The organism is Pseudomonas sp. IzPS59, from assembly GCF_014863505.1.
GTDB classification, from domain to species: domain Bacteria; phylum Pseudomonadota; class Gammaproteobacteria; order Pseudomonadales; family Pseudomonadaceae; genus Aquipseudomonas; species Aquipseudomonas kribbensis.
In genome coordinates, this window is the sequence record NZ_CP062251.1 from 3,442,029 (window position 1) to 3,499,699 (window position 57,671).

Genomic DNA, 57,671 nt, shown 5'->3' on the forward strand with positions numbered 1-57,671 from the left:
GCTACTGGTATGCCAGTCCCCGCCAGAATGAGGAAGTGCGTCATATGCTCGAAGTGCTTGAGCGCCATCAGGACGATGAAGCCTTGCTGGAGCGGGTCAGCCGCCATCAGGTGCTGCTGGGCAATCTGTTGCAGGTACGCGGCATGGTGCCGCCGACTCTTTTCAATCAGGCGCTGATCGATTTTGACGCCGAACAGATATCACTCGGCGAACACCTGATTTCCCGGGGCATGATCACCCAGGAAGTCCTGGAGCAGGCCCTCGCCGATCAGGCCAGCGAACAGCAAGCCGCCTACCGCATTGTCCGGGAGGTCGCATGAAGCCTGTGCATCGTCACACCTTGCTGATGGGCAGCCTGCTGCTGGGCCTGAGCGCTGCATATCCGCTACAGGCTGCGCCGCTGAGCGATTTTGAACAGTTCCGCAGCTATCCCTACATGGACCGCAGTTACCGCGAGGCGAAAAAGGGCAACTGGAAAGAAGTCGAGCGTCTGATGCGCCACTTGCTGGAAAAGGTCCCGAAAAACGACGAGGCCCGGGCACTGCTGGTTGAATCGCTGGCCAAACAACGCCGCTACAAAGACGCGATGCAAGCGTTGCCGGCAAACAGCGACGCCCTCCTCGACCTGCGCCTGACCTGGATCGAACAGGATCCCCCCACCAGTACTCAGGTTGAAAGCTGGATGGCCACCAGCAGCCTGAATGACCGCGTACGCCTGTGGCAGGCATATAGCCTGAGCCTGGCCAAGTTCGGCGGCGCGGCCAAGGCTCACGACTGGCTGGCGCAACTGTCGCCCAAGGGCGATGACAACATCCTGCGTCTGGCGCGGGCCAACTGGTCGGAGCAACTGCGCGACTGGAGCGGCACCATCGACCAGCTCGCTCCGCTCGCCGCCCGTAAACAGCTGGATGCCGAAGGCTGGCAACGTCTGGCCAATGCTTACGTGCAGCGCCTCGACGAAAAACCGCTGCAACAACTGCTGCAACAAGCCCCGAGTCCAGAGGCTGCCCGCAAGGTCCGCCTGGCGATGGTCGACCGCGCCATCGCCATGGGTCACGAACAACAGGCACAACGCTGGATTCAGTCGTTGCCGGACTCCGATCTGGCCGACCCGGCGCAACGCCAGCGCCTTTGGGAACTGGCACGCAAGACCGAAGACGTGCCGACCGTGCAGCGTTTGAGCAACGACCTGCAGCGTCCTTGCCTGGAGACCGCCGAATGGTTGTCGCGCCAGGATCCGGAAGCAGCACTCAAACAATTTCGCAGCTGCACACCGGACGACGACCCGCAAACCTGGCTGATACTCGCTCAACGCCTGCAAGCCACCGACCTGCTGCAAACTACCCGACTGCCGCAGCCGTGGGATAGTCGCCGTCAGGAGCAAATCTTGAATGTCTGGCAGGATCAGGGGCGCAGCGACAAGGTCGATGCATGGCTGGCCGGCCAGACTCAAACGCCTGAAATCGTCAAACGTCGGGCAGAACTGTCACAACGCATGGGCCGCATGACCGAAGCCCAGACCTTGTGGGAGCTTCACTACCGGCAGACCGGCAACCTGAATTCGCTGAACCAGGCCACCTATCTGGCGGTAAACAATGGCGATCGCGCACAGGCGCAACAGTTGCTGGAAACCGCGTTCGACCGTCATCAAGGACGCTTGCCGGCCACTGCACTCCAACGTCTGGCCGGACTTTATGCAGCTTCGAAAACCACGACACCGGAACAGCAACGACGAATGGCATTGCTGATTACCCGTGTGGATGGCGCCACCCGTGGCCAGTTACTCGCGCAGCTCGCGGAGAACGGCCAGTGCGATGCCGTTCAGCAAGCCATCGGCAACCGCCCGCAGGTCGCCGGCGATTACCGTGCCCTGGGTCGTTGTGCGATGCCGGATCGACCGGGCGAAGCTGTCGTGTTTTATCAGCAAGCGGAAAAACTCGGCGACCGCAGCGGCCGGCTGCCACTGGCCTACGCTCTCGAAGCCGCTGGCGATTCCGCTGGTGCGCTGGCCATCTGGCGCAGCATTCCCGCAACAGAACTGAGCGACAACGCCCGCCTTACCGCCAGCCGCAGTGCGCTGAATGCCGGTGATAGCCAGGCCGCTGAAAGTTACTGGCAGCAAAGCACCACGCGTGGCGCCAATGAGTGGGCCCTCGGTGCAGCCATCGCCGACGCCCGTGGCGATCATGCCCAGGCGCTTGAACGTCAGCGCAAAGCTTTGCAACAAGCGCCGGACGCCGAGCATTTTTACGCAGCGTCGGTCACCGCGCAAAAGGCCGGGGACTTGCCGCAAAGCACTGCGTGGCTGGCCGAGGCTGTACGCCGCGACCCGAACAACCCACGCTACCGCGCTGACTACGGCATGCGTCTGGCCGGTGCCGAAACCCGCGAGGAACGCGCCACCGCAATCCCCTATCTGCAACAGGCCACCCGTGACTTCCCCGAGGATTATCGACTCGGCGAAACCCTGGCCTGGCGTTATGACGAAGTGGAAGACAGCGCCTCTGCCCGCAAGGAACTGCGCCGGGTGATCGATCTGGAACAAAACCCGGTGGCCGCCGACGACGAGGATGGCAGCATGGAAGCGCGCCGCTACCGTCAACGTCGCGCTCATGAAACCCTTTCCCGCCGTGACAGCCGGACGATTGCCAGCACCTGGTCGCCGGCCGGAGTGTCGACCAATGACTTCGTGCGGCCGGACGAAAGCAAAGGTTCGAACCGTCGCGCCGACTCGCAAAACGTACAACTGGCGATGTGGGATCACGCCCTCGGCGATGAACCAAGCCGCGCCGGCAGTACGCTGTCGGTGTACGGTCGCGTACTGCTGGGTGGACAAGGTCGCTCCAGTTACGCCGAATCTCTCGCCGCCGGTGTCGGTCTGCGCTACAAGCCGTGGGGCACGCAGAACATCAACTTCTACGGTGAGATCTACAAACAGAGCCAGTTCAACGATGACGACAACCACAGCCTGAGCCTCGGCCAGATGCTGGTGCCGGAAAAACTGCTGGATCAGATCAACGATCACCGCCAGGACGGCCACACCACCACCGACTACCTGTTGCGCGCTACGGCCTCGTTCCTCGATCAGGGCAAATACCGCAACGACTGGCGCGTCGACGAAAACGACTGGGACGAGCGTTTCCTCTACCTCGATGCCGCCTGGTGGACCAAGGCTGGCGATCACCAGTGGCTGTCGCGGTTCCAACAGGGGCATGCCTGGAAACTGCCTAACAGCGGCGCCCAGACGATCATGCCTTATGGCTTCCTCGAATTTGCCAGCCAGGATCCGAGCAACGACTGGCGCCAGGATCTGCGCACCGGTGTCGGTCTGCGCTGGCAATGGTGGTACGACGAAGATCGCTACAACGCCTACCGCTCGAAACTGACGGTACGCACCGAATATCAACAGTCGCTGGGCGGCAATCTGTATGAAGGCGGCAACGGTGTGCTGCTGGGCGTGGAGTGGAATTTCTGATGGCTCGATGGATGTTGTTTTTCTGCCTGTTGCTGGGCGCCACTCTCGCACGGGCCGATGAACGGGTGTTCTATCAGCCGCTGAATGTCGACGCTGGCCTGACCCAGGCGCAGTGGCAGAAAGTCTGGCAGGACACGGGCCGGCAAGGCACGCGAACCGTGATTGTGCAGTGGACCGCGTACGGCGACTCGGACTTTGGCGGTGCCAATGGCTGGCTCGCCAACAGCCTGAAACTCGCCGAACAACAAGGTCTGCAACTGGTGCTCGGGCTGTCGATGGATCCGGCGTATTACAAACGCATCGACGAACTGGATAGCGCCGGCCTCGGTGCCTACTGGCAGGCGCAACTGGGTCAATCGCTGGCGCAGCAACAGAAGTTGCGCCAGGAATGGAAACTGCCGGTCAGCGGTTGGTATCTGCCACTGGAGCTGGATGACTTGCACTTTCTGGCGGCCGATCGACGGGCAGCGCTCCAGCGTCAGTTGAAAGACTTCGCGGCAAAACTGGATGCGCCGCTGCATGTCAGCGCCTTCAGTGCCGGCAAGCTCGCGCCGACGGTCAACGCCCAATGGCTGGGCGATCTGACAGCCGCCGGCGCGCAGGTCTGGTGGCAGGATGGCGCGGGTACCGGACGCCTGCCAGTGCTGGTGCGCAACGGCTATGCCAGCGCACTGCCCTGCTCCGTCGGCATCGTGCGTGAAGCGTTCCGCCAGGTCAGCCGTGAAGGCGAGGCTTTTCGTGCCGAGCCGGCAACCCCGGATGCCACTTCCACCGGCTGTCATCAAAGTGCAGTGTTTTCCCTGCGATACCGGCCGTGGGGACAGGTGATTCTCGACAACCAGCGCAAGCATCCGGGCAGCAATGTACAAAACCATTGAAGACGAAGTCCTGAAGCGAACCGCACCCGCCGAGCTGTGGGACGAGTTCATCCAGCACGAGTTCGAACGGCTGCATTCGTTCTGCCTGCTGATCTATCTGGCCAGCATGGGCATCTGGCTGGCCTTCGACCTGATCGTCAGTTTCCTCGGCGATCAGGGTTTCACCTGGCGCTCGATGATCTTCATCGCTGCGTTTGCCGTGCTCGCCGTGGTGTTGATGTTCACGCGCAAGGCTCGCCACTTCGACTGGCTGAACCTGACCTTCGTGTTCCTCATCACCCTGGGCATACGGCTGGTGATCGACGGATTGCCGCCGACGTTTCACGGCATCTGGCTGGTGCTCGCTGCCGCCACCACGCTTTACAGCGCCTCCGTGCTGCCACTCAGTCGCTGGTCGTTCTTCGGCGCGCAAGTCGTCACCTGGCTGATACTCAACCCCTTCATGGGAACCGGTATCGGCCTGCTGGAACTCAAGGGCGTCATGACCATCGCCTACAGCGTGTTCCTCTGTGCTTTGACGATCTACACGTTTTTGAAGCTGCGCGAGACCAAGCTCTACAACTACATCATGTCCAAGCTGTTGCTGGATCAGGCCTACAACGACACGCTGACCGAAATCCCCAACCGCCGCTCGTTCATGACCCGCGCCGAAAAGAGCCTGCAAGCAGCGCCTCGCGAGCACGACCATTACCTGGCGATGATCGACATCGACAACTTCAAGAAAGTGAATGATGTGTACGGCCACGACATCGGCGATGAAGTGCTCAAGCGGATCGCAGCAGACATCAAGGCGGTAATGGCACCGTTCGAATACGCGCGACTGGGTGGCGAGGAGTTTGCGATTTATCTGGCAGGCGTACGCCGCGAGGACGTCGAGGCATTGGCCGGTGAGTTATGCCAGGTGGTGCGTGAGCAAACCACCCGGCATCCGGTGACCATCAGCATCGGTGTGGCCCGGGTCGAAGATGGCGATACCCTCAACCAGGCCCTGATCAAGGCTGACGAAGCGTTGTATGAGTCAAAGCACACGGGGAAAGATCGGTACACTTTCCATCAATAACCCACTAGCGCTTTACCCGTATGGCCACCCATGGATAATGGCGCGTTGCTAGCGCCTCTATCGAAGGGAATTGAGCCTTGAGCGGATCCACATCGAAAAACAGATTTCCATGGGAAGACACCCTGATCCTCGCGTTCCGGGACCTTCAATGGCTGAAAAGTATTGACCAATTCCTGGACTCTCTCCCTACCGACAACTCGATTACCAGCATCCTCCAGCGCATACAGTCTCGCCCGAGCCTGCCTCTGCTTGCCAAACTGGACGGAAATGCAGAAAACGCCACCGGCGATGTGCTGACCTCGGCGAACCAACGTTACTTTTTGCTTGAATTCAAATCCAGCCTGACCAAATCATCCACGGAATCGGGCAAGTTCATCTTCGATCTGATGCCTCTGGTAGATCCAGGCAACGAGGATCACGAAAAATTCGTGACGCTATCAAAGAAGGGGCATTTTCTGGTGGTCGGAAAACGCGCCGACGCACAGGCACAAGCCAAGGGCATCCAAACCTTTGGCGAAGGACGGGCCCTGGCACTGTCGGCTCACCCGTACTTGAATATCTTCGGTAGCACCGTCGACAAGACCGGCGAGATTTCAGTTGAAAAGAAAGTATTGCGGGGACAGGTCGGCTGGACGTTCCCTGAAATGCTCGCCTACCTTCAGCTACTGGGTCAACTGCACAAAGAAACCGAGGGGTCGGGCGGGCACCCGATGAAGGTTGCGATTGCTACCCAGGACGGCTTGTTCTTGCCGTTTGTTGACTTGCTGGACGTGTTGGGCATGTCACGCCTGTTCCAACAATCCCTGAAGCTCGATGACAAAGAACTTTTCGCCTCCTATATTCGCCACCTCAAGGAACTGACGCCGTTCTTAGAGGATGTTTTACCCGCAATGAAGATTGTCCGGCTGAAACCTGAAGCGAAAAAGGACGAAGATACGCTCTCTCCCAATTTCTGAGCAAAAAAACCTCAAACCTGCGCAGTCACGCTCTTTACGCGCGCCCGGCAATGAGCACGGTGTGCCGGGCAAACGCCCGTCACACCGTGCATCGTTCTTCAACCTGCTGCAGGCACCAGCAACACTCGCGTCACCCGCCGCTCCTCGACCGCCATAACGGTCATGCTCCAACCTGAATGCTCCAGGCGATCACCCTTCATCGGCAAGCGATCCAGCAAGCTCATGACCAACCCGGCGAGGGTCTGATAATCCTCGGTCGGCTCCGCCACAAAACCGGTGCGCTGGCGGATCTGCGTCAGATTCAACGCACCGTTCACCACAAACCCGCCCTGCTCTTCGACCACGTCGGGGCCAGCAATTTCGCTGGCGTCCGGCAACTCGCCGGCGATCGATTCGAGAATGTCGGTCATGGTCAGCACGCCGACAAAATCACCGAATTCGTTTACAACAAACGCGATGTGGGTCGACGCCGCACGCATCTGCTCCAGTGCGTTGAGGATCGAATAGCTGTCGAGCAGGTTCAGCGTCTTGCGCGCCAGGTGTTCAAGGTTTGGCTCGTTGCCGGCCAGATACTCCTTCAGCAATTCCTTCTTGTGCACGAAGCCCAGCGGTTCGTCCACCGCACCGTTGCGAATCAGCGGCAAGCGCGAGTAGGACGAATGCATCAGTCGCGTACGAATCGCCGCTGCGTCGTCCGCCAGATCAATGTGATCGACATCCGCGCGCACGGTCATCAGCGTGCGGATCGGACGCTCGGCCAGTTGCAGCACGCCGCTGATCATCACCCGTTCGCGACGGTCGAACAGCTCCGCACTGGGTGCTTCGCCATCGTCGAGCAAGTCGGAAATCTCTTCGCCCACCTCTTCCACCGCCAGTTTGCGGCCGCCCAGCAAACGCATCACCGCGTGGGCCGTACGCTCACGCATCGGGCGCAAGCCCTGCATCGAACGCTTGCGACGGGCCCGGGCGATCTGGTTGAACACTTCGATCAGGATCGAGAAACCAATGGCCGCGTACAGATAGCCTTTCGGGATGTGGAAGCCCAGGCCTTCGGCGGTCAGGGCAAAACCGATCATCATCAGGAAGCCCAGACACAGCATGATCACCGTCGGATGCGCGTTGACGAAACGGGTCAACGGCTTGCTGGCTACGATCATGACGCCGATGGACACGACAACCGCGATCATCATCACCGCCAGTTCATCGACCATGCCCACGGCAGTAATCACCGCATCAAGGGAGAACACCGCATCGAGTACGACAATCTGCGCCACGATCGGCCAGAACAACGCATAAGCCGTGTTGGTCGAACGCTCGCCGATATGGCCTTCCAGCCGTTCGTGCAACTCCATGGTCGCCTTGAACAACAGGAACACACCACCGAACAGCATGATCAGGTCGCGGCCGGAGAAACTCTTGCCGAACACTTCAAACAATGGTGTCGTGAGGGTGACCAGCCAGGAAATACTCGCCAGCAGGCCAAGACGCATGATCAGCGCCAGGCTCAAACCGATGATTCGCGCACGGTCGCGCTGATGCGGTGGAAGTTTGTCCGCCAGGATCGCGATAAACACCAGGTTGTCGATACCCAGTACCAGTTCCAGCACGATCAGTGTCAACAAGCCCAGCCATGCCGTGGGATCCGCTAACCATTCCATATTCTGTCTCTATCTCTCTTCAGTGGTTTCAGGCTGCCGGGCACGACAAAGTGCGGCGCGAAAGCTCGAAGGCTGCGCCATCAACGATAGTCGGGAGTCGGAAAACCGGATGCTGCGAGTGCGTCAAGACCGCGCCATGGCGCGAAGGGAACGTGGTTCTTTGAGTAGAACTGGGAGGCTCCGAGAGGGTGTTCATGCAAATCCTGAATGAAAAAAGGCCTTGAAGCGTACAGGCTCTGATGACTTTTCCTACAGCTGGAAATCATTTCAAAATCTGTACGTCTTCGCCGTCACTTCAGGATTCCGGGTAGATCGAGGCCAGGACCCGTTCGGCATTCGCGCCGCAGCTCATGCCTTCAGGCTTGGATTGAATGCTGTCGATCACCTCCAGCAACCGCGCCTTGCTTTGGGCCAGATGCTCCTGCATGACTTCGATCTGCTCAACCTTGCGCGTCAGGCCTTCCACCAGTTCCTCATGCTTGAATTCACCGGTTCCAGCGACTGGCAGCAACTGTTTGAGTTCTTCCAGGGAAAACCCGGCCTGCTGGGCACTGCGGATGATGTTCAGGGTTTGCAGCACTTGCGGCGGGTAGCGCCGATAACCATTACCCAAGCGCTCCACTTTGGGAATCAGGCCTTGAGCCTCATAGAAGCGAATGCTCGAAGCGCTCAGCCCGCTCTGTTGCGCCAGTTCACCAATTTTCATTTCAGCCTCGAATTGCCTGCTTGACATTAAAGTTAACTTTAAGCTTAGCCTCTCTCCATCACCGATGAGGAGTCAAGCAATGTCGCCCTTCCAGATTCTGAAACTGCCCAACGGTCAGACCGTCGGCAACCGTATCGCCAAAGCCGCTATGGAAGAAAACCTCGCGGATCGTGACCAGGCACCATCCCGCGAATTGTTCCGCTTGTATCAGGCCTGGGCCGACGGTGGCGCCGGGTTGCTGCTGACCGGCAACGTCATGATCGACCGCCGTGCCATGACCGGCCCGGGCGGCGTGGTGCTGGAAGACGAGCGGCATCTGGACCGATTCCGTCAATGGGCCGAAATCGCCCGCAGTGGCGGCGCGCAGGTCTGGGTGCAGCTCAACCATCCCGGCCGCCAGACCTTCGCCAATATGGGCCAGCAAGCGCTGGCGCCGTCAGCAGTGGCGCTGGAAATGGGTTCGTTCTCGAAACTGTTCGCCGAGCCCAAGCCGATGACCGAGGACGATATCGAAGATGTCATTCAACGTTTCGCCAGGAGTGCAGCGCTTGCGGAAAAAGCCGGATTCACCGGCATTCAGATCCACGCGGCTCACGGCTATCTGCTCAGCCAGTTTCTGTCGCCGCTGACCAACCGCCGTACCGACCGCTGGGGTGGTTCGCTGGAAAACCGTGCACGCCTGCTGCTGTCGGTGATCGAGGCTGTGCGTCAGGCTGTTTCACCACAGTTCTGCGTTGCAGTGAAACTGAATTCGGCGGACTTCCAGCGCGGCGGTTTCGATACGGACGACGCTCGTCAGGTGATTGAATGGCTCAACGAACAACCAATCGACCTGCTGGAACTGTCCGGTGGCAGCTACGAAGCCCCGGCCATGCAGGGCGAAGCCCGCGACGGACGCACCCTGGCCCGTGAGGCATTTTTTCTGGAAATGGCCAGCGAACTGGCCAGCGTGGCCCGCATGCCGGTGATGGTCACCGGTGGCATTCGGCGCCTGCCCATCGTCGAACAGGTACTCGACAGCGGCATCGACATGGCCGGTATCGCCACCGCGCTGGCCATCGAACCGAGCCTTGTCAGACACTGGCGCGAAGGCCGGCACAGCGAGCCGCAACTGCCGCCGATCCGCTGGAAACGCAAACCGCTGGCCGCGCTGGCAAACATGGCCGTGGTGCGTTTCCAGATGGCGCGCCTGAGCCGGGGCCGCAAGCCACATCCCGAAGTGTCGGCACTCTGGGCGCTGATCCGCGACCGCTTGTACCTCAGTCGCCGTACCCGGCAGTACCGTCAGGCGATGGATACTTAAACCCTAGCGCCCGGCAAACCGCAGACGAGACAGCTGGCGCAAATCCCCTTCGACGTAATAGTCGTTGGTCCAGCTATCATCCGCCGCCAGCGGCTGCACCTGCTTCAGCGCCAGTTTCTTCGCGAAATAGCGGAAGCGGTAATGCTCGTAGAATCGCAGCAGTTCCAGGCCATAACGGTCCGCCAGTTCGGTGTCGCCGCGAATGATCAGGAAATTCTCGTCGTTGCCGTTGCTGGCCGCTGCGCTGAGGTTGTGGCTACCGCTGATGATGGTCGGGCTGTCACTGGTGAAGTCGGTGACGATGGCTTTGGTGTGCACCAGCAGGTTGCCCTTCTGGCCTTTCATGTTCTCTTTCAGCCAGCCCTCCAGCCCGGTGTTGAGCAGCGCGGTGGCGGCGAACTCGGCCGTGCGGTCGGCGTGGAATCCGGTGATGCGACTGGCGGTGTTCTGCAGGCCGTAACGCAGGATGTCGTCGTGGGGCTGACCGAGCAGCGCGTTGAGAATGGCATCGGGCAAGGTGAACGCGGTGACGAACAGCACATCCTTCTTCGCCGCATTGATGATGTCGACGAACTCGCGCAGATCGGCACCACCACTGCGCGGCGAGAACCCGGCAAACAGCGGTTGCGCCGGGTTCATCGGGTTGTGCTGGGTGATCCAGTCTCGGGTGGCGCCGACGTCTGCCGGCGTCGCCCAGACCTGCTCGAACGTCTGCAGATAGCTGGCCGCGACGGCCGTGTCATCCAGCACATGCACGACGTTAGCCTGGCGATACACACCGTTGGCGGTGAAATTGGTACTGCCGCACAGCACGGCCTGGGGCTGCCGCTCGCCGCCAGCGATGCGACTGAGGACGATGAACTTGTCATGGAAAATATCGTGGGTCACCCGCCCGCGCTTGTTGGCTTCCGGCAATTTGGCGAGGCTGGCCTCGTTCATCGTGGTGTCTTCGTCACCGGGCTTGGCGTGATACAGCACCCGTACCTGCACACCGCGATCGAATGCAGCGTTCACCTTGTCGATGATGGCTTGCAACTGATACTCGTAGATCGCGATGTCCAACGCCCACTCGCCATCGGGCGCGCGTTCGATGAAACCCTGCAGGCGTCCGAGCAGGCCGTTCTCCAGCCATTGCCGTGCCGCATCGGGCCAGGCCTCGATAGGCATGTTCTTGTTGGCGCTGATCTGCGCGTCGAGATCCGGAAACTTGCGCTGGAACGCCTGACTGGCGGCCACGGCGCGGTTGAAGATCACGCTTTGATTGGCCGGGTGACCATCGTCTGAAGTGATGCTCAACTCCAGCGACTCCCCGAGTACCGGCGCATCGGCCGTGCCATAAGCCAGATGTACGCGGTAATGCATGGTCGTCCCGGGATAGACGGCGTAATCGGCCCAGCGAAACTTCTGCAGCGGCGCGATATCGCTGGGCGTGGCGTGAAACTGCGGGAACGTGTGAGCCTTGCCGGGAAAGGTCAGGCTGTTGAACAGGAACTGCCACGGCTTGTCGCCCTGCTGCTTCTCGATGGCAAACCCCAGCAGGCCTTTGCGGCGGGGTTCGGCGAGGTCCATGGCCAGCAGCACGCCGTTGGTGCCGGCGTAAGCCTTTACGCGAAAATCGTCCTGAGGATTGGCAACCAGTACGCGCATGATTCACTCCTTGTGATGTGGGCTGGATGCAGCATAGACCTCAGACAGACCGCAGGTCGTCGATATGCCGGTAATCCGCGTCCAGTGCGGTCGCCAACTGTCTGGCGCGGCCCAACCGGATCGGCCCGCGCTCGATATCGATCAACAGGCCCGGACAGGCCAGTGCCGGCAACCCTGAGCATTCTTTCAAGCGCCCATCGGTGAGTACCAGCAGGCGCTGTTGTTCGGCCGGGAATCGCTTGCGACGCACTGTCAGCCAGTGTTCTGCCTCGTTCAGCGCCGCCAGCAAGGGCGTGCCGCCGCCCGCGCCCAACTCATCGAGCCACACACGCAGTCCACTGGAAGCTTTCAAACCTTGTACCTGCCATTTCGGCGAGGAGCCACTGGCAGTCAGCAAGGCGAGTCGCGCCCGTTGCCGATAAGCGTCATCGAACAATTGCGCGAGCACGCCCTTGGCATCGCTCAATGCTTGATGACGACGGGTCGAGGCCGAGGCATCGACAATCACCAGCCACAGTTCATGGGGTGTGCGAGTACGCAGTTGAAACAGCAAGTCCGCGCGTACTTTCGGGCGGCCATTGAGCAATGTTCCCGGCCAGTTCACCGAACCGCTGCGTGCCGCGTGACGTTTGCCTTGTCGGCCATTGTCCAGGCGTCCGGCGCGGGGTCTGGCATTCGCCCCCGCGTCGGATCGGGGGCGAATGCCTAAGGCTTTTTTGGCCAGACCGGCACTTCGCGGCGCGCGCCGGTGGCGAGGGCCGGTGCCGGCATTTCACCCCATTGCCCCTGCCCTTCACTCGGTTCGGCCTGGGAGCCTGACGGCGATTGCGCGGGAGGCTGCGCATGGGATGAGGACTGTTCGCGGCGACGATGACGCAGTGCAAATTCAGCCACGGCATCGATGTCCTGCTCGACAATGGCTTGAGCGCCACGCCAAGCCGCATGAGCCCGCGCAGCACGCAGCCAGACCAGATCGGCACGCAGGCCATCAACACCGGCCGCAAAACAACGCTCGGTAATCTGCGCCAGTGCTTCATCGTCGAGAGGAATGTTCGCCAAGGTATTGCGGGCATTTTCACAACGCTCGCGCAGGGCTTGTTGCTCGGCTTCCCAATGCCCGCAGAAGGCCTGCGGGTCGCTGTCAAAGTCCAGTCTCCGGCGAATGATCTGCCCGCGCTCGACCGGCGCCGTGTGACCACTCAAGGCAACGTTCAGGCCAAAGCGATCGAGCAATTGCGGACGCAACTCGCCCTCTTCCGGGTTCATCGTGCCGATCAGCACGAACTTCGCCGAATGCCGATGGGAAATGCCGTCACGCTCGATCAGGTTGGTGCCGCTGGCGGCCACATCAAGCAGCAGATCCACCAGATGATCCGGCAGCAGATTCACTTCATCGACATACAACACACCGCCGTCAGCCTTGGCCAGTACGCCCGGGGAGAACTGCGCGCGGCCGTCGCTCAATGCCGCATCCAGATCCAGCGTACCGACCAGCCGCTCTTCGGTGGCGCCCAATGGCAAGGTGACGAACTGACCGCTGGCCAGCAGATCCGCCAGCCCCCGGGCCAGGGTCGATTTGGCCATGCCGCGCGGACCTTCGATCAGTACACCGCCGATCTTCGGGTCGATAGCGGTCAGATACAGCGCCAGTTTCAGATCATCGGCGCCGACCACGGCGGAGAGCGGGAAATGTGGGATGTCGGTCATGTTCAGCTCTCTTCTTCTATATCCAGCAGCAGATTCTCGAGTGCTTCTTTATAAGCACCCGGCTCCTGCCACATCCCGCGCTGCTGCGCTTCGAGCATGCGCTCAGTCATGTCGCGCAGCGCGTGGGGATTATGCTCGCGCACGAACTCGCGGGTCGCCGGGTCCAGCAAATACGCATCGGCCAGCAAGGCGTACTGGTGATCATCGATCAACTGCGTGGTGGCGTCGAAGGCAAACAGGTTGTCGATGGTGGCCGCCAGTTCGAACGCGCCTTTATAGCCGTGACGTTTGACGCCGTCGATCCATTTCGGATTCGCCGCCCGGGAACGGATCACCCGGTTCAGCTCTTCTTTCAGGGTGCGGATCTTCGGCAAATCAGGCTGACTGTGATCGCCGTGATAACTGGCCGCCGCCTCGCCACGCAGGCTTTCCACGGCGGCGAGCATGCCGCCCTGGAACTGGTAATAGTCGTTCGAGTCGAGCAGGTCATGCTCGCGGTTGTCCTGGTTTTGCAGCACGGCCTGCACCTGGCTCAGGCGCTGGACGAACTGCTCGCGGGCAGCGGTGCCTTCGTCGGAACCACCGTAGGCGTAGGCACCCCAGTTCAGGTAGACCTCGGCCAGATCCTCGCGGGTTTGCCACAGGCGACCGTCAATGGCGCCCTGCACGCCCGCGCCATAAGCGCCGGGTTTGGCACCGAAGATCCGCCACCCGGCCTGACGTCGCGCCGCATCTTCATCCAGACCCGATTGCCGCAGCGCTTCGCGTTCGGCGCGTACTTTGGCGGCCAGTGGATTGAGATCGTCCGGCTCGTCCAGTTCGGCCACGGCTTGTACGGCGGCGTCGAACAGGCGGATCAGGTTGGCGAACGCATCACGGAAAAATCCGGAGACTCGCAGCGTAACATCCACCCGAGGCCGGTCGAGCAGGCTCAGCGGCAGAATCTCGAAATCGTCGACCCGCTGACTGCCCGTCGCCCATACCGGACGCACACCCATCAGCGCCATGGCCTGAGCGATGTCGTCACCGCCAGTGCGCATGGTCGCCGTGCCCCAGACCGACAAACCGAGCTGACGCAAGTGATCGCCGTGATCCTGGAGGTGTCGCTCCAGAATCAGCGTGGCGGACTGGAAACCGATTCGCCAGGCGGTGGTGGTCGGCAGGTTGCGCACGTCCACCGAATAGAAATTGCGCCCGGTGGGTAGCACGTCGAGGCGGCCGCGACTTGGCGCGCCGCTTGGGCCGGCCGGGACGAATCGGCCGCTGAGGGCGTCGAGCAAGCCGTGCATTTCGGCCGGGCCGCAGGCGTCGAGGCGTGGGGCGATCACTTCGCGCAGCGCTTGGATGATCGTCTGCACATCTTTCCAGCCCGAAGCGTCCAGTTGTGCCACATCCCCCGCCAGCGACTGCTCGATCAATTGCGCCGCGAACAACTCCAGACGCTCGCGAGTGTCTCCTGCAGTGCGCCAGACTTCATCGCTGACCGACAGCAGCTCCATCGGACGCGGGCCAGTCCAGAGCTCGGCCAACGCGCAATCCAGCGGATCGAACCCCAACTGGAACGCCTTGGCCAACGCCCGCAACAGGCTCGATTGCGCACCCTTGCCATCGCCACGGGGAATCCGCAGAAGCGCCAGCAAGGTGTCGATGCGCAGCCGTCCGCTCGGTGACTCGCCAAAAATGTGCAAGCCATCGCGAATCTGCGATTCCTTCAGATCACACAGATAGGTATCCAGACGCGGCAACCAGATCGCCGCGTCGGCATCGCTGTCGAGAGCTTCGTCGAGTTGCAGTTCGCGATCGATCTGCGTGTCACGCACCAGTTGCAGAATGTCCCGCTGCAATTCACGGGCGCGGCGCGGATCGAGCAACTGTGCTTCGTAATATTCGTCGGCGAGCAATTCCAGATTGCGCAGCGGGCCATAGGTTTCGGCGCGGGTCAGCGGCGGCATCAAGTGGTCGATGATCACAGCCTGGGTGCGACGCTTGGCCTGGGCGCCCTCGCCCGGATCGTTGACGATAAACGGATAGATGTTCGGCAGCGGCCCGAGCAACGCATCCGGCCAGCAATTCTCCGACAGGCCCACGCCTTTGCCCGGCAGCCATTCGAGGTTGCCGTGCTTGCCGACGTGGATCACGCCGTGGGCGCCGTAGGTCTGGCGCAGCCAGAAATAAAACGCGAGATACGCGTGCGGCGGCACCAGATCCGGGTCGTGATACACCGCGCTCGGGTCAACCTGATAACCCCGTGCCGGTTGAATGCCGACGAAGGTCAGGCCGAAACGCAGGCCGGCGATCATCATCCGCCCGCCACGGCACATCGGATCGTTGTGCGGCGAACCCCAACGCTCCAGCACCGCCGTGCGATTGGCTTCGGGCAGTGCGTTGAACATCGTCAGGTAATCGTTCATCGCCAGGCTCTGCTGGCATGGTCGCTGATCGAGGGTGTCGAGGTCGTTGCTGACGCCACCGAGCAGTTGCCGGATCAGCTCGGTGCCGCTATCCGGCAGTTCGGCCGGCAATGGATAACCTTCAGCCTGAAATGCCCGCAGGATGTTCAGCGCGGCGGCTGGCGTGTCGAGGCCGACGCCGTTGCCGATGCGTCCGTCCCGGGTCGGGTAGTTGGCGAGGATCAGCGCGATACGTTTTTCAGCGTTCGGCACCCGCGCCAGATCGACCCAGCGTCGCGCCAGTTCAGCCACAAAATCCATGCGCTCCGGCTGCGCCCGATAACACACCACGTCGGACTGACTGCGCTCGCTGTGCCACGCCAGATCCTTGAAGCTGATCGGCCGACTGATGATCCGCCCGTCCAGCTCCGGCAAGGCAATGTGCATCGCCAGATCCCGCGGACCGAGGCCCTGCTCGCTGTCGCGCCAACCGGGCTCGTTGTCCTGGGCGCAGATCGCCTGGATCACCGGAATGTTGCGACGGAATGGCCGCAGATGCGGCGCTTCCGGGCTGGATTGAGCAAATCCGGTGGTGTTCAGGATCACCGAGGCTTCGACTTCATCCAGCCAGTCCTCGACCACCGAAAGGCAGCCGGGCTCTTTCAGACTGGCCACGGCCACCGGCAGCGGATTGAGTCCGGCAGCCTGCAACCGTTGGCAGAACACGTCGATAAACGCCGTATTCGCCGCTTGCAAATGCGAGCGATAAAACAACACCGCCGCGACCGGTTGACCGGGTAGCCAATCGGCTTGCCAGTCTGCCAGTGCGGCGGTGTTTATGTTCGGGTGGTAAATCGCCGTGCGCGGCAGCGTTTGCGGCTCGCCCCACACGTAATCCCGCGCCAGCCAGCGGTTGGCCAGACAGCGGAAGAAATCCAGCGCATTGCCCATGCCGCCCTGACGCAGAAACTGCCAGAGCCGGTCGCGATCCTCGGCGCCCACGGTGCTCAAGTCGCTGAGCTCCGGGTCGGGCCGATCATCGCCCGGCACCAGAATCACCTGCACGCCACGCTCGGACAATTCGACCAGCCGTTCGACGCCATAACGCCAATAAGCGATGCCGCCGTGCAGCGAAATCAGAATGACCTTGGCGTGGCGCAACACTTCATCGACGTACAGGTCGACCGACGCATGGTTCTGCACCTGCATCGGGTTGGCCAGCCGCACACTTGGGTAATCCTCGGGCAGTTGCTGCGCCGCTTCGGCGAGCAGCGCGAGGCTGGAATCGCCGCTGCACAGGATCACCAGCTCGGCGGGGGTTTGTCCAAGGTCGGCAATGTTGTCATCCGACACGAAACCGCCGGGCTGGGTCCTGAGCAGGTGCATGGCTTAAACGCTGAGCGCGGCGCGCAGTTGCGCTTCGAGCTGGGCAGCGTCCAGTTCCTGACCGATCAACACCAGACGAGTGATACGCGCTTCGTCGGCGCCCCACTGACGGTCGAAGTGCTTGTCGAAACGCGTGCCCACGCCCTGGATCAGCAGACGCATCGGCTTGTTCGGGATCGCCGCGAAGCCTTTGACCCGCAGGATGCCGTGCTGGACCACCAGTTGCGTCAGCGCATCGAGCAGCAGGCTTTCGTCGGCTTGCGGCAGTTCGATGGAGATCGAGTCGAAGGCGTCGTGATCGTGGTCGTCATGGTCGTCATCGCCTTCACCGTGGTGGTGATCGTGATGGCTGTGGCGGCTGTCGATGTGTTCTTCGGAACCCGCGCCGAGGCCGATCAGCACGTCCAGCGGCAGACGACCGTTGCTGGCTTCGATGATTTTTACGGCTGGCGGCAGTTCTTCCGCGACTTCCAGGCGTACGCGCGCGAGGTCTTCAGGGCTGGTCTGGTCGGCCTTGTTGAGAATCACCAGGTCGGCACTGGCCAGTTGGTCGGCGAACAGTTCGTGCAGCGGTGATTCGTGGTCCAGGTTCGGGTCGAGTTTGCGCTGGGCATCGACCTGATCCGGGAACGCGGCGAAGGTGCCGGCGGCCACGGCCGGGCTGTCGACCACGGTGATCACTGCGTCAACGGTGCAGGCGCTGCGGATTTCCGGCCACTGGAAGGCTTGCACCAGCGGTTTTGGCAGGGCCAGGCCCGAGGTTTCGATCAGGATGTGGTCGAGGTCGCCGCGACGGGCCACCAGTTCGCGCATCACCGGGAAGAACTCTTCCTGAACGGTGCAGCACAGGCAGCCGTTGGCCAGTTCGTAGACGCGACCGGTGGCTTCCTCTTCGGTGCAGCCGATGGTGCACTGCTTGAGGATTTCACCGTCGATGCCCAGTTCGCCAAATTCGTTGACGATCACCGCGATGCGGCGGCCCTGAGCGTTGTCGAGCATGTGCCGCAGCAAGGTGGTTTTGCCCGAGCCGAGGAAACCGGTGACGATGGTGACGGGGAGTTTGGCCAGTGTTTTCATCGGATGCCCTTTGGCAAGGTGGCGGGCATACGGGACGAGACCGGCAACGCGGGTGCGTGCCTGGAGAGTTCGCCACCGGATCACCCCGCCCGGTTGAAAGTGAGAATCTGTGACGAGGCAGGTCTCCTGGCTGACGGTGTTCGGGCCTTGGCCCGGTATTCGCTGCGCCTTCCCGCTGGCTCTGGATTGAGCTGGCAGTGGCGTGGCAGCGAACAGCACCGTTCACAGTTGCGGGGGCAGCCGCGGCTTGGACCGCGTTCCCTTCTTAGCTTCGGCGTGGGCCGAAGAACCTCGAAAGCGCAAGGCTACGCATGGGTTCGTGATGGGTCAATGGGAGGTTGGTTTTGTGGGCATATCCGTTGCTGCGGTTGTGGCCACTTAGGGTTCCGCCCTTACGGCGGGTCACTTTTGGCAAACGCCCCAAAAGTAACCAAAAGGTCTGCGCCCTGACGTACGGCCCTCGCTGTGGCTCGGGTTCCTTCGCTCCGGGATCGATCCGGGCGCATCGCCTACGGTTTGCTTCGCTGCACCTCCTCTCGATGTGTTTGGCTTCGCCAAACGGTCGCTGCGCTCCCACCCCCGGATCAATCCCTCCACTCAGCCTACCGACGGACCTTGCGATCAAAAGCGGTACTTGAGCTAACGCTCATCGTGGTTAGTGGTGAGGGGCTCTTGATCTGGCTTTGGCTTTGGCTTTGGCTTTGGCTTTGGCTTTGGCTTTGGCTTTGGCTTTGGCTTTGGCTTTTGATTTTTTGCCCCTTCGGCAGGCCGAGCGGAGGTGTTCATCAGGGGGTAGGCGCGCAGCGCCGTGCGGCGAAGCCGCATACATCGAGAGGAGGTGCAGCGAAGCAAACCGTAGGCGATGCCCCCTGATGGACACCGTAGCGAGGGAACACTGAGCCTAAGCGAAGTGCCGTACGCCGGGGGAAGCCTTTTTGGTTACTTTTTCGGCGTTTGGAAAAAGTGACTCGCTGTAAGAGCGAAACCGCCAGCGGCAGCTCCCGAAGCAACGGATATGCCCCCCCTATCCAAACACACCTCACCCCATTCAATTGACTAAAAACCCCAGCCCATGGTCTCCTACACAACTTGTTACGGGTGCCCTTCACAGGGTGAAACGGGAAACCGGTGAATCATGTGCTTTACTCTAAAGCCATGTCAGTCCGGTGCTGCCCCCGCAACGGTAAGCGAGAGAGCGTCAGATCCACTGTGCCCACGGGCATGGGAAGGTGACGCTTGCAGGTCGGCCTGGCGCCAACCCCTCGTGAGCCCGGAGACCGGCCTGCAACGCACAGTGCGCATCTTGCGTCACTGAACATAACAAACCCGCGGTGGGCGGGCGCTGTTCGAACCTCTGCGTGCCCGACTCGCAGGGGTTTTCATGCGCTCCATTCACCCGCTGACACTCCAGAGGGAAGCGCCATGTCGATCATCAGCAGCACCGGCAGCAACACGGACAAAATCTCCAGCACCACCACCCTGAGCCAACGCCTGACCGCTGCGATCTTCGCGTCGATCCTGGGCGCAAGCCTGGTCTACTTCGCCGGTTTCTCGCACATCGAAGCGGTGCACAACGCCGCGCACGATACCCGCCACAGCGCCGCGTTCCCGTGCCACTGAGACCTGACGACATGATCAAGCGTATTGCGCAGACCGCAGGTTTCACCGGCCTTCTGGCCGCCCTGCTGCTGACCTTGCTGCAAAGCTTCTGGGTTTCGCCGCTGATTCTTCAGGCCGAAACCTACGAGAAGGCCGAGCCGGTGGCCGAAGTTCACGAACACGCCGCCGGCACCGCTGCCCACACCCACGATGCCGAAGCCTGGGAGCCGGAAAACGGCTGGCAGCGTGTGGTTTCCACCACCGGCGGCAACCTGGTCGTAGCCGTAGGTCTCGCCCTGATGCTGGCGGGCCTGTACACCCTGCGTGCGCCGACCAAAACCTCGCAAGGTCTGCTCTGGGGTCTGGCGGGTTACGCGACGTTCGTGCTCGCGCCGACAATGGGCCTGCCACCTGAGTTGCCGGGCACCGCCGCCGCTGACCTGGCTTCGCGCCAGATGTGGTGGATCGGCACTGCTGCTTCGACCGCTGTCGGCCTGGCGCTGATCGCATTCGGCGGCAACTGGCTGCTGAAGATCCTCGGCGTGGCGATCCTCGCTGTGCCGCATGTAATCGGCGCACCGCAACCGGAAGTGCACTCGATGCTCGCCCCGGAAGCACTGGAAGCCCAGTTCAAAATCGCTTCGCAGCTGACCAACGTGGCGTTCTGGCTGGCCCTGGGCCTGATCAGCGCCTGGTTGTTCCGCCGCAAAAGCGATGGTCAATACCACGCATGACCGATGACAGCGCAGCGCCGACCTTCGTGGTCGGCCTGGGCTGCCAGCGCGGCTGCCCGGCCAGTACGCTGCGCGCCTTGCTCGACCAGGCCTTGCAGGCCCATCGCATCGAACTCGAAGCGGTCAAGGCCTTGGCCAGTATCGACCTGAAACGCGACGAACCCGGCCTGCAGGAACTGGCGGCACAACTGGCGCTGCCGTTGCTGTATTTCAGCAGCGAAGAACTGGCCAGTTATCAGCAACGACTGAGTCACCATTCACAAATCGCCTTCGAGCGCACCGGTTGCTACGGCGTGGCGGAAAGCGCTGCTTTGGCGCTCGCCGAACAACTGATCCAGGCCCCGGCAAAACTGCTGATTTCCCGGCAAAAGTACGCCCAGGCAACACTGGCATTGGCCGGCGCGGCGTAAATTCCCGATAATCCCCGCTTTCGATCATGAGCATTCTTCATCTGAAGTGTTCTTGAAGCCTCGTTCCGCCCTACTTTCACAGGATCCAACGATGACCGTTTACTTCATCGGCGCCGGCCCCGGCGACCCGGAATTGATCACTGTCAAAGGCCAGCGACTGATCCGCAGCTGCCCGGTGATCATTTATGCAGGTTCGCTGGTGCCGGCGGCGGTACTGGAAGGTCATTCGGCAGATACCGTGGTCAACAGCGCCGAATTGCATCTGGAACAGATCATCGACCTGATCAAGACCGCCCACGCCAAGGGCCAGGATGTGGCGCGGGTGCATTCGGGCGATCCGGGCCTGTATGGCGCCATCGGCGAGCAGATTCGCTATCTGCGCGAGCTGCAAATCCCGTTCGAAATCATCCCCGGCGTCACTGCGACCGCCGCCTGCGCGGCGCTACTGGGCGTCGAACTCACGTTGCCGGACATCTCGCAAAGCGTGATCCTGACCCGTTACGCAGACAAGACGGCGATGCCTGTCGGGGAAGAACTGGGCAACCTGGCGCAGCACGGGGCGACCATGGCGATTCATCTGGGGGTCAATCATCTGGAGAAGATCCTCGCCGAGTTGCTGCCGCACTATGGCGCGGACTGCCCGATCGCAGTGATCCACCGGGCGACGTGGCCGGATCAGGACTGGGTGACGGGGACGCTGGAGGATATTGCCGCGAAGGTGATCGCCAAGGGGTTTCGGCGTACAGCGTTGATTCTGGTCGGGCGGGTGTTGGGCAGCGATCATTTCAGTGAATCGTCGCTGTATCGCGCGGGACATGCGCATTTGTATCGACCATAAAAAAACGGCGCTCACGGGGCGCCGTTTTTCATGCCGCAGCGAACGCCTTAGTAGTAGGCGTTTTCTTTCTGCGTGTGGTCGGTCACGTCGCGAACGCCCTTGAGCTCCGGAATGCGTTCGAGCAAGGTGCGCTCGATGCCTTCCTTCAGGGTCACGTCCGCCTGGCCGCAGCCCTGGCAACCGCCACCGAACTGCAGCACGGCAATGCCGTCTTCAACCACATCGATCAGGCTGACCTGACCGCCGTGGCTGGCCAGCCCCGGGTTGATTTCGGTTTGCAGGTAATAGTTGATGCGCTCGTTGATCGGGCTGTCGGCGTTGACCATCGGAACCTTGGCGTTTGGTGCCTTGATGGTCAGCTGGCCGCCCATGCGGTCGGTGGCGTAGTCGACGACAGCATCGTCGAGAAACGCTTCGCTGAACGAGTCGATATAGGCAGTGAAGCTTTTCAGCCCCAGCGCGGTATCTTCAGGTTTCTCTTCGCCCGGCTTGCAGTAGGCAATGCAGGTTTCGGCGTACTGGGTGCCAGGCTGGGTGATGAAGACGCGGATGCCGATACCCGGGGTGTTCTGCTTGGACAGCAGATCGGCCAGGTAATCATGGGCGGCGTCGGTAATGGTAATAGCGGTCATGGAAACTCCTCGCAGGCTTGGGCGGAGTTTACGCCAATCGGCGCGCGGCACAAAGTCCTAGTATTTACGTAGGAATAGTTCGCAATCGCCTAATCCGCAGGTTTGCCGTCGATTCGCGCTCTAAGCCATTGATAACTGCGCTTTTCCACCCAGTGATAACTCAGCCAGGAGCCCACGCCAATCGCCACGGCACACAGGATGAACATCAAATAGGGGTTGATCCCGAAGCGATGGGCCACAAATCCGCCAGCCGACAACACCAGAACATGCATCAGATAAACCGAGTAGGAACAGTCGCCCAGCAGCTTGAGCACACGGTTGCGTTCAACATGCCGCTCCAGCGCCATACAGGCCATGACCAGCACCGCGCTCGGCATCCCCCAGTTCAGAAGCCGGGGCGATGGCGAAAGATAATAGATCGCCAGTAACGCCGCGCCGATCCCCATCAGCGGCATCCACAAGCCCTGTCCAATCCAGCCGCGACGATAGAGCATGCCGATGCCGATCCCCAGCAGGAATTCGTAAACGATGTCCGAGCGATAAAACTCGCTGACCCAGCCAAACCCGGTCCAGGCCTGACACACCGCAAACAACAGCGCCGCGACCACCAGCAAGCGCACTTGCAGCCGAAACAGCAGCGCCCAGGCGAACAACACGTAGAACAGCATTTCGTAATTCAGCGTCCAGCCGACATTCAGGGTCGGATAGATCCCGTAGCCACCGGGGTTTTCGGTCGGGATGAACAGCAACGACAGCAGCAAATGACGCCAGTCCACCGTTTGATCCGGCAACAACGGCCGGGCAAACACCACCAGCAACGCCATCAGCACGGTGTACAGCCAATACGCCGGGACAATACGGAATAGTCGATACAGCAGAAACCGCGCCGGCGGCAGCGTCTTGCCTTCGGTGGAGAGGAAAATCACCAGCCCGCTGATCACGAAAAAGATATCGACGCCCACCGCGCCCTTGTCGATGAACAACTGCCCTATCGGCCCGCGTGCCTCGAAGTCGAAGAAAATCTGCATGAAGTGATGGCAGACCACCGCCCACGCGGCGAGCGCTCGCAGGGCCTGCACTGAAATCAACATCGATGGCGCTCCCGATCCCGTACTCCACAGGATTGGGACAGCGGCCATCGTTCAAACGATCAAAGATTCTCGTACCGGTTCATGTCCAGCACGCCCTCTTCCACCGGGTCGGTCTCATGGATGTACTGGCTCAGGTCATGGAAATAGAACCAGAACTGCGGATGACTTCGGCGGATGCCCCAGCGTTCGACGATCTTCTCGAACTGCGGCGCATCCTTGGCGCTTTCCATGGCATCGACAAACGCCGGCACCTGATCCGCCGGGATGTTGAACATGAAATTCGGGTAGCTGCTGAGCACGCCCGGATAAATGGTCAGGGTGTCGAGCCCCGGCTGATAACGCAGCGACTCACCCAGCAGGAACGCCACGTTGCTATGGGCGCGGTTGCGCAGCAGGCTGTAGACCTCACGTTTGCCGCTGCGGGTTTCGATGCGCAGCATGGTCGCTTCCGGCAATTGGTCGATCACCTTCAGACCGGCTGCAGGACGCGCCGTCAGGCGGCTCAGGGCCTGTTCGGCGTTTTGCAGCGCCGGGTCGATGTTCGGCCGCGAGCAATAGGCGTCCACGCAGCGGTTGATCGGATCGGGCCGCGCGTTGAGGTCGCCGTAGCGAGCGAGCAACTGCATGGCGAAGTCGTGTTTCGGGTCCTTTTCGTCGAGTTTCAGCGCGGTCGGCTTGTCGTCATCGATGGACTCGTAATCCAGCCACATCTTGAACTGGCCGCTGCTCTGATACCAATCGTCGAGGTAATCCTCGCGGGAATCGGCCGGCATCAGGCGCAGGAAGTTCTGTTCGGCGCCATTGCGGATCAAGTCGAAGTACAGCCGGGTCTGCGCTTGATGGGAGACGTTGCCGAACACGTCGAAATTGACCGCCAACTGGTAATAGGTGCGTTCGAGCAACGGATAGTCGAACAGCCACATGGTCTGCGGCACTTCACCGATCAGGCCTTTGGTCACCGAGGCGCTGTCGAAGTGGCGGAAGATGCTCAGCAGCGCATTGTCGTTACCCGCCCACAGGGTCGACCAGCTCGGCGCCGGTTGGTCGGCGTAGCTGTCACGGCGCAAGGCTTCGTACTTGTTGCGCTTGTTGCGGTAGTCGTGCCACAGGCTCAGGACGCTGCCGACATCGTCGTTCTGCCCCGGCATGGCCAGCAACGGCGTGGCCTGGCCGCGATAGTTCGGGTCGGTGATGTACAGGTCATGTTCAGGCGCCTGGAACAGCGCCCAGAAGTTGTCACGGATCACGTCGGTCGCGATCTGCCCACGGCACACCGGGCCGCGAATGAAGGTACGCACGAAGTATTCGGCGTTATCGAGCATGAACTGATACCGCGCCTGCGCCGGAATCGCCTCGAAGGTGGCGAACGGATTGGCCCGGCTCTGCGGCCCGTAGCCCGGCAGCGCATGCACCTGCCAGTTGCCGTTGTAGAACAGGCTCTTGACCCGCGCCATCTTCGCCGCGCTCAGCGGATAAGTGATGTGGGTCTTGTGCACGATCACACCCTGCACCGGCCACAGGCGGTAATACACCTGGGTGCCCGGGTCGTCATTGGGACGGCGGGTGGCGATCAGATCGATCGGCTGACCGGTCGGCGTGCGCGAACGCACCCACTGGAAGAAATGCCCCGATTCGCCGTCCTTGAAGTAGATGTGCGCCAGGAACCAGTGCTCGAACAGCCAGCGCCCGACCAGGCTTTCCCGCGCACCCGGCTGGTTGAGCAGGTTTTCCCACTGCACGATCTGCAGCGCTTCCTTGGCACTCGGCGCCAGGCCTTGCTCATCGATCGGCGCGCCGGACGCCAGCCAGCGCTGCAATGTCTGGTATTGCTGATCGGTCAGGCCGGTCACCGCCAGCGGCATGCCCTCTTTCGGGTGAGCGCCGGCATAGCCGTCGAACTCGGCGGGCATCGCACACATGTTTTCCCGTTGCAGGCCGAGGACGATGTCTTCCGGCAGTTTGGCGTTGGGTGTCAGCGGCGTTTTGTGCCCCAGCTCCAGCATGCGCGCCATCAGTGCGGCCTGACTGCCCTGGGCGTCGAGCACCGAATAGAAGTCTTTCTGCTGCCAGGCACGTTTGCCAAAAGCGTCGTAGAACAGCCGCGTGGTCGGCGCCGCTTGCGTACGCTCGCCGTCGTAAACCGGCATCTTGCTCGCGCCACGGGCCGCGCCTTCACCGCTGCCCAGGTTCAATTGGCAGGCAGAGTCGTAGCACGCATGGCAGGCCACGCACTTCTCGGTGAAGATCGGCTGGATGTCGCGGGTGTAAGAAATGGCAGGCGAGATCGCAGGACTTTGCGCCGCCGCGCCAAAGCTCAAAAACAGCAACACCATGCTGACGACGCGGTACGACATATCCCTGATCCTGATCCTGAATAAAAACGCCGCGATTCTACCGTTATGACGCCCGTGCCAACATGAGCGATATTCATGCAAAAGCGCCACATGCTCTAAATCCGCACAGGTTTGTTATGATCCCGCTCCTTCGTCATGGTCTTTTTCGAGTAGTCCCAATGTCCGATCGCAGCGTCCGCCTTCAAGCTCTCAAGCAAGCCCTCAAAGAGCGCATCCTGATACTCGATGGCGGTATGGGCACGATGATCCAGAGCTACAAGCTCGAAGAGCAGGATTATCGCGGCAAGCGTTTCGCCGACTGGCCGACCGACGTCAAGGGCAACAACGATCTGCTGGTCATTACCCGTCCCGACGTGATCGGCGGCATCGAGAAAGCCTACCTGGATGCCGGCGCCGACATCCTGGAAACCAACACCTTCAACGCCACCCGCATTTCCATGGCCGACTACGGCATGGAAGAGCTGGCCTACGAACTCAACGTAGAAGGCGCACGACTGGCGCGCAAGGTCGCCGACGCCAAGACCGCCGAGAACCCGGACAAGCCACGCTTCGTCGCCGGCGTCCTCGGCCCTACAAGTCGCACCTGCTCGCTGTCGCCGGACGTCAACAACCCGGGCTACCGCAACGTCACCTTCGATGAACTGGTGGAAAACTACACCGAGGCCACCAAAGGCCTGATCGAGGGCGGCGTCGACCTGATCCTGATCGAAACCATCTTCGACACCCTCAACGCCAAGGCTGCGATCTTCGCTGTGCAAGGCGTGTTCGAAGAGCTGCACATCGAATTGCCGATCATGATTTCCGGCACCATCACCGACGCCTCCGGCCGGACCCTGTCGGGCCAGACCACTGAAGCGTTCTGGAACTCCGTGGCCCACGCCAAGCCGATTTCGGTCGGTCTGAACTGCGCCCTCGGCGCCCGTGAACTGCGTCCGTACCTGGAAGAGCTGTCGGACAAGGCCAGCACCCACGTCTCGGCGCACCCGAACGCCGGCCTGCCGAACGAATTCGGCGAGTACGACGAACTGCCGGTGGACACTGCCAAAGTCATCGAAGAATTCGCCCAGAGCGGTTTCCTCAACATCGTCGGCGGCTGCTGCGGCACCACCCCGGGCCACATTGAAGCCATCGCCAAAGCCGTCGCCGGTTACGCGCCACGGCAGATTCCGGACATTCCCAAGGCGTGCCGCCTGTCGGGTCTGGAGCCGTTCACCATCGATCGCAGCTCGCTGTTCGTCAACGTCGGCGAGCGGACCAACATCACCGGCTCCGCCAAGTTCGCCCGCCTGATCCGCGAAGACAACTACACCGAAGCCCTGGAAGTCGCCCTGCAGCAGGTCGAGGCCGGCGCCCAGGTGATCGACATCAACATGGACGAAGGGATGCTCGATTCGAAGAAGGCCATGGTGACCTTCCTCAATCTGATTGCCGGCGAACCGGACATCTCCCGCGTACCGATCATGATCGACTCCTCGAAATGGGAAGTGATCGAAGCCGGCCTCAAGTGCATTCAGGGCAAGGGCATCGTCAACTCGATCAGCATGAAAGAAGGCGTCGAGCAGTTCATCCACCACGCCAAACTGTGCAAACGCTACGGCGCTGCCGTGGTGGTGATGGCGTTCGACGAAGCCGGCCAGGCCGACACCGAAGCGCGCAAGAAAGAGATCTGCAAACGCTCCTACGACATTCTGGTCAACGAAGTCGGCTTCCCGCCGGAAGACATCATCTTCGACCCGAACATCTTTGCCGTGGCCACCGGTATCGAAGAACACAACAACTACGCTGTGGACTTCATCAACGCCTGCGCCTACATCCGTGACGAGCTGCCGTATGCCCTGAGCTCCGGCGGCGTGTCCAACGTGTCGTTCTCGTTCCGCGGCAACAACCCGGTGCGCGAGGCGATCCACTCGGTGTTCCTGCTGTACGCGATCCGCGCCGGCCTGACCATGGGCATCGTCAACGCCGGGCAGCTGGAGATCTACGACCAGATCCCGCAGGAGCTGCGCGACGCCGTTGAAGACGTGATCCTCAACCGCACGCCGGAAGGCACCGACGCCCTCCTCGCCATCGCCGACAAGTACAAGGGCGACGGCAGCGTCAAGGAAGCCGAGACCGAAGAATGGCGCAGCTGGGACGTCAACAAACGTCTGGAGCACGCACTGGTCAAGGGCATCACCACCCACATCGTCGAAGACACCGAAGAGTCCCGTCAGTCCTTCGCCCGCCCGATCGAAGTGATCGAAGGCCCGCTGATGTCCGGCATGAATATCGTCGGCGACCTGTTCGGCGCCGGCAAAATGTTCCTGCCGCAGGTGGTGAAATCCGCCCGCGTGATGAAACAGGCCGTGGCCCACCTGATCCCGTTCATCGAATTGGAAAAAGGCGACAAACCGGAAGCCAAGGGCAAGATCCTGATGGCCACCGTGAAAGGCGACGTACACGACATCGGCAAGAACATCGTTGGCGTGGTGCTGGGTTGCAACGGCTACGACATCGTCGACCTCGGCGTGATGGTGCCGGCGGAGAAGATCCTGCAGGTGGCCCGTGAAGAGAAATGCGACATCATCGGCCTGTCCGGCCTGATCACCCCGTCGCTGGATGAAATGGTCCACGTGGCCCGCGAGATGCAGCGTCAGGACTTCCACCTGCCGCTGATGATCGGCGGCGCGACCACCTCCAAGGCACACACGGCGGTGAAAATCGAGCCGAAGTACAGCAACGACGCAGTGGTCTACGTCACCGACGCTTCCCGCGCCGTGGGCGTGGCGACGCAGTTGCTGTCCAAGGAGCTGAAAGCAGGTTTCGTCGAGAAGACCCGCGAAGAGTACATCGACGTGCGTGAGCGCACGTCCAATCGCAGCGCCCGTACCGAACGCCTGAGCTACGCCGCCTCGATCGCGAAAAAACCGCAGTTCGACTGGGCTTCCTACACGCCGGTCAAACCGACCTTCACCGGTACCCGGGTGCTGGACAATATCGACCTCAACGTCCTGGCTGAATACATCGACTGGACGCCGTTCTTTATCTCCTGGGACCTGGCCGGCAAGTTCCCGCGCATCCTCGAAGACGAAGTGGTCGGTGAAGCCGCGACCTCGCTGTACAAGGACGCCCGCGAGATGCTGACCAAGCTGATCGACGAGAAGCTGATCAGCGCCCGTGCGGTGTTCGGCTTCTGGCCGGCCAATCAGGTACACGATGACGATATCGAGCTGTACGGCGATGACGGCAAGCCAATGGCGCGCCTGCATCACCTGCGCCAGCAGATCATCAAGACCGACGGCAAGCCAAACTTCTCCCTGGCCGACTTCGTTGCGCCGAAGGACAGCGAAGTGACCGACTATGTCGGTGGTTTCATCACCACCGCCGGGATCGGCGCCGAAGAAGTGGCCAAGGCTTATCAGGACGCTGGCGACGACTACAACTCGATCATGGTCAAGGCCCTGGCCGACCGTCTGGCCGAGGCCTGCGCCGAATGGTTACACCAGCAGGTACGTAAAGAGCACTGGGGTTATGCCAAGGACGAAGCCCTCGACAACGAGGCGCTGATCAAAGAGCAGTATTCCGGCATTCGCCCTGCCCCGGGCTACCCGGCGTGCCCGGATCACACCGAGAAGGCTACGCTGTTCGCCCTGCTTGACCCGGAAGCCCAGGAAATGCGCGCCGGCCGCAGTGGCGTGTTCCTGACCGAGCACTACGCGATGTTCCCGGCGGCAGCGGTCAGCGGCTGGTACTTCGCCCATCCGCAGGCGCAATACTTCGCCGTGGGCAAGATCGACAAGGATCAGGTGCAGAGCTACACCTCGCGCAAAGGTCAGGAACTGAGCCTGACCGAGCGCTGGCTGGCGCCGAACCTGGGTTACGACAACTAACCCGGAGCCCGAACAAAAGACCGCAGCCTGCCCCGCAGCTGCGGTCTTTTTTCATGGGTTGGCTATGCTTGTCTGACACACACGGCAGACGAGGGATTTATGGACGATCCAGTCGACAACAAGCCACCGACCTTCTGGCAGATGCTGCACAGCGTCATGGCGGCGGCGTTCGGCGTGCAGAGCGGCAAGAACCGGGCAAGGGACTTCACCCATGGCAAGCCCAGCCATTTCATCTTCCTGGGCATTGCGTTCACGGCGGTGTTCGCCCTGACGCTGTTTGGCATCGTGCAACTGGTGGTGCATCTGGCGGGCGCCTGAACCGCCTCAGTGCATCAGGGTCTGCAGGTTGAACGGATAGCGGTACGAGGCCGGGCGGCCCTTCGCCGACATCTTGTGAAAGTGCACGCCGTAATCCGGCGACGTGCCCATGGCCAGCATTCGGCGGGCATGATCCTTGTCGATCAGTTGCAGCAAGGGAATCTGTCGGTCGCGGCCGCCGTACTGGCTCAGGTCGACGCCCTGCGCATGATCGTGCACTTCCACCAGCGCCCAGCCTCCCAGGGTGAAATGACCGCCGAGCAATGCGCTCAAGCGTCCGTCGATCATGGCCTGCAACGCCGCAGGCGAAGTATTGACCGCGCTGAACAGCACGTCTTTGCCCGGCACTTTCCCGATCTCGGAAACCGCTCGCATCGCGCCGAAGGCCATTTCGTCGTTGGCCGCCCATACCAATGACACCTTGGGGTAACGAACCAGCAACTGCCGGGCCTGCTCATAAGCACGCTGCTGTGTCCAGCCGCCATAGACCAGTTGCCGCAAACGGACTTCGGGATGCTCGGCCAGCGCCCGCTGCATGCCTTGCTCGCGCAACTGCGACGACGGCGTGATCTTCAGGCCGGAGAACGCCAGCAATTCGATGCTGGCACCGGGGGCCACCGGTGGATGCAGGCGGATCAACTCCTTCATCAACAGGTAACCGCCCTCCTCGTCATTGGGCACGAGGCTGCCGATGCGGTCGGCCCGGTCCCCGACCAGCGCTTGCTGATTGGGGGTCAGCGCGGCATTGACGATAAACAGCTTCACCCCGCTCTGATTGGCCATGCGCAGGATCTGCGGCGCGATGTATTGCTCGTTGGCGAACATCAGATAATCGGGACGATCAGGCCCCTGCAAGGCTACCCGGGCCTGGGCCAGGGTCATTTCGGGCTGACGCTGGGAATAGAGGATCCGCAGATCGACACCCAGATCCCGGGCGGCGGCCTGCATGAATTGCGAGTAGCTGACCCAGAACGCTTCGTCGGTGGCTCCAGGATTCAGAAACAGCACAGACTCCGCCCGCGCGCCGACTCCAAAGGCCAGGCCCAGCACAAGCAGACTGATGTGGAGAAACTTGAACATGAAACATCCGGGCCCGGGGAAAAATGGCCGCGCATTATAGCCATTCAATCGCCGGCCATTAGCGCCTGATCCCGCTTTTTGTCCGACAATCGTCGGAAGCGGGCCCGGAGGGGTCGTTTTACTGATGACTGACCCAGAACACCGCTGTGCCCACGACCAGAATGATCAGGAACAGAATGGCCCACGCATCGACACTGCTATCGCTTTTCCTTGCCTTGGTTGGATTGCTCATTGCATCGCCTCTTGTCGGTTTTATCGGTGATTGCAGAAAGACTCGACCACAGTTAAGACGATGATTGTCCGCACGACAAATGTGGGTTAGTTGACACCCGTTCTCGTTAGGCGATTTGGTTCTTTACATATACTCAAACATCACTTTTGCGCATAACTGCAAACGGGTATATTGCCCCGGCTCCATTAGGGAGTGCGCGGCCGTGCGCGCGTAATTGCCGAGGCACCATCGGACTCCAGCAAGCGAAAACGCAGCGTTTTCCGAGTAGCCCAAAGCCTGAGAACAGGACTTATATGTACGTATACGACGAGTACGATCAGCGGATCATCGAGGACCGCGTCAAGCAGTTCCGTGATCAGACCCGACGCTATCTGGCAGGTGAGCTGAGCGAAGAAGAATTCCGCCCCCTGCGCCTGCAAAATGGCCTGTACATCCAGCGTTTCGCGCCGATGCTGCGGGTGGCGGTGCCTTACGGCCAGCTGACTTCGCGTCAGATGCGCATGATGGCCAAGATTGCCCGCGACTACGACAAGGGCTACGCCCACATCAGTACTCGCCAGAACGTGCAATTCAACTGGCCGGCGGTCGAAGACATCCCGGACATCCTCGCGGAACTGGCCACCGTGCAGATGCACGCGATCCAGACCAGCGGCAACTGCCTGCGCAACGTCACCACCGACCAGTTCGCCGGTGTTGCGGCCGATGAGTTGATCGACCCGCGTCCGTGGTGCGAAATCGTCCGTCAATGGACCACGTTCCACCCGGAATTCGCCTACCTGCCGCGTAAGTTCAAGATCGCCGTCAATGGTTCGACTTCCGACCGCGCGGCCATCGAAGTCCACGACATCGGTCTCGAGCCGGTGCACAACGCCGCTGGCGAACTCGGCTTCCGCGTGCTGGTTGGCGGTGGTCTGGGCCGTACACCGGTAGTTGGTGCGTTCATCAACGAGTTCCTGCCGTGGCAGGACCTGTTGAGCTACCTCGACGCGATCCTGCGGGTCTACAACCGCTATGGCCGTCGCGACAACAAATACAAGGCGCGGATCAAGATCCTCGTCAAGGCGCTGACTCCAGAAGTCTTCGCCCAGAAAGTCGATGCCGAGATGGAACACCTGCGCGGCGGCCAGACCACGCTGACCGAAGCCGAAGTTCATCGCGTCGCCAAACACTTTGTCGATCCGGACTATAAGGCACTGAGCAGTCAGGACGCCGAACTGGCCGCCCTCGACAAGGAACACCCGGGCTTCGCCCGCTGGCGCACCCGCAACACCCTGGCGCACAAGAAGCCGGGTTATGTAGCCGTGACCCTGTCCCTGAAGCCGACCGGGGTTGCACCGGGCGACATCACCGACAAGCAGCTCGACGCCGTCGCCGATCTCGCCGACCGCTACAGCTACGGTCAACTGCGCACCTCCCACGAGCAGAACATCATTCTCGCCGACGTCGAGCAGAGCCAGTTGTTCACCCTGTGGGGCGAGTTGCGTGAAGGCGGTTTCGCCACGCCGAACATCGGCCTGCTGACCGACATCATCTGCTGCCCTGGCGGTGATTTCTGCTCCCTGGCCAACGCCAAGTCGATCCCGATCGCCGAATCGATCCAGCGCCGCTTCGACGACCTGGACTACCTGTTCGACATCGGTGAACTGGACCTGAACATCTCCGGCTGCATGAACGCCTGCGGTCACCACCACGTCGGCCACATCGGCATTCTCGGTGTGGACAAGAAAGGTGAAGAGTTCTACCAGGTCTCCCTCGGCGGCAGCGCCAGCCGTGACGCGAGCCTGGGCAAGATCCTCGGCCCGTCGTTCGCCCAGGACGACATGCCGGATGTGATCTCCAAGCTGATCGACGTGTACGTGGAACAGCGCACCGAAGACGAGCGCTTCATCGACACCTACCAGCGTATTGGCATCGACCTCTTCAAGGAACGCGTCTATGCAGCGAATCATTAAGAACAACGAGGTCGTCGACGAAACCTGGCACTTGCTGCCCAAGGATTTCAACATCGACGAAATCAGCAACTGCGACGACCTGATCGTCCCGCTGCAGCTGTGGCGTGAACACGCCCGCATGCTCAAGGCCCGCGACGGTGGTCTGGGTGTGTGGCTGGATGCCGACGAAGAAGCCGAGGAAATCGGTGACGACGTGAATGAGTTCCAGGTGATTGCCCTGAACTTCCCGGCGTTCACCGATGGCCGCAACTACTCCAACGCCCGCCTGCTGCGTGACCGTTACGGTTTCAAAGGCGAACTGCGGGCGATTGGCGACGTGCTGCGCGACCAACTGTTCTACATGCGCCGCTGCGGTTTCGATGCCTTCGCCCTGCGCGCAGACAAAGACCCGTACGACGCCCTTGAAAGCCTCAAGGACTTCTCGGTGACCTATCAGGCCGCCACGGACGAACCGCTGCCGCTGTTCCGTCGCCGGTAAATCCCCGGGTCGTACTCAAAAAAACGCCGGTCATTCGACCGGCGTTTTTTTATGCCCGCTTTACCAGAAACGTTGCTGGGTCAAACGGCTCCACCAGCTCAGCAGCAGACGATCCACCGAACCGCTGGCCGCCATGCCGATGCGCTCCTGCAGGCTTTTGCGTTCGGCATAGTGCAGGTGATAGACCTCGGACTTTTTCGCCCGGTCCGCCAGGTATTCGTCACTGGTCTTGAGCTCGTCCACCAGTTGTTTTTCCAGCGCCGCGAGGCCGAGCCAGACTTCACCGGTGGCGACTTCGTCGATCGCCAGCTGCGGGCGATAGCGGGCAACAAAGTTCTTGAACAGCTTGTGGGTGATATCCAGGTCTTCCTGGAATTTCTCCCGGCCCTTCTCGGTGTTTTCGCCGAACACGGTCAGGGTGCGTTTGTATTCGCCGGCGGTCAGCACTTCGAAGTCGATATCATGCTTTTTCAGCAGGCGGTTGACGTTCGGCAACTGCGCAACCACGCCGATGGAACCAAGAATGGCGAATGGCGCGCTGATGATCTTCTCGCCGATGCACGCCATCATGTAGCCGCCGCTGGCTGCCACCTTGTCGATGCACACGGTCAACGGCACGCCGGCCTCGCGGATACGCGCCAGTTGCGACGATGCCAGACCGTAGCTGTGCACCATGCCGCCACCGCTTTCAAGACGCAGGACGACTTCGTCCTTCGGTGTGGCCAGGGTCAGCAAGGCGGTGATTTCATGACGCAGACTCTCGGTAGCGGAGGCCTTGATGTCGCCGTCGAAATCCAGCACGAACACCCGGGGTTTGCTTTCGGGATTCTTCTTCTGTTTCTTCTCGGATTTGGCTTCACCCTTGCGCAGGGCCTTGAGCTGATCCTTGTCGAGCAGGCTTTGCTCCAGGCGTTCACGCAAGCCTTTATAGAAATCGTTGAGCTTGCTGACCTGCAGCTGGCCCGCGGCCTTGCGCCGGCCCTTGCTGCGCAACGCAGCGAAACTGGCCAGCACCACCAGAATGGCGATGACCAGTGTGACGGTCTTGGCCAGGAAACTGGCGTATTCAGTCAAAAACTCCACAGTGACTCCTTCAAACGATGCGCCGTTGAAAAACGCGCGCGGGGATGACTCCAGCATACCCATGCACCGCCTCGTCGGCCAGCCGTGAAACCTCTGGAAACAGCCCTGTAACGGGCATTTCAAACAAGCGTATGTTTTTTCATTGACAGCTCTCCGTCATCCCCATAACCTCGCCACAACCTTCAACGTACCGGGATGACGCGGACGTGGGCAGCATCTACTTGATTCGACATGGCCAGGCCTCCTTCGGTGCAGACGACTATGACGTCCTGTCGCCGACCGGTGTACGCCAGGCAGAAATTCTCGGCCGTCACCTCGCCGAACTCGGAATCAGCTTCGACCGCTGCCTTTCGGGCGACCTGCGCCGTCAGCAGCACACGGCCAACAGCGCGCTGGAACAGTTCGCCGCTGCCGGCCTGCCGGTGCCTGCTCTGGAAATCGATTCGGCCTTCAACGAGTTCGACGCCGACGCCGTGATCCGCGCCCTGCTGCCGGCCATGCTGCCCGAAGAACCCGAAGCACTGGACATCCTGCGCAACGCCGCACAGAACCGTGGCGAGTTCCAGCGCATCTTTGCCCTGATCATCGAACGCTGGCTGGCCGGCACCTACGACACGCCCGGCCTGGAAAGCTGGCTGGGGTTCGTCGAACGGGTCCAGGCCGGTCTGAACCGTATTCTCGATCAGGCCGACAACACCCAGAAAATCGCAGTGTTCACCTCAGGCGGCACCATCACCGCCCTGCTCCACCTGATCACGCAAATGCCTGCCCGGCAGGCCTTTGAACTGAACTGGCAAATCGTCAACACCTCGCTCAACCAGCTGAAGTTCCGCGGTCGCGAGGTGGCTCTGGCTTCCTTCAACAGTCATGCGCACCTGCAACTGCTGAAGGCCCCGGAACTCATCACTTTCCGCTGAGTCCGGATTACTGTGACCCTGCTGCAATCAACCAAAAAGGATCGAACCATGACCTCCGTAGCTGATGCCGTAAAAGCAATGCAAGCCAAGTTCAACCCAGCCGCTGCTGCCGGCCTGGATCTGGTCTTCGGTTTCAATATCACTGACGAAGACAAGCAATACGCTCTGATCGTCAAAGACGGCACTTGCGACATCCAGGAAGGCGAAAACGCCGACGCCAACTGCACACTGGTGCTGGACAGCGAAACCCTGAAAGGCATCGTCAGCGGCGAAACCGACGGCATGCAGGCCTTCATGGGCGGCAAGCTGCGCGTTGAAGGCGACATGATGCTGTCGATGAAACTGTCCGAGCTGTTCCCGGCGTAAGTCGCAGACCAGCCAAAAAAAATCCCGCCTTGATGGCGGGATTTTTTGTTTCAGGACTCAATAAATCACAAGCAGGACAAGCCCGACGTACAGCTCTCTGCTTCGGGGTTTCAATCAACAACCCTTTCAGCGTTTCGATACCGAAGAAGAGTTGAGCGCTTTTTCGAGTTCAAGATAGATGATCTCTTCATCACTACCCTTCACAAGCAACTCTGCCATCGCCATCGGGTCGAGCTCTTTTGCGACCACGTTCCAGTTGAACGTCACAACATATGTTTCGCCCTTGATCGTCAAGAACAACCAATACGTATCGAACGGTTTGTCTGGTACCTCGAAAAAGCTGTACACGTACCGGATCTGCTTTTTCAAATCCGGCGTGTACAGCATCAGCTCATGCGTATCGACCTCCGGATATTTGTCTTCGATAGCAACCAACGCAGTGGCCAACAAAGTGTCATTGTCGAGCGCCTGCAAGGTATCCGGACTATTCCGTAGCATCGTCACCGGGCTAGCCTCGGCAGGAGTCCCCATCATGCGTGGACGATACATCCCCGAACTGAACCACTTTGTCGCGTCAAACCGAATTTCTTCCGGGCTCCAGTCACCGTAGTACATCATTATTTTTGCAGACATCCGATCTTCCTTGAGATGGGCCGACAGTCCGGCCACACCGAGCAGTAACGCCAGAGTAAAGATAAACAACCTGATTGCCGATGAACGCTTCAACTTCATACCGGTTTGTACTCGCGAAGCTGTTTGGGAACGCCATCTGGCGTGTCACCGGATCGAACATCCCGATGGGCACCCAACGCATCGAGCGGATAGCCGATTTGAGTTTCGTATTTCTGTCGGCTATCGACGTGGGCGAGCAAATTACGCTGTTCCTCGGTAACTGTCGGTACAGGCGCTACCGGAGCCTGCTCACCAGGTAGTTCGGCGGAGTCGTTTTTTACCGTTTTGCGATGCTCGGCCAACTTGCGCAGGTAGGCGATTTTATTCTTCTGGTATTGCTGTTGCGCCAGACGGTCGGAACTCATCTTCTGCCGAATTCCGCCTACGGACTCCCGCTCGGCCGCGGTGCCATAAGTCGTGTCGTAGTTGCTTCGTCGCGGGAAAGCCCAGACAGTAGCCTTTGTGGTATTGGCAAGAATTTGTGCAAGGCTGCGCTCGTAGTGAGGATCCTCGCCTTCGTTCACCTTGAAGTTCGCGTCGATACCAAGTCCGGTACGGCAGGCATACGAATAGATCCTGGCACCGTAAGCGAAGGCTTCCGGCTTGAACATTTGTGCCTGGGCATCACGCAGACGATAACTGTCGCGCTTGTCCAGTTCGTATCCCAGTTCAATACTGCCAACCACGCCGTGAGAAAAGAAATCCAGTTGTTTTATCTCTCTGCCACGGCGCTGGCGGGCCTGGATAAAATCCACGAGACCTGAAATCGAATCCAGCTCCCGATATTGCGCGCCGTGCTCACTTTCAACCAGGTTTTTCACGGCAGTGAGCAGCTTCTCTTCATAGTCGTCTTTGAAAATCAGGAAGACTCGCTGCCGAGAGAAGTTTGGTGTGCCTTCAGGGTACTTGGTCAGTTGCCGAATGCCCTGGTTGATGAAGCGCATCTTGTTGCCTCGCTGGCTACGGAGCTTCTCGATCATCGACATGTAAGATGCCCCCACCACGGTCACATAGTCCTGAGCGAGCGTTCCCTTGACCTGCGTAGTCCCATGCTGATCGCTGGTTTGCACCTGTTTCTTTTTCGGAGTGGCCACGTTCAACTTTCCTTAGTAATCAATGCCCAGGGCATCCAGGTGAGCGGCGGCTTCCTTGCCCCATTGCACGACAATCGATGTCGGATCGGCTGTGAATACCCGTGCCGCGTTACCGTGATTGTCGGTGTGGCCGACCAGACGCTGACCATCGCCGGTTTCAATGCAATAGAGCATGTCGGGTATGGCTTCGCCGGTCCCTTCGTCCACCAACTGGAAGCGCTCACTGTGCTTGGGTACGGTAATGATCGGCGTGAAAGGAGCGGAGCCGACCTGGGTGCCGACGAAAACATCGCCGGAACCGGTAATGATCATGCCGCCATGAGCAGTGGCACTGCCGAGAAAGGCTATGGGCTTGCCATTGATCAGGATGTTGCCGATGCCTTCGGTGACCGTATCACCACACGCCGTGGTGTCGCCGACACGCAACACGGGCATGCCGTTGATGTTCACATCGGGTGAACCGCTGGTGCTGGGGTTGGTACCGTGGCCAGTGACCGGACAGGCATTGAGATCGCTCAGGCGCGCGGCAGGCTTTGCCATCGTTTACTTCCGTGTAAGGGCTGGGGATGCGGAATTTACCGGATCTGTTCAATCGATGAAAGGCTGCTCTCCGGCACGGCCTGCACCCTCGTGACCGTTGTCACAAACGAAGCGGCCAGCAACTCCCGTGTATAGGGATGCTGCGCCGAACGAAACAATTCGGCCGTTTCCCCACGCTCGACGACCTCGCCGTCCTTCATCACGATCAGGTCGTGAGCCAGTGCTCGCACCACCGCCAGGTCATGGCTGATGAACAGATACGTCAGACCGTGTTCCTCCTGTAACCGGCGCAACAGCGCGACGATCTGTTTCTGTACGGTGCGATCCAGTGCCGAAGTGGGTTCGTCCAGCAGGATCAGATCCGGCTTGAGCACCAGCGCCCGGGCGATGGCGATGCGTTGCCGCTGCCCGCCGGAAAACTCGTGGGGATAGCGATGACGTGTCGCCGGGTCGAGTCCCACGTCCCGCAAGACATCGATCACGACCTGCTCGCGCTCCCGCGCGTTCAAGTCACTGTGAACCTGCAAACCCTCGGCGATGATCTGCTCCACGCACAAGCGCGGACTGAGACTGCCGAACGGGTCCTGAAACACCACTTGCAGGCGCTTGCGCAATGGTCGCAGTTGTTTGCCGCTCAGATGTTCCAGCGCTTCACCCTCGAAGCGGATACTGCCCTCGGCATCGATCAGACGCAGGATCGCCTGCCCGAGGGTGGATTTTCCCGAACCGGATTCACCGACGATTCCCAGGGTCCGGCCACGTTTCAGGCTCAGATCAATGCCATTGACCGCGTGCAGCCAGGACTTGCGGCGCAGCCAGCCACCACCGAGCCGAAAGCGCACATTGAGATTGCGGACTTGCAGCAGATCCTCCGCGTCGACCCTGTGCAGCGCCTCGCCACCGGGTTCGGCATTGAGCAACTCGATGCTGTAGGGATGCTGCGGCGCCCGGAATAACTGCTCGCAAGTCGCTTGCTCGACGATCTCGCCGGCGCGCATCACCGCCACCCGCTGGGCGATGGTGCGCACCAGATTCAAGTCGTGGCTGATGATCAGCAGCGCCATGCCCAGGCGTTGTTGCAGGTCCTTGAGTAACAGCAGGATCTTGCGTTGCACGGTAACGTCGAGGGCAGTGGTCGGCTCATCAGCGATCAATAACTGAGGCTCACACGCCAGTGCCATGGCGATCATCACTCGCTGCCGTTGCCCGCCGGAGAGCTGATGCGGATAAGCCTTCAGACGCTCGTGTGGGCGTTGAATGCCCACAAGTTCCAACAGCTCCAGAATCCGTTCCCGCGCCGCAGCCCCGGCCAGGCCTTTGTGCAGCGCCAGACTTTCGCCAAGTTGGCGCTCTACGGTGTGCAACGGGTTCAGCGAACTCATCGGCTCCTGAAAGATCATCGCGATCCGGTTGCCGCGCAATTGCCGCAGATAACGCTCATGCACGCCAAGCAGCTCTTCGCCCCCATAGCGGATGCTGCCATCGATCCGCGTGATGTTCGGGTCGAGCAGTTGCAGGATGCTGTGGGCCGTCACCGACTTGCCGGAACCGGACTCGCCCACCAGCGCCAGGCATTCACCCGGACGGATGTCGAGGTCGATGCCGTGGACCACTTCCTGGCCTTTGAAGGCAACCCGCAGGTCGCGTATTTCAATCAAATGTTCACGCATATCAAGTCCTCGGGTCGAAGGCATCACGGCAGGCTTCGCCGATGAAGACGAGCAATGAAAGAATCAGCGCGAGCGCAAAGAACGCCGTCAGACCCAGCCAGGGTGCTTGCAGATTGGTCTTGCCCTGGCCGATCAATTCACCCAGCGACGCGCTGCCCGCCGGCATGCCGAAGCCAAGAAAGTCCAGCGCCGACAAGGTTGCAATCGCCCCGGTAAGAATGAACGGCAGGTACGTCAGCGTCGCACTCATGGCGTTGGGCAGGATGTGCCGCACGATCACCTGCGCATCGCCGACACCCAGTGCCCGAGCAGCTTTCACGTATTCCAGACCCCGGCTGCGCAGGAACTCGGCGCGCACCACGTCCACCAGGCTCAGCCAGGAAAAAAGCGCCATGATCCCCAGCAGCCACCAGAAATTCGGCTCGACGAACCCGGACAGAATGATCAGCAGATACAGAACCGGCAGCCCCGACCAGACCTCCAGTAAACGCTGCCCGAGCAGATCGACCCAACCGCCGTAATAGCCTTGCAACGCGCCGGCGGCGATGCCGATAAGCGCACTGGTGGCGGTCAATGCCAAGGCAAACAGCAGCGACACCCGCGTGCCGAAAATCACCCGCGCCAGCACATCCCGGGCCTGATCGTCGGTGCCCAGCCAGTTGTCGCTGGAGGGCGGGCTCGGTGCCGGTTCCGCGAGATCGTAATTGACCGTGTCGAAACCGAACGGGATCGGCGCAAACCACATGCGTCCGCCCTGCCCCTCGATCAGCTCGCGCACCTGGGCGCTGCGATAGTCCGGTTGAAATGGCATCTCGCCGCCGAAATCCTGTTCGGTGTAGCGTTTGAACGCGGGGAAGAACCATTCACCTTGAAACGTCACCAGCAGCGGTTTGTCGTTGGCGACCAGCTCACCGCCCAGGCTCAAGCCGAACAGCGAGAGAAACAGCCACAATGACCACCATCCACGCCGGTGAGCCTTGAACCGCGCCCAGCGGCGCTGCCCGATAGGAGAAAGCGTCAGCATCAGGCAGCCCTCGCCGTAAAGTCGATACGCGGATCGACCAGCGTGTAGCACAGGTCGCCCAGCAGTTTTATCAAGAGTCCGAACAGGGTGAAGATGAACAGCGAACCGAACACCACGGGGTAATCCCGCGATACCGCCGCTTCGTAGCTCAGGCGGCCGAGGCCGTCGAGGGAGAAGATCACCTCGATCAGCAGCGAGCCGCCGAAGAACACCGTCACCAGTGCCTGGGGCAACCCGGCGACCACCAGCAGCATCGCGTTGCGAAACACATGCCCGTACAACACCTGCCGCTCACTCAGCCCCTTGGCCCGGGCCGTGACCACGTACAGCCGCGAGATCTCGTTGAGAAAACTGTTCTTGGTCAGGATCGTCAGCGTCGCGAAACCGCCAATCACCAGCGCGCTGACCGGCAGCACCAGATGCCAGAAGTAATCCAACACCTTGCCCCACAGCGTCAGCTCGGCGAAGTTGTCCGAGACCAGACCCCGCACCGGAAACCAGTCCAGCGCCGTGCCGCCGGCAAACACCACGATCAACAACAGCGCAAACAGAAACCCCGGCATCGCATAACCGATGATGATCGCCGCGCTGCTCCAGACGTCGAACGCCGATCCGTTGTGCACGGCCTTGCGGATGCCCAGCGGGATCGATACCAGATAGGTGATCAACGTCGCCCACAACCCCAGCGACAAGGTCACCGGGAGTTTCTGCCAGATCAGTTCAGTGACCGTCGCGCCTCGGAAGAAACTCTTGCCGAAGTCCAGTTGCGCGTAGCTTTTGAGCATCAGCCACAGGCGCTCGCTGGCGGGTTTGTCGAACCCGTACTGACGCTCGATATCGGCCACCAGTTTCGGATCCAGGCCACGGGTCGCGCGGGACTCGCCGCCAATGGTTTCGACATGGCTTGCACCTACTGCCCCACCGACACCGATGCCCTGCAAACGGGCGATGGCTTGCTCAACCGGGCCACCGGGCGCGGCCTGCACGATCACGAAATTCACCAGCAGAATCGCCAGCAGGGTCGGCACGATCAGCAGCAGACGCCGCAGGCTATAACCCCACATGGGCGAACTCCTTTTGCTGTTTTTGTGCCTGAGTGGCGGTCAACGCCGTGGGACTGATCTCCCACCAGGTGTCGAGGCCGGCGTCATACAGCGGCGCAATCGCCGGCCGGCCAAAACGGTTCCACCACACCGTGGAAATGCCCGGTGGGTAATAGTTGGGAATCCAGTAGTAGCCCCACTGCAGCACCCGATCCAGCGCCCGGGCATGGCGCAAGAGACTTTCACGGCTGTCGGCCTGCACCACGCCTTCGAGCAACGCATCCACCGCCGGATCACGCAGCACCATGTAGTTGTTGGAGCCCGGATCATCGGCTCCGTCGGATCCGAAGTAATTGAACATTTCGCGCCCTGGCGCCTGGCTCACCGGATAGCCGACGACGATCATGTCGTAGTCGCGACTGCGCACGCGGTTGGTGTATTGCGCGGTGTCGACCTGACGGATATCGAAGCCAATGCCGATCTGCGCCAGGTTGCGTTTGAACGGCAGCAGCAGGCGCTCGAAGCCTTTCTGGCCGTTGAGAAAGATAAATTGCAGCGGCTCGCCGGCAGCGTTGACCAGTTGATCGCCCCGGGGTTTCCAGCCGGCGGCCGCCAGCAGTTTCAACGCCTGCAACTGTTGCGCGCGAATGTTGCCGCTACCGTCGGTGCGCGGCGCTTCGAACACCTGGCTGAACACCTCATCGGGGATCTTGCCGCGCCAGGGTTCGAGGATTTTCAGTTCTTCGGCGTCCGGCAACTCAGTGGCCGACAGCGCGCTATGGGAAAAGTAACTGCGCTGGCGCAAGTACATGCTGCGCATCATCTGCCGGTTGCTCCATTCGAAATCCCAGAGCATGGCAATCGCCTGCCGCACTCGCCGATCCTGAAACATCGGCTTCTGCAGGTTGAACACGAAACCCTGGGCACCTTGAGCCGCGCCGGGTGCGAGGTGTTCACGCAACAATTTGCCCTGCTCCAGCGCTGCGCCGGCATAACCGATGGTGTAACTGGTGGCGGAGAATTCGCGGTTGTAATCAAAACCGCCAGCCTTGAGCACTTGTCGCGACACGTCGGTGTCGGCAAAGAATTCCACACTCAACTGATCGAAGTTGTAGAGCCCACGGGCGACCGGCAGATCCTTGCCCCACCAGTCCTTGACCCGTTGAAATTTCACACTGCGACCGGCATCCACTGCGCTCACCCGATAAGGACCGCTGCCGGGCGGAATCTCGAAACCGGCGCCTTCGGCAAAGTCCCGGGTGCGCCACCAGTTCTCTGGTAAAACAGGCAGTACTGCCAGGTCCAGCGGCAAGGTGCGGCTTTCGTTGTTCTTGAAGACGAAGCGTACCTGGGTTGGCGACTCGACCTGCACCTCGGCGACATCGCGAAACTGCTGCCGGTACTTCAGGCTGCCCTGAGTGGTGAACAGCTCGAAGGTGTAGCGCACGTCCTCGGCGGTGATCGGCGTACCGTCTTCAAAACGCGCTTGCGGATTGAGATAGAAACGTACCCAGCGTCGATCCGCATCCAGCTCCATCCGCTGCGCCACCAGACCGTAGACGCTGTAGGGCTCATCCTTGCTGCGATAAGCCAGCGGTGCATAAAGCCAGCCGTCGATTTCGGCGACGCCGGTGCCTTTGTCGATGTAGGGAATCAGGTGATCGAACGGACCGCTTTCCAGCGAAGAACGCCGCAGGCTACCGCCCTTGGGTGCATCGGGATTGGCGTAGGCCAGGTGTTGGAAATCCGCAGCGTACTTCGGCGCTTCGCCGTAAACCGTGAGGGCGTGTCGAGGCTGCGCAAATATCGCCGGGCTCAGCAGAAGACATAAGCCCAGCAAAGTGAGTCTGGAAAACATGGGCAGATCCTTTAACCCTGTGCCTGCCTGATTGTGTTGTGCAACAGGCGGGCACTTTTTATAGGGCCGGTTTTAGAACGATGGGTTACTAAAACCGACCATGTCTGGTCATTCTCAGAACTTGTAGTTGAGCCGCGTGTACAGCGTGCGCCCGAACGGGTCGCCGTATTTCGGGTCGTAGCCGCTCTGAAAGGTGTAGGTCTGGTTACTGAATGGCGGCTCGCGATCGAACAGGTTTTTTACCCCCAGCGTCACCGCCAGGGTCTTGCGCCAAGTGTAGGTGCCGGCCACGTCCCAGACGTTGTAGGAGCCAACGTAGTCGTGGGTCTCGCGGTCCGAGTCGTGATAACCGCTGGTGTAGCGGTTGGTCAGGCTCGCGCCGAACGGGCCGTAGTTCCAGCTGCCGGTCAGGCTGTGGCGCCAGCGGGCCACCGCACCGGCCGACGCGAAGTCACCCCCGCGAAAATCTCCGAGCTTGTCGATGAAATCGCCCTTGAGCTGCTGCTGATACTCGTAACGGCTGACGTAGGTGCCTTGCAGGCCGATGCCGAAATCACCGTATGGCGTGCTCGGCAGGTGATAGTCGAAGCTCACGTCGACGCCGTTGGTCTTGATCTTCCCCAGGTTGGCCAGGCCGGTGACGACGTGATCGATGGAGCCGTCAGGCTTGCGGATCAAGCGTTCCGGATACAGTTCCGGGTTCTCGAACACCGCCGACTCTGGGAACTCGGCGATCTGGTTGGCGATGCTGATCCACCAGAAATCCAGCCCGGTGGTCAGGCGATCGAACGGCTGATAAACGAAACCGACGGTGACGTTGCGCGCGGTTTCCGGGCTCAGGTCCGTGTTGCCGCCCGTGGTCCGGTTGAACTGCTGGGCACAGTCGCGGTTGGCAATGCCGCCGTTGCTCGGATTGCCACCGGCACACAGGCGCGGGTCGTTGTAGTTGGCGTTGGTGAAGGTGGTGAAGTTCGGGTTATAGAGTTCATACAGCGATGGTGCGCGGAAACCTTCGCTATACGCGCCGCGCACTACCAGTTCCTTGAACGGCTGAAAACGGAACGAGTATTTCGGGTTGGTCGTGCTGCCGAAATCGCTGTATTTGTCATGCCGCACGGCAGCGGACAACTCCAGGCTGTCGAGCACCGGGACATTGACCTCGGCATATTGCGCCGAGACGCTGCGATCCCCTGACACGCTGCCGTTGGGGTCCACGCCGAGGCTCTGCACATCACCGGCAAACGCGGCGAAGTCCTGATGAAAGTCTTCCTTGCGGTACTCGCCACCCAGCGCCAGCGCCGAAGGACCGGCGCCAAACCAGTCACCGATCTCGCGACTGACACGGCCGTCAATCGCCTTCACCCGGCCCACGGCAGTTGCGTAATCACCGTCCACCGCGTTGGCCGCCAGTAATGCCGAACCGGCAGCTGTCTGCGGCCCGAACGGATTGATCACGCCATTGGCGATCCCCTGGCTGACGGCGCGGTCGTTCACGTAACCACTGCGGATCGTGTTGACCACTTTGTTCTGGTTGTACGAAGCGCCAAGGTTGTAATCCCACCCAACCAGCGTGCCGTCGAAACTCAGCAGCAGGCGCTGACCGGTGTTGTCGTCCTCGTGACGGCGGGCGCCGACCGCCGTTTCGCGCCAGTTCACGTCCACCGGTTGCGTTGAATCAAGGGCAAAACCGCTCGGCCCGGGGGTGATGCCGTTGCCAGGATAAAACGCCGTACCAGGATTGACCTGATTGCCCATCAGGGTGCCGGGGCCGATCTGGGTGCGGTTTTCATTGCGTGCCCAGAAGTATTCGAGGCTGACGTTGTGATCGTCCGACAGCTTGCCGGTGGCTTTGGCGAAAGCCGAGGTCTTTTCGGTTTCCGGCACCAGGTCCAGGTAATTCCACAGGCTCTGGCGGCAGATTCCGTTGCGTGACAGCAGCCCCGGCGCGTTGCAACCGGACCCCGACAACGGGTTGGTAGCGTTGCTGCCCTGGCTCCAGTTGGCCGGTGATGCCGTGCCGGAGGTGTAATCGAGCCCGCGCCCCGGCTGGTAGTTGTAGGTGTAACCGCGATCTTCAGCGGCCAGCCGTTGCTGCTTGTCGTAACTCACGACGCCGAAAACGTTGAAGCGATCGTCCTGCAAATCACCGAATCCCCAGCTGCCGCTGAAGTTACGGCTTTCACCGCCGCCGGAGTGCGTCGGCGTGTCGTAACTCGTACTGATCTGACCTTCGGTGAGGCTGGTCTTGGTGATGAAGTTGATCACCCCGCCAATCGCATCGGTGCCATACAGCGCCGAAGCCCCATCGCGCAGCACTTCGACCCGGTCGATGGCGGCGAACGGAATGGTATTGAGGTCCACGCCGGAGCCATTGATGGCGTTGGTCGCGTTGTTGCTCAAGCGGCGGCCGTTAAGCAGTACCAGGGTCTTGTTCGGTCCGATACCACGCAGGTCGGCATAAGACGCCCCGCCACTGCTCGAGCCCACCGAACGCCCGGAACCTACGGACGACTGGTTGGCAGAGATGCGGTTGACCAGCTCTTCAGTCGTCGTCACACCCTGCTTCTGCAATTCTTCCACCCGAAGGATGGTCACCGGCACGGCGGTTTCGGCATCGACCCGGCGGATCGCGGTGCCGGTCACTTCGACCCGTTGCAGTTGAGTGGTCGGTTCTGTGGCACTGCTGTTGGCGGCAATCGCCGGCAATGTGTTGATCGCCAGCAGCAAGGCCAGGCTCAACGGGGATCTAACGGGTGAAAATCGAATCATGAACAGCCATCCCTGCGTTTTGGTTTATGCAGGGATGTGCGATGACCAACAGGGATTTATAGGGCGCGGTTTAGACCGTTGGGTGATGAGGTTATGCAAATCGATAAGCCCACTCATCAACTCAAAACCATCTCCTTGAGCAAACGGGTATCCAGCCCGAACCGCTCCTGCGAGACCATCCTGAACTGCCCCTCCGCCAAATCGCAGCTCACCAGCAAGTTCCACGAATGCCGGGTTGCCGCCGAGGGAATCAGTACAAACGGGTGCTCGGCCAGCAACGCGTCGGCAAACAATTGCTGATTGGGTGAAGGCTGTGCAGGGCTCAGCCAGTAAGGGTTCGGTACCTCTTCGGGCTGCACGATTTTTACCTTCGCATTGTTGATGACCTCGAAACACGTCAAAACATAAGGCTCGCGGTCCAGAGCATCGAAACTATGGTTGGCTGCCACCTCCAGAATGGCCGACGACGGATCGACGGATGCATACACGACGCGTCGTCCGGGAATGTTCCATCGACCTCCTCTCATCTTTGACCCCATCCCGCTATCCCACGTTCTTCCATAAACCTCGCGATCAAGCCGCCATGCATACCAATGTTTGTCCCACGGCAAGGGGTTCATGGGTAAACCCCGTAGATCAGCTGCACCAGATACTGCTCCACCATCTGAAAACCCAATGGATGCAGGGTCAATTCCAGCGGCACATGGCCGTGAAAATAGGTAGAGGGTTTCTGCATCCAGTCCTCCGCCCGTGGTTGCCCCCCGAAGGCCCGAATGGCCAATTCCAGCACCAGAGCAAATTGGTAGGTGATGACGCTCTGCTGTGGGTCAAGCCGTATCGGTTCATCTTCCTTCAGCAGTCGCCGGATCGTTCTGACCGACTTGCCAGTGATGAGTTTGACCACGTCACCTTGCTGGTAAAGCTCGGAGGTTGAAAGCATGTCGACGACGTCGTTCAACTCAAAGCCTTCATTCGTAAGGTGAACGATCATCATGGCGTCATCACCGATGTTCCGGCCATGTACGAGCAATTCGACAGGTTTGCCCGCGACCTTCTTCAAACCCGTCAACCGGGGTACCTTTGCACTGGGCAATGCGACGTCCTCCATGGGGCATCTGGCACGATCAGCGCGCCATTGATGGCAGGTGGAATAAGCAGGCGCTTCGTATTCGAGGTGTGCAGTACGCATGATCCATCCATTATCAGAGGCCTGAACGTCCAGGCCGTTTACGACTTCAATGTCACAGCCGATGCTATAGATCACGCTTCCGACGACCAACCTGAAAAAGTCGTCGGAAATATCCCCGCTTTCACGCAAAACCCGCTTGTTTCCGTAGGACGTTCCCGAAGCAGATGCTTAACCTCCGAAGTGATAACTCACATCCAGCCACCACTGCCGCCCATACGGGTCGTAGTTGCCGGTCGGGTAATACGGCCAACCTGCCGAGTCGTCATGTTTGACCTGATTGAGCAGGTTGTTGACGGTCAGCCCGACACTCGCCCGGTCGTTCAAGCGATAGCGCGCACTGGCGTTGAACACCGTCCACGGTGACAGGCGGCCATCGCCCGCGCCGTTGGTGACGGAGCCATAACGGATGCCCATCAGGGTCGCCGTGGCCTTCTGATAATCCCAGGTCAGGCTGGCGTTGACCTTGCTGCGCCAGTCGTAGTTGCTGCGCGAAGTGCGCAAGTCCTGGGTCGGAGCTTCGTCGGATTCCTTGTAAAAATGCGATAGCACCAGGGTGTAGCCCAGTGCCGAACTGAACACTCCGTACTGCCCGGCGCCCCAGCGAATGTTGCTCTTGAAGTCCAGACCGCTGACCCGCTCGCTGGCGGCGTTGATCGCATTGACCCGCACCCGCTGCAACTGATTGGGATCGATGGCGGCATTGCCGGGATTACGATCGACGCGTGCCAGGGTCGACTGGCAGTTGGCCGAGTTGATGTCCTGAGTGCCGTTGCGGCATTCGTTTTCTTCCTGCAACAGGCGGTTTTCGTCGACGGTGGTCAGCAGGTCGTCGATTTCCACCCGCCAGAAATCGGTGGAGAAATCGAAATTGCGCGACGGCGACCAGACAAACCCGTACGTCCAGGATTTTCCGCGTTCGGATGCCAGATCCGCTGTGCCGCTCTGGGTGTAGTCGACCCGCCCGCGATCACAGGCGCCCTCCACACCCTGGCTGCAGCCGTAGTAGTCGATCTGCGCCGGGTAGTAGCCGTTGCTGTCGGACTGGTAGATGTAATTCAGATCCGGCGCGCGAAAACTGGTGCCGTAACTGCCGCGCAGCAACAGGCTGGTGATCGGCCGCCACTCCAGGCCGAGGTTGTAGGTTTTCTGCTGCTCGGTGCGTCCGCTGAACTTGTATTGGTCCCAGCGCCCCGCCGCTGTCGCCAGCACAGTGTCAGTGACCGGAATACTGAACTCGCCACCCGCCGCATAGCGCTTGCGCGAACCGCCTGAGCTTTGCGCCGGTGTCACGCCATAAAAACTGCCATCGTTGAGGCTGTCGTCCGGGTCGATGCGGTATTCCTGTTTGCCCGCTTCCAGTACGCCGGCAAATCCGACCGGGCCGGCTGGCAGGTCAAACAGATCGCCATTGACCGAGGCGTTGTAACTGGTGGACACCGACTTGCTGCTCTGGGTCAGGTTGCCGCGAAACTGCTCCCATTCTTGCGGCGTCAACGGCCGGTCGAGACGCGAGGCGTCTGGGGAAAATACCGGGTAGCCGCCGCGTGTGCCGAGCTGCGGGCCCAAATAGAAATCCTGGATCGACGACAGCGGCGTATAGCGTGTGGTGCGCACGCTTTTGTATTCCGAGCGATTGGCCGCCAGATCATAGTGCCAGCCGGTGTCGGCGATTTTGTCCGAAAGCCCCAGGGTGCCAGTCCATGAGGTGTCGCGCCACTTGCTGTTGTTGCTGGTACGCCCGCCGATTTCCTCTTCACCGAAACGCCGATACCAACGCTCCAGATTGCCGCTGTTCTGGTTGATGAAGTCCGGCGATGTGAAGGTCGGGCCACGGGTGTTGTTCTGGATGTGGTCGAGGCCATACATCAAGTCGGCGAACACCTGACCGCTGTCGCTGAAATGCCAGGTGCCACGGGTGTAGCCGTCGTAGTTTTCCTTTTGCGTCTGGATCGTCCAGTAATCGTTGTACATCTGGTCGGTGCGGCAGCGCCCGCCATTGTTGAACAGCTTGTTGTCGAACGTGCCTTGATAAGCACCGCAGCCCGGCCCCAGATAACGGTTATTGCTCAGGTCGCGACGGTAACCGACATCCGCCAGCGGCCCGCTCTGCATGAAGCCCCGGTCATCGGCCCAGATCGGATCGCGATTGGTCAGTTCAAGCCCGAACAGGCCGTCGAAGTCACCCCAACTGCCGCCGCCGCTGATCTGCAAGCGCTGGTTGTCACCGCCACCGCGCTCGCTGGTGCCGCCCTTGAGGTTGACGTCGACGCCATTCATCTTGTCCTTGAGGATGATGTTCACCACCCCGGCAATCGCATCCGAACCGTAGATCGCCGAGGCGCCGCTGCTGAGGATTTCGATGCGGTCGATGATTGCCGAGGGAATGTTCGCCAGGTTGGTGAAGTTGACCTTGCCGTCGTACGGCGTCGGGTAATCGGCAACCCGCCGGCCATTGATCAGCACCAGTGTGTGATTGGGACCCAGGCCGCGCAGGTTGAGGGCGCTGGCGGCCGGCTGCCAGGTGTTGCCGTAGTCTTCGCCTTGGGTCATGCCGGTGTTTTGCGTTTGCGTGGCGAGGGCGTCATAGACGTTCTTGTAGCCCCGCGCTTCCATTTCTTCGTGGGTGATGACATTGACTGGTGTCGCCCCATCGGACTGGGCGCGGGCGATGCGCGAGCCGGTGACCGTGACCTTTTCCATACGGTAATCGGCGCTGCTGGCGGGCACCACGGCGGCAGCCTTGACCGGTGCGGCGCTTGGCGCGTCGGCCTGGCGAATGCTCAGGCCTTGAGTACCCTGCTCCACTTGCAGGCCGCTGCCGAGCAACGCCTTCTCCACCGCCTGCCGGCCACCCAACGCACCCCGTACCGCGCTGCTGCGCTTGCCCTGCACCAGATTCTGGCTGAAGGAAATCGGCACGCCGGTCTGGCGCGAGATATCCAGCAGTACCTCGTCGAGCGCTCCCGGGGCGATATCGAAAGTGAACACCTGAGTGGCGGCGTCTTGCGCCAGAACGGCCGAAGGCACGATGCCCATCGCCAGCGCAGCGGCCAGCGTCAGGCGGGTTGATTGTTGTTTGAATGAGAACATCGAGGGGCTTCCCTGTTGAAGGCGTCTGCAGGGAATGAGCAGCGGGCCGGCGCTTTTTATAGGGGGGCGGATAGACCGGGAAGTTATGGTTTTATAACCGCGCTTCGATGGTCACCCAATACGGGTTGTGCCAGGTCACGCGAATCGGCAGCGAGCGTTCGAGCAACTGCAAGGTGCGGTCGCTGTCGTCCAGCGGATAGAGACCGCTGAGGCGCAGACCCGCAACTTCCGGGCTGAGGTGCAGAATCCCGCGACGATAGCTGCGCAGGCTGTCGATGACTTCGCTCAAGGGGCGGTCGCGCACTTCGAGTCGCCCTTGTACCCAGGCGCTTTCCTGTCCTTTGCTGCGTTCCAGAGCGAGGATTTCCCGTTCGTTGAACAACAGGCTTTCGCCCGTCTCCACCACTTGCCGCGCGCCGCCGGCAGTGACCACTTCGACCTGCGAATGCAGCATCACCAGCCGCGTCGAATCCTCAGCGCGCTGCACCAGGAATTTCGTACCGAGGGCGCGCATCCGTCCGTGTCCGGTCTCGACCACAAACGGCCGGGCCGGATTTTTCGCCACATCAACCAGCAGTTCACCGCTGCGCAGGGCCAGTAGACGCTCTGCGCTGTCGAATCGCGGCACCACGCGGCTGCGGGCGTTCAGCATCAAGGTACTGCCATCCTCCAGCGTGAATTCGCGTCGCTCGCCTGTTCCGGTCGACAACTCGCCGGCCTCGGGCAACCAGCCATAACGTCGCCCGAGCAACCCGGCCAGCACCGCGACGCCGAGCACGCTCAGGCTGCCGCTGATGAATCGACGACGGCTGCTGGAAGGCGCATTCAGGCTGTGCAGCACACTCTCACGGGGCAGCCCGCGCAGGTTCGCATGGCGCAACAGGCTCAGCCCGCCGCCCATTTGTTCGATGATCTGCTGATGCCGTGGATCCGCCGCACGCCAGGCGTCGAAGGCCGCGCGCTCTTGCAGGCTGACATCCCCCGATTGCAACAACGCCATCCATTGCGCTGCCTCATCGATCAGCGTTTCGTCCGGCCTCATGCCTGCATCGCCTGATAGCAACGTTTGAAGGCTTCGACCATGTACTGCTGCACCCGACTGGTGGACACGCCCAGGCGTTCGCCGATTTCGCTGTAGGTCAGGCCATCGAGCTGATGGTAGAGAAACGCAGCCTTGGCCTTCGCTGACAAGCCGTTGAGCAAGCGATCCACCGCCAGCAGCGCTTCGATCACCAGTTCCCGTTCCTCGGGCGATGGATGCACCGGCTCCGGCGCCAGCGCCAGGCTTTGCAGATAGGCACGCTCCAGATCCTGCCGGCGCCAGCCTTCGTAGACCAGACGCCGGGCAATTGTGGTCAGCAGTGCGCGAGGTTCGCGAATGGCCAGCGGATCGGGCAATGCCAGCACCCGCAAAAAGGTTTCCGAAGCAATGTCCTGTGCGCTGTGCGGGCAGCCGAGGGTACGGCTGACTGCGGCGCATAACCATCGGTAGTCCTTTTGGAACATTTGCCCGATGAGCTGGTAATGCGGGTTGTGACTCCCCATGCCTTACTCCCTGAAAACGGGCTCCACCCGCTGCGAAAATCCATGGATACGCCGGGATCGGCCGGCGTTGATCAGGGCTGCGACTGTGCAATAGCGTCGCGGACATTTGAAGTAATAAAAAATCAGGATATGCAAACCATTGAGCATAAGACGCTTTGTCGCCACGGCAACATTGGCTGACACAACGTTGATCTCGATCAGTGGCGCCCGCCGCGCCTCTCTCTAACCTTGCGCCTCCATCGATAGCCACGGACGGCTCACCGGGAGCCTGCGGCTGACCTTTCAAGGAAGAGCAATCATGCGATCACTCAACATCATTCTTCTGTCTTCGGCGTTCAACGGTCTGACCCAACGTGCCTGGCTGGACCTGCGTCAGGCGGGCCATTCGCCGAGCGTGGTGCTGTTCACCGATGAAGCCGCCGTGTGCGAGCAGATCGAAAACAGCGGCGCCGACCTGGTGATCTGTCCGTTCCTCAAGGACCGTGTGCCCCATGCGCTGTGGAGCAACCCGCAACGCCCGGTGGTGATCATTCACCCCGGCATCATCGGTGATCGCGGCGCCAGCGCGCTGGACTGGGCGATCATGCGCGAGCTGCCAACCTGGGGCGTGACCGCGCTGCAAGCGGTGGAAGAAATGGACGCCGGCCCGGTCTGGGCCACCTGCGAATTCAACCTGCCGGCAGGCTTGCGCAAATCCGAGTTGTACAACGGCCGGGTCAGTGACGCGGCGATCCGTTGCATCCGCGAAGTGGTGGAAAAATTCATCGACGGCTTCGTCCCGGTGCCCCTGGATTACACCGATCCCAAAGTTCGTGGCTGCCTGCAACCGAACATGAAACAGGACGACCGCACCTTCAGCTGGCACGACTGCTCGCGCTTCATCAAACGCTGCATCGACGCGGCGGACGGCCAGCCCGGCGTGCTCGCCAGCCTCGCGGGCGGCCAGTATTACGTGTATGACGCGCACCTCGATCAGCGCACCGGCATCCCCGGCGAGATCCTCGCGGTACACGACGACGCCGTGCTGGTGGCGACCGGTGATCACAGCCTGTGGATCGGCTCGCTGCGACGCAAACCGCAACCGGGCGAAGAAACTTTCAAGCGCCCGGCGCGGCATGTGCTGGCCGGGCAATTGGCGGATGTACCGGTGCTGGACTGGTCGATTGCCAACGCGCCATTCAGCGATGAGGCCTATCAGCCGATCCGCTATCGGGAGTCCGGACACGTCGGTGAGCTGACGCTGGAGTTCTACAACGGCGCCATGAGCACCGAGCAATGCCAACGCATGGTCGAGGCGCTGCGCTGGGCCAAGTCCCGCGACACGCAGGTGCTGCTGGTCAAGGGCGGGCGCGGCAGTTTTTCCAACGGTGTGCATTTGAATGTGATTCAGGCTGCCGAAGATCCGGGCGCTGAAGCGTGGGCCAATATCCAGGCCATCGATGATGTCTGCGCAGAATTGCTCAGCGCACGGCAACTGGTGGTCAGCGGGGTCACCGGCAATGCCGGCGCCGGTGGTGTGATGCTCGCTCTGGCGGCTGACATCGTGTTCGCCCGCGCCGACATCGTGCTCAACCCGCATTACAAGAGCATGGGCCTGTACGGCTCGGAATACTGGACCTACAGCCTGCCCCGCGCCGTCGGCCCGGCCATGGCCGAGCAATTGACCCAGGCCTGTCTGCCGGTCAGCGCTGCCCAGGCGTTGCAACTGGGGATGGTCCAGGAAATCGGCCCGCGCTGCCCGGACGAATTCGGTTTGTGGCTGCTGCAACGGGCCAACTCAGTACTGACCGATCCGGCGTATGCGGCGGTGCGTGAGCGCAAGCTGCGGGTCGATCATGAGTTGATCCGCCAATGCCGCGAAAGCGAGCTGCAAGAGATGCAGGAAGACATGCTGTACAACCGCAATCAGTTTGCCGAGAAGTGCCGGAATTTTGTCTACAAGCGCAAGACTTGCTGCACGCCGGCGCGGTTGGTGGAGGATTGGGCGCGAGTTCGGGAGGCTGAGCTGGCCGGTTGAGCGGCGGCGTCTGCTTTCCCCCTCACCCTAGCCCTCTCCCCCAGGAGAGGGAACTGACCGAGTTGTTTTGCGCTATACATCGACCTGAAAAATCGTGTCGATTATGGATTCAAAGCCGAACTTTCAGGTCGATGTATCTCGTCAATATTCCCGAATCGGTCCCCTCTCCCTCGGGGAGAGGGCTAGGGTGAGGGCGCTTTTGACTTACAATGCCGGCACCTCAGACACCGGCGCCCCCATGGACATCGACCTAGCCCGCACCTTCCTGGAAATCGTCCGCCACGGCAGCCTCGCTGCGGCGGCGGAGAGGCTGTTCGTCACGCAAACGGCAATCACCGCCCGCGTACAAAAACTCGAAAGCCAGTTGGGCAGCACGCTGTTTGTGCGCAACCGCGCCGGTGCGCGGCTGACTGCCAATGGCGAGGCGTTCGTGGTCTACGCCAATCAACTGGTGCAGACCTGGGAAGCCGCGCGCCGTGACCTGCCGCTGCCTGAAGGCTACGACAACGTGCTGCACATCGGTGGCGAGGTCAGCCTGTGCAACCCGTTGATGCTCAGCTGGGCCGCCGAACTGCGCGAGAAAATCCCCAGCCATGCCCTGCGCATGGACATCCGCGACGGCGAGAACCTGCTGCGTCAACTGGAACTCGGTGTGCTCGACGCCGCGCTGGTCTATCAGCCGGAATACTGGCCGGGCCTGCAGGTCGAGCAAGTACTGGAAGAGAAACTGATTCTGGTCCGGACACCCAACCGCCCCGCTCCCTACGTATACATCGACTGGGGCACCGACTTCCGCCGTCAGCACGATGCTGCACTGCCGGAGAAAGCCAAGGCAGCCCTGAGTTTCAACCTCGGCCCGCTGGCCCTGCAATACATTCTGGAGAACGGCGGCAGCGGCTACTTCCGTACCCGTGTCGTTCGCACCTACCTGGAAAGCGGCGCACTGGAAGTCGTGATCAAGGCTCCGGAATTCGGTTATCCAACCTACCTCGTCTATTCCCGCGACCGTGATTCGGCGACCCTGCAACAGGCGTTCGATCTGCTGCGCGAAGTGATCAAGGCCGATGACGACTGGTCGCAGCGCTGGAACCCGTTGAGCTGACGACCGCTATGCACCGGAGCATGGCAGTTGTGACCTCAAGGTAGACCCTGCACAAACGGCGGGATCGGCTAATCTGCCGGGATAACGACAATATCCGCAGGTGACCGCAGTGAGGCAGACCACCGAGGCATTTCGCAGCCGCTATCGCGCGGCGATTCATCCGCTGTACAACCCTTGGCTGCACGGTGCCTTTGTGCTGCTGTTCGGCGTGCTGGCCATCGGCGCCTTCTGGAGCAGCGTGCAGCAGGTGCGTCCGCTGGAATGGCTGGCGGTGCCGCTGACCTTGCTGTTCTTCAATTTCGGCGTGTACGTGGTGCACCGCCACCTCGGGCATCACAAAAAAGCCTTCGCCAAGATGTTCTACGCCCGCCATGCCGGCGACCATCACAGCTTCTTCACCCCCGGCCACATGACCTGGGACAGCGCCCGCGACTGGCGGGTGATCCTGTTTCCGGCGTGGCTGATTGTGGTGCACACGCTGGTGATTACCCTGCCCCTGTGGTGGCTGTTCGCAAAGGTCAACGCCAACGTCGCCGGGCTGTTCGGTGGCTGCATGGTGCTGGGCTACCTCACCTATGAAGTGTTTCACGCCTGCGAGCACTTGCCGGAAAAGCATCCGCTGAGTCGTCTGCCGTGGATTCGCCAGATGCGCCGTCTGCACGAATTGCATCACCGTCGTGAACGCATGCAGGAGCGCAATTTCAACATCGTCCTGCCGTTGATGGATTACCTGTTCGGCACCCTCTACTGGGAGCCGGAACCCGTCCCTCTGACCGATTCGAGAACCGCCATGACCCGCATGCAGCATCCGATCGACATCGCCGGCGAGCCGATTGCCGTACTCGCCTACGCCGCCACGGTCAGCCGCTGGCCGGAGTGGCACCCTTCCTCACTGAAAATCGACGGCCCTGCCGGCCCGTTGCATGCCGGCGCGCGTTTCGAGGAAGACATCCATGCCGGTGGCCGCGAGGGGCATTTGAGCTGGGAAGTCACCGAGTACCTGCCGGGGCGACGCTGGTGTGCCCGGGCCCAGGGCGATCACGGACTCTCCCTGCTGCTGACTTATGAGTGTTCGGCCCATAACGACGGGACTCGGTTCGTTCGCACCCTGGATTACCGGTTCGAGAGTCTGGGCATGCGCATCGCCAATCAGCTGTTGCTCAAACGTCGTATCGAACGTGAATCGGCCGCCTCGATGCTGGCCCTGCGCGACATGGCCACCCGTCATCTGGCACTCGCAGGAGCTCACGTGTGAAGCTGCGCCATCTGATCCTGCTGCTGGTGATTTTGATTCTGGCCTTCCTGTTGCTGATGCCGACCAAGGTCGAGCCCGTGGCGTGGAAGCCGCAAACAGCGCCGTCGCTGACCGAAGGGGTCTACGCGGACAATCAACGCCTCAAAAGCGCGAAGCAGGTCGGTCCGGGCGATATCGAAGGCCCTGAAGCGCTGCTGCTGGAAGAGGACTTTCTGATCACCGGCCTGCATGACGGGCGCCTGCTGCGGACCAGCCTCGACGGCCAGCAGCGCCAGGTACTTGCCGATACCGGCGGGCGGCCACTGGGCCTGGCGCGGCACCCGAACGGTTTGCTGGTGATTGCCGACGGAGTCAAGGGCTTGCTGTCCCTGGATGCTCAAGGGCGACTGACCGCGCTGACCACTGAAGCCAATGGCCTGAAGTTCGGTTTCACCGACGATGTGGCCATCGACAAGTCAGGGCATTACGCCTACTTCAGCGATGCCAGCAGTCGCTGGGGCTACGGCCATGACGGCGAGGCGATCATCGAGCACGGCGGTGACGGGCGTCTGCTGCGCTATGACTTCCAGACCGGCAAGACCAGCGTCCTGCTCGACAAGCTGGAGTT

General features: G+C 60.9%; 45 protein-coding genes and 2 riboswitches (2 of these 47 cut by a window edge). Of the genes, 20 read left to right on the forward strand and 25 right to left on the reverse strand.

All coding sequences use genetic code 11. The annotated features are described in order from the left end of the window. The 5 genes from nrfB to IF189_RS15405 form a co-directional block, all read left to right on the forward strand. Positions 1-320, forward strand: the final stretch of a protein-coding gene (nrfB, locus tag IF189_RS15385; protein ID WP_134827104.1) for a cyclic di-3',5'-guanylate-activated glycosyltransferase NrfB. The gene continues 1,855 nt to the left of window position 1, outside the view; the window shows 320 of its 2,175 coding nt (coding positions 1,856-2,175); its start codon lies beyond the left edge, outside the window; the stop codon is at positions 318-320. Beyond that, positions 317-3,475 (forward strand): NfrA family protein, encoded by a 3,159-nt coding sequence (locus tag IF189_RS15390; protein WP_192551825.1) that lies wholly within the window; start codon positions 317-319, stop codon positions 3,473-3,475. Before nrfB ends, IF189_RS15390 begins: the two co-directional genes overlap by 4 nt. Next, positions 3,475-4,353, forward strand: coding sequence for a DUF4434 family protein (locus IF189_RS15395; protein WP_134827106.1), 879 nt, complete (start codon positions 3,475-3,477; stop codon positions 4,351-4,353). The genes IF189_RS15390 and IF189_RS15395 overlap by 1 nt, the downstream gene beginning before the upstream one ends. Then, positions 4,337-5,413 (forward strand): sensor domain-containing diguanylate cyclase, encoded by a 1,077-nt coding sequence (locus IF189_RS15400; protein WP_134827107.1) that lies wholly within the window; start codon positions 4,337-4,339, stop codon positions 5,411-5,413. The genes IF189_RS15395 and IF189_RS15400 overlap by 17 nt, the downstream gene beginning before the upstream one ends. Positions 5,414-5,490: 77 nt before the next feature. Beyond that, positions 5,491-6,369, forward strand: coding sequence for a hypothetical protein (locus IF189_RS15405; protein WP_192551826.1), 879 nt, complete (start codon positions 5,491-5,493; stop codon positions 6,367-6,369). 98 nt (positions 6,370-6,467) lie between these two features. Here IF189_RS15405 and IF189_RS15410 read toward each other — a convergent pair whose 3' ends face one another. Continuing rightward, positions 6,468-8,027: a TerC family protein gene (locus IF189_RS15410; protein WP_192551827.1), complete on the reverse strand. Its 1,560-nt coding sequence runs from the start codon at positions 8,025-8,027 to the stop codon at positions 6,468-6,470. Positions 8,028-8,322: 295 nt separating this feature from the next. Beyond that, positions 8,323-8,733: a MerR family transcriptional regulator gene (locus tag IF189_RS15415; protein WP_134827110.1), complete on the reverse strand. Its 411-nt coding sequence runs from the start codon at positions 8,731-8,733 to the stop codon at positions 8,323-8,325. Between the two features lie 79 nt (positions 8,734-8,812). On the opposite strand from IF189_RS15415, the gene IF189_RS15420 reads away from it, so the two are divergent. Continuing rightward, complete coding sequence (locus IF189_RS15420; RefSeq protein ID WP_192551828.1) at positions 8,813-10,036, forward strand: NADH:flavin oxidoreductase/NADH oxidase family protein; 1,224 nt, start codon at positions 8,813-8,815, stop codon at positions 10,034-10,036. A 3-nt stretch (positions 10,037-10,039) separates the two neighbouring features. On the opposite strand, the gene IF189_RS15425 is transcribed toward IF189_RS15420, so the two are convergent. From IF189_RS15425 to cobW, 5 genes are read right to left on the reverse strand one after another with little or no spacing between them, the layout of a single operon-like run. Beyond that, the gene (locus IF189_RS15425; protein ID WP_192551829.1) at positions 10,040-11,683 is read right to left on the reverse strand and encodes a phospholipase D-like domain-containing protein; all 1,644 of its coding nucleotides are present in this window, start codon (positions 11,681-11,683) and stop codon (positions 10,040-10,042) included. A 40-nt stretch (positions 11,684-11,723) separates the two neighbouring features. Then, entirely contained in the window at positions 11,724-12,407 is a 684-nt protein-coding gene (locus IF189_RS15430) for a vWA domain-containing protein (RefSeq protein WP_413038529.1), read from the reverse strand. Next, on the reverse strand, positions 12,389-13,390 hold the full coding sequence (locus IF189_RS15435) for an ATP-binding protein (protein WP_192551830.1): 1,002 nt from the start codon (positions 13,388-13,390) through the stop codon (positions 12,389-12,391). The genes IF189_RS15430 and IF189_RS15435 overlap by 19 nt, the downstream gene beginning before the upstream one ends. A gap of 2 nt (positions 13,391-13,392) precedes the next feature. Beyond that, entirely contained in the window at positions 13,393-17,166 is a 3,774-nt protein-coding gene (gene cobN, locus IF189_RS15440; RefSeq protein ID WP_134827115.1) for a cobaltochelatase subunit CobN, read from the reverse strand. Positions 17,167-17,169: 3 nt separating this feature from the next. Then, the gene (gene cobW, locus IF189_RS15445; protein ID WP_085710085.1) at positions 17,170-18,243 is read right to left on the reverse strand and encodes a cobalamin biosynthesis protein CobW; all 1,074 of its coding nucleotides are present in this window, start codon (positions 18,241-18,243) and stop codon (positions 17,170-17,172) included. A 98-nt stretch (positions 18,244-18,341) separates the two neighbouring features. After that, a riboswitch (cobalamin riboswitch) is annotated at positions 18,342-18,552 on the reverse strand. A gap of 770 nt (positions 18,553-19,322) precedes the next feature. Then, positions 19,323-19,544: riboswitch (cobalamin riboswitch) on the forward strand. A 121-nt stretch (positions 19,545-19,665) separates the two neighbouring features. Between cobW and IF189_RS15450 the strand changes: the two genes are divergently transcribed. From IF189_RS15450 to cobM, 4 genes are all read left to right on the forward strand, one after another. Then, on the forward strand, positions 19,666-19,863 hold the full coding sequence (locus IF189_RS15450) for a CbtB domain-containing protein (RefSeq protein WP_016983301.1): 198 nt from the start codon (positions 19,666-19,668) through the stop codon (positions 19,861-19,863). Positions 19,864-19,874: 11 nt separating this feature from the next. Further along, positions 19,875-20,576 (forward strand): CbtA family protein, encoded by a 702-nt coding sequence (locus IF189_RS15455; protein WP_192551831.1) that lies wholly within the window; start codon positions 19,875-19,877, stop codon positions 20,574-20,576. Beyond that, positions 20,573-20,986, forward strand: coding sequence for a cobalamin biosynthesis protein (locus tag IF189_RS15460; protein WP_085710087.1), 414 nt, complete (start codon positions 20,573-20,575; stop codon positions 20,984-20,986). The genes IF189_RS15455 and IF189_RS15460 overlap by 4 nt, the downstream gene beginning before the upstream one ends. Positions 20,987-21,077: 91 nt before the next feature. After that, on the forward strand, positions 21,078-21,824 hold the full coding sequence (gene cobM, locus IF189_RS15465) for a precorrin-4 C(11)-methyltransferase (protein WP_192551832.1): 747 nt from the start codon (positions 21,078-21,080) through the stop codon (positions 21,822-21,824). A gap of 47 nt (positions 21,825-21,871) precedes the next feature. Here the strand turns inward: cobM and nfuA are convergent, their stop codons facing one another. The 3 genes from nfuA to IF189_RS15480 form a co-directional block, all read right to left on the reverse strand. Then, positions 21,872-22,456, reverse strand: a complete 585-nt coding sequence (gene nfuA / locus IF189_RS15470) for a Fe-S biogenesis protein NfuA (RefSeq protein WP_007959519.1) — start codon at positions 22,454-22,456, stop codon at positions 21,872-21,874. 89 nt (positions 22,457-22,545) lie between these two features. Continuing rightward, the gene (locus IF189_RS15475) at positions 22,546-23,547 is read right to left on the reverse strand and encodes an acyltransferase family protein (RefSeq protein WP_134826528.1); all 1,002 of its coding nucleotides are present in this window, start codon (positions 23,545-23,547) and stop codon (positions 22,546-22,548) included. Positions 23,548-23,606: 59 nt separating this feature from the next. Beyond that, the gene (locus IF189_RS15480) at positions 23,607-25,901 is read right to left on the reverse strand and encodes a fatty acid cis/trans isomerase (protein WP_192551833.1); all 2,295 of its coding nucleotides are present in this window, start codon (positions 25,899-25,901) and stop codon (positions 23,607-23,609) included. A 158-nt stretch (positions 25,902-26,059) separates the two neighbouring features. On the opposite strand from IF189_RS15480, the gene metH reads away from it, so the two are divergent. Together metH and IF189_RS15490 are read left to right on the forward strand one after the other, a co-directional pair. Next, positions 26,060-29,770, forward strand: a complete 3,711-nt coding sequence (gene metH, locus IF189_RS15485) for a methionine synthase (RefSeq protein WP_192551834.1) — start codon at positions 26,060-26,062, stop codon at positions 29,768-29,770. Positions 29,771-29,869: 99 nt separating this feature from the next. Beyond that, positions 29,870-30,088: a DUF2970 domain-containing protein gene (locus IF189_RS15490; protein WP_065257810.1), complete on the forward strand. Its 219-nt coding sequence runs from the start codon at positions 29,870-29,872 to the stop codon at positions 30,086-30,088. A gap of 6 nt (positions 30,089-30,094) precedes the next feature. On the opposite strand, the gene IF189_RS15495 is transcribed toward IF189_RS15490, so the two are convergent. Further along, positions 30,095-31,168 carry an ABC transporter substrate-binding protein gene (locus IF189_RS15495; RefSeq protein ID WP_134826525.1) on the reverse strand — a complete coding sequence of 358 codons (1,074 nt, stop codon included), beginning with the start codon at positions 31,166-31,168 and terminating at the stop codon, positions 30,095-30,097. A 525-nt stretch (positions 31,169-31,693) separates the two neighbouring features. Between IF189_RS15495 and IF189_RS15500 the strand changes: the two genes are divergently transcribed. Next, a complete protein-coding gene (locus IF189_RS15500) occupies positions 31,694-33,352 on the forward strand; it encodes a nitrite/sulfite reductase (protein ID WP_134826524.1) in 1,659 nt (552 codons plus the stop codon). Beyond that, positions 33,336-33,830, forward strand: a complete 495-nt coding sequence (locus tag IF189_RS15505; protein WP_007959510.1) for a DUF934 domain-containing protein — start codon at positions 33,336-33,338, stop codon at positions 33,828-33,830. The genes IF189_RS15500 and IF189_RS15505 overlap by 17 nt, the downstream gene beginning before the upstream one ends. Positions 33,831-33,890: 60 nt before the next feature. Here IF189_RS15505 and sohB read toward each other — a convergent pair whose 3' ends face one another. Next, entirely contained in the window at positions 33,891-34,913 is a 1,023-nt protein-coding gene (sohB, locus tag IF189_RS15510) for a protease SohB (RefSeq protein WP_134826523.1), read from the reverse strand. A gap of 206 nt (positions 34,914-35,119) precedes the next feature. Here sohB and IF189_RS15515 point away from each other — a divergent pair, with 206 nt between their 5' ends. Both IF189_RS15515 and IF189_RS15520 read left to right on the forward strand, forming a co-directional pair. Next, entirely contained in the window at positions 35,120-35,830 is a 711-nt protein-coding gene (locus IF189_RS15515; protein ID WP_134826522.1) for a histidine phosphatase family protein, read from the forward strand. 48 nt (positions 35,831-35,878) lie between these two features. Then, entirely contained in the window at positions 35,879-36,196 is a 318-nt protein-coding gene (locus tag IF189_RS15520) for an SCP2 sterol-binding domain-containing protein (RefSeq protein WP_114883460.1), read from the forward strand. 126 nt (positions 36,197-36,322) lie between these two features. On the opposite strand, the gene IF189_RS15525 is transcribed toward IF189_RS15520, so the two are convergent. The 13 genes from IF189_RS15525 to IF189_RS15585 form a co-directional block, all read right to left on the reverse strand. Next, positions 36,323-36,928, reverse strand: coding sequence for a hypothetical protein (locus IF189_RS15525; protein ID WP_192551835.1), 606 nt, complete (start codon positions 36,926-36,928; stop codon positions 36,323-36,325). Further along, a complete protein-coding gene (locus tag IF189_RS15530) occupies positions 36,925-37,962 on the reverse strand; it encodes a hypothetical protein (RefSeq protein ID WP_134826520.1) in 1,038 nt (345 codons plus the stop codon). The genes IF189_RS15525 and IF189_RS15530 overlap by 4 nt, the downstream gene beginning before the upstream one ends. Positions 37,963-37,974: 12 nt before the next feature. Continuing rightward, complete coding sequence (locus tag IF189_RS15535) at positions 37,975-38,502, reverse strand: PAAR domain-containing protein (protein WP_134826519.1); 528 nt, start codon at positions 38,500-38,502, stop codon at positions 37,975-37,977. 35 nt (positions 38,503-38,537) lie between these two features. Further along, the gene (locus tag IF189_RS15540) at positions 38,538-40,172 is read right to left on the reverse strand and encodes an ABC transporter ATP-binding protein (RefSeq protein ID WP_225739903.1); all 1,635 of its coding nucleotides are present in this window, start codon (positions 40,170-40,172) and stop codon (positions 38,538-38,540) included. Between the two features lies 1 nt (position 40,173). Further along, the gene (locus IF189_RS15545; protein ID WP_192551837.1) at positions 40,174-41,196 is read right to left on the reverse strand and encodes an ABC transporter permease; all 1,023 of its coding nucleotides are present in this window, start codon (positions 41,194-41,196) and stop codon (positions 40,174-40,176) included. Further along, complete coding sequence (locus tag IF189_RS15550; protein WP_134826516.1) at positions 41,196-42,260, reverse strand: microcin C ABC transporter permease YejB; 1,065 nt, start codon at positions 42,258-42,260, stop codon at positions 41,196-41,198. The genes IF189_RS15545 and IF189_RS15550 overlap by 1 nt, the downstream gene beginning before the upstream one ends. Beyond that, positions 42,247-44,097, reverse strand: a complete 1,851-nt coding sequence (locus IF189_RS15555; RefSeq protein WP_192551838.1) for an extracellular solute-binding protein — start codon at positions 44,095-44,097, stop codon at positions 42,247-42,249. The genes IF189_RS15550 and IF189_RS15555 overlap by 14 nt, the downstream gene beginning before the upstream one ends. A 114-nt stretch (positions 44,098-44,211) precedes the next feature. Then, positions 44,212-46,866, reverse strand: coding sequence for a TonB-dependent receptor (locus tag IF189_RS15560; protein ID WP_192551839.1), 2,655 nt, complete (start codon positions 46,864-46,866; stop codon positions 44,212-44,214). A 116-nt stretch (positions 46,867-46,982) separates the two neighbouring features. Further along, the gene (locus IF189_RS15565) at positions 46,983-47,486 is read right to left on the reverse strand and encodes an RES family NAD+ phosphorylase (protein WP_119428384.1); all 504 of its coding nucleotides are present in this window, start codon (positions 47,484-47,486) and stop codon (positions 46,983-46,985) included. Further along, a complete protein-coding gene (locus IF189_RS15570; protein WP_192553587.1) occupies positions 47,483-47,974 on the reverse strand; it encodes an MbcA/ParS/Xre antitoxin family protein in 492 nt (163 codons plus the stop codon). The genes IF189_RS15565 and IF189_RS15570 overlap by 4 nt, the downstream gene beginning before the upstream one ends. A gap of 249 nt (positions 47,975-48,223) precedes the next feature. Next, positions 48,224-51,145: a TonB-dependent receptor gene (locus IF189_RS15575; RefSeq protein ID WP_192551840.1), complete on the reverse strand. Its 2,922-nt coding sequence runs from the start codon at positions 51,143-51,145 to the stop codon at positions 48,224-48,226. 91 nt (positions 51,146-51,236) lie between these two features. Further along, the gene (locus tag IF189_RS15580) at positions 51,237-52,187 is read right to left on the reverse strand and encodes a FecR domain-containing protein (RefSeq protein WP_192551841.1); all 951 of its coding nucleotides are present in this window, start codon (positions 52,185-52,187) and stop codon (positions 51,237-51,239) included. Further along, entirely contained in the window at positions 52,184-52,690 is a 507-nt protein-coding gene (locus IF189_RS15585) for a sigma-70 family RNA polymerase sigma factor (protein WP_085710106.1), read from the reverse strand. The genes IF189_RS15580 and IF189_RS15585 overlap by 4 nt, the downstream gene beginning before the upstream one ends. Before the next feature lie 298 nt (positions 52,691-52,988). Here IF189_RS15585 and IF189_RS15590 point away from each other — a divergent pair, with 298 nt between their 5' ends. From IF189_RS15590 to IF189_RS15605, 4 genes are all read left to right on the forward strand, one after another. Beyond that, entirely contained in the window at positions 52,989-54,707 is a 1,719-nt protein-coding gene (locus tag IF189_RS15590; RefSeq protein ID WP_192551842.1) for a hydrogenase maturation protein, read from the forward strand. Positions 54,708-54,945: 238 nt separating this feature from the next. After that, complete coding sequence (locus IF189_RS15595; RefSeq protein WP_192551843.1) at positions 54,946-55,809, forward strand: LysR family transcriptional regulator; 864 nt, start codon at positions 54,946-54,948, stop codon at positions 55,807-55,809. Positions 55,810-55,918: 109 nt separating this feature from the next. Next, on the forward strand, positions 55,919-57,064 hold the full coding sequence (locus IF189_RS15600; RefSeq protein WP_134826510.1) for a sterol desaturase/SRPBCC family protein: 1,146 nt from the start codon (positions 55,919-55,921) through the stop codon (positions 57,062-57,064). Between the two features lie 56 nt (positions 57,065-57,120). Continuing rightward, positions 57,121-57,671 carry the 5' portion of an SMP-30/gluconolactonase/LRE family protein gene (locus tag IF189_RS15605; RefSeq protein WP_413038530.1) on the forward strand. The gene runs 466 nt beyond the window's last position, so only the first 551 of its 1,017 coding nucleotides appear in the window; its start codon is at positions 57,121-57,123; its stop codon lies off the right edge, out of view.

Bases quoted from the DNA above. Each gene is read 5' to 3' on its own strand.
- IF189_RS15415 (WP_134827110.1), bottom strand. From the start codon at position 8,733: ATGAAAATTGGTGAACTGGCGCAACAGAGCGGGCTGAGCGCTTCGAGC.
- cobN (WP_134827115.1), bottom strand. From the start codon at position 17,166: ATGCACCTGCTCAGGACCCAGCCCGGCGGTTTCGTGTCGGATGACAAC.
- IF189_RS15420 (WP_192551828.1), top strand. From the start codon at position 8,813: ATGTCGCCCTTCCAGATTCTGAAACTGCCCAACGGTCAGACCGTCGGC.
- IF189_RS15480 (WP_192551833.1), bottom strand. From the start codon at position 25,901: ATGTCGTACCGCGTCGTCAGCATGGTGTTGCTGTTTTTGAGCTTTGGC.
- IF189_RS15495 (WP_134826525.1), bottom strand. From the start codon at position 31,168: ATGTTCAAGTTTCTCCACATCAGTCTGCTTGTGCTGGGCCTGGCCTTT.
- nfuA (WP_007959519.1), bottom strand. From the start codon at position 22,456: ATGACCGCTATTACCATTACCGACGCCGCCCATGATTACCTGGCCGAT.
- cobM (WP_192551832.1), top strand. From the start codon at position 21,078: ATGACCGTTTACTTCATCGGCGCCGGCCCCGGCGACCCGGAATTGATC.
- IF189_RS15520 (WP_114883460.1), top strand. From the start codon at position 35,879: ATGACCTCCGTAGCTGATGCCGTAAAAGCAATGCAAGCCAAGTTCAAC.
- IF189_RS15550 (WP_134826516.1), bottom strand. From the start codon at position 42,260: ATGTGGGGTTATAGCCTGCGGCGTCTGCTGCTGATCGTGCCGACCCTG.
- IF189_RS15460 (WP_085710087.1), top strand. From the start codon at position 20,573: ATGACCGATGACAGCGCAGCGCCGACCTTCGTGGTCGGCCTGGGCTGC.
- cobW (WP_085710085.1), bottom strand. From the start codon at position 18,243: ATGAAAACACTGGCCAAACTCCCCGTCACCATCGTCACCGGTTTCCTC.
- IF189_RS15590 (WP_192551842.1), top strand. From the start codon at position 52,989: ATGCGATCACTCAACATCATTCTTCTGTCTTCGGCGTTCAACGGTCTG.
- IF189_RS15395 (WP_134827106.1), top strand. From the start codon at position 3,475: ATGGCTCGATGGATGTTGTTTTTCTGCCTGTTGCTGGGCGCCACTCTC.
- IF189_RS15585 (WP_085710106.1), bottom strand. From the start codon at position 52,690: ATGGGGAGTCACAACCCGCATTACCAGCTCATCGGGCAAATGTTCCAA.
- IF189_RS15450 (WP_016983301.1), top strand. From the start codon at position 19,666: ATGTCGATCATCAGCAGCACCGGCAGCAACACGGACAAAATCTCCAGC.
- IF189_RS15540 (WP_225739903.1), bottom strand. From the start codon at position 40,172: ATGCGTGAACATTTGATTGAAATACGCGACCTGCGGGTTGCCTTCAAA.
- IF189_RS15565 (WP_119428384.1), bottom strand. From the start codon at position 47,486: ATGAACCCCTTGCCGTGGGACAAACATTGGTATGCATGGCGGCTTGAT.
- metH (WP_192551834.1), top strand. From the start codon at position 26,060: ATGTCCGATCGCAGCGTCCGCCTTCAAGCTCTCAAGCAAGCCCTCAAA.
- IF189_RS15580 (WP_192551841.1), bottom strand. From the start codon at position 52,187: ATGAGGCCGGACGAAACGCTGATCGATGAGGCAGCGCAATGGATGGCG.
- IF189_RS15425 (WP_192551829.1), bottom strand. From the start codon at position 11,683: ATGCGCGTACTGGTTGCCAATCCTCAGGACGATTTTCGCGTAAAGGCT.
- IF189_RS15575 (WP_192551840.1), bottom strand. From the start codon at position 51,145: ATGTTCTCATTCAAACAACAATCAACCCGCCTGACGCTGGCCGCTGCG.
- IF189_RS15555 (WP_192551838.1), bottom strand. From the start codon at position 44,097: ATGTTTTCCAGACTCACTTTGCTGGGCTTATGTCTTCTGCTGAGCCCG.
- IF189_RS15570 (WP_192553587.1), bottom strand. From the start codon at position 47,974: ATGGAGGACGTCGCATTGCCCAGTGCAAAGGTACCCCGGTTGACGGGT.
- IF189_RS15525 (WP_192551835.1), bottom strand. From the start codon at position 36,928: ATGAAGTTGAAGCGTTCATCGGCAATCAGGTTGTTTATCTTTACTCTG.
- IF189_RS15435 (WP_192551830.1), bottom strand. From the start codon at position 13,390: ATGACCGACATCCCACATTTCCCGCTCTCCGCCGTGGTCGGCGCCGAT.
- IF189_RS15595 (WP_192551843.1), top strand. From the start codon at position 54,946: ATGGACATCGACCTAGCCCGCACCTTCCTGGAAATCGTCCGCCACGGC.
- IF189_RS15560 (WP_192551839.1), bottom strand. From the start codon at position 46,866: ATGATTCGATTTTCACCCGTTAGATCCCCGTTGAGCCTGGCCTTGCTG.
- IF189_RS15545 (WP_192551837.1), bottom strand. From the start codon at position 41,196: ATGCTGACGCTTTCTCCTATCGGGCAGCGCCGCTGGGCGCGGTTCAAG.
- IF189_RS15505 (WP_007959510.1), top strand. From the start codon at position 33,336: ATGCAGCGAATCATTAAGAACAACGAGGTCGTCGACGAAACCTGGCAC.
- IF189_RS15500 (WP_134826524.1), top strand. From the start codon at position 31,694: ATGTACGTATACGACGAGTACGATCAGCGGATCATCGAGGACCGCGTC.
- IF189_RS15410 (WP_192551827.1), bottom strand. From the start codon at position 8,027: ATGGAATGGTTAGCGGATCCCACGGCATGGCTGGGCTTGTTGACACTG.
- IF189_RS15535 (WP_134826519.1), bottom strand. From the start codon at position 38,502: ATGGCAAAGCCTGCCGCGCGCCTGAGCGATCTCAATGCCTGTCCGGTC.
- IF189_RS15400 (WP_134827107.1), top strand. From the start codon at position 4,337: ATGTACAAAACCATTGAAGACGAAGTCCTGAAGCGAACCGCACCCGCC.
- IF189_RS15455 (WP_192551831.1), top strand. From the start codon at position 19,875: ATGATCAAGCGTATTGCGCAGACCGCAGGTTTCACCGGCCTTCTGGCC.
- IF189_RS15390 (WP_192551825.1), top strand. From the start codon at position 317: ATGAAGCCTGTGCATCGTCACACCTTGCTGATGGGCAGCCTGCTGCTG.
- IF189_RS15490 (WP_065257810.1), top strand. From the start codon at position 29,870: ATGGACGATCCAGTCGACAACAAGCCACCGACCTTCTGGCAGATGCTG.
- IF189_RS15475 (WP_134826528.1), bottom strand. From the start codon at position 23,547: ATGTTGATTTCAGTGCAGGCCCTGCGAGCGCTCGCCGCGTGGGCGGTG.